This window comes from Streptosporangium amethystogenes (assembly GCF_000721075.1).
Lineage (GTDB): Bacteria > Actinomycetota > Actinomycetes > Streptosporangiales > Streptosporangiaceae > Streptosporangium > Streptosporangium amethystogenes.
In genome coordinates this window covers 226,870-283,196 of record NZ_JOEQ01000001.1, presented here as the reverse complement: position 1 = coordinate 283,196, position 56,327 = coordinate 226,870, and the positions used below count along the sequence as shown (strand labels likewise).

Annotated in this window: 53 protein-coding genes (2 of these 53 only partly in view); 33 read left to right on the top strand and 20 right to left on the bottom strand. The window is 70.7% G+C overall.

Annotated features, from left to right (window positions below):
* On the bottom strand, window positions 1-1,070 hold the 5' portion of the coding sequence (locus IG98_RS0101270) for a DUF2252 domain-containing protein (RefSeq protein ID WP_030904230.1). It extends 229 nt beyond the left edge of the window; 1,070 of the gene's 1,299 nt are visible here — the first part of the coding sequence; the start codon lies at window positions 1,068-1,070; its stop codon lies off the left edge, out of view.
* A gap of 269 nt (window positions 1,071-1,339) precedes the next feature.
* Between IG98_RS0101270 and IG98_RS0101265 the strand changes: the two genes are divergently transcribed.
* Window positions 1,340-2,095: an SDR family oxidoreductase gene (locus IG98_RS0101265; RefSeq protein ID WP_245651356.1), complete on the top strand. Its 756-nt coding sequence runs from the start codon at window positions 1,340-1,342 to the stop codon at window positions 2,093-2,095.
* A 409-nt stretch (window positions 2,096-2,504) separates the two neighbouring features.
* Window positions 2,505-5,072 carry a glycosyl hydrolase family 18 protein gene (locus IG98_RS0101260; protein WP_030904225.1) on the top strand — a complete coding sequence of 856 codons (2,568 nt, stop codon included), beginning with the start codon at window positions 2,505-2,507 and terminating at the stop codon, window positions 5,070-5,072.
* Between the two features lie 262 nt (window positions 5,073-5,334).
* Here the strand turns inward: IG98_RS0101260 and IG98_RS0101255 are convergent, their stop codons facing one another.
* Genes IG98_RS0101255 through IG98_RS0101245 form a run of 3 tightly spaced genes read right to left on the bottom strand, consistent with a single transcriptional unit; the run spans window position 5,335 to window position 7,950 of the window.
* Window positions 5,335-6,114: an SDR family oxidoreductase gene (locus tag IG98_RS0101255; protein ID WP_030904223.1), complete on the bottom strand. Its 780-nt coding sequence runs from the start codon at window positions 6,112-6,114 to the stop codon at window positions 5,335-5,337.
* Window positions 6,115-6,140: 26 nt separating this feature from the next.
* Window positions 6,141-7,286 (bottom strand): acyl-CoA dehydrogenase family protein, encoded by a 1,146-nt coding sequence (locus IG98_RS0101250; protein WP_030904222.1) that lies wholly within the window; start codon window positions 7,284-7,286, stop codon window positions 6,141-6,143.
* A 16-nt stretch (window positions 7,287-7,302) separates the two neighbouring features.
* Complete coding sequence (locus tag IG98_RS0101245) at window positions 7,303-7,950, bottom strand: flavin reductase family protein (RefSeq protein WP_030904221.1); 648 nt, start codon at window positions 7,948-7,950, stop codon at window positions 7,303-7,305.
* Window positions 7,951-8,171: 221 nt separating this feature from the next.
* Between IG98_RS0101245 and IG98_RS0101240 the strand changes: the two genes are divergently transcribed.
* On the top strand, window positions 8,172-9,329 hold the full coding sequence (locus IG98_RS0101240) for a thiolase C-terminal domain-containing protein (protein ID WP_030904220.1): 1,158 nt from the start codon (window positions 8,172-8,174) through the stop codon (window positions 9,327-9,329).
* Between the two features lie 3 nt (window positions 9,330-9,332).
* Window positions 9,333-9,719, top strand: coding sequence for a Zn-ribbon domain-containing OB-fold protein (locus tag IG98_RS0101235; protein ID WP_030904219.1), 387 nt, complete (start codon window positions 9,333-9,335; stop codon window positions 9,717-9,719).
* A 185-nt stretch (window positions 9,720-9,904) separates the two neighbouring features.
* On the opposite strand, the gene IG98_RS44390 is transcribed toward IG98_RS0101235, so the two are convergent.
* On the bottom strand, window positions 9,905-10,258 hold the full coding sequence (locus IG98_RS44390; RefSeq protein WP_037969100.1) for a hypothetical protein: 354 nt from the start codon (window positions 10,256-10,258) through the stop codon (window positions 9,905-9,907).
* 136 nt (window positions 10,259-10,394) lie between these two features.
* Between IG98_RS44390 and IG98_RS0101225 the strand changes: the two genes are divergently transcribed.
* The 3 genes from IG98_RS0101225 to IG98_RS0101215 all read left to right on the top strand — a co-directional run bounded on the left by IG98_RS0101225 (window position 10,395) and on the right by IG98_RS0101215 (window position 12,797).
* Window positions 10,395-11,141, top strand: a complete 747-nt coding sequence (locus IG98_RS0101225; RefSeq protein WP_030904218.1) for a GntR family transcriptional regulator — start codon at window positions 10,395-10,397, stop codon at window positions 11,139-11,141.
* Window positions 11,142-11,473: 332 nt separating this feature from the next.
* Window positions 11,474-12,079, top strand: a complete 606-nt coding sequence (locus tag IG98_RS0101220; RefSeq protein WP_030904217.1) for a GNAT family N-acetyltransferase — start codon at window positions 11,474-11,476, stop codon at window positions 12,077-12,079.
* A gap of 43 nt (window positions 12,080-12,122) precedes the next feature.
* Window positions 12,123-12,797 (top strand): copper homeostasis protein CutC, encoded by a 675-nt coding sequence (locus IG98_RS0101215; RefSeq protein WP_030904216.1) that lies wholly within the window; start codon window positions 12,123-12,125, stop codon window positions 12,795-12,797.
* 6 nt (window positions 12,798-12,803) lie between these two features.
* On the opposite strand, the gene IG98_RS0101210 is transcribed toward IG98_RS0101215, so the two are convergent.
* Window positions 12,804-14,006: a DUF6986 family protein gene (locus IG98_RS0101210; protein WP_051751324.1), complete on the bottom strand. Its 1,203-nt coding sequence runs from the start codon at window positions 14,004-14,006 to the stop codon at window positions 12,804-12,806.
* A 171-nt stretch (window positions 14,007-14,177) separates the two neighbouring features.
* Between IG98_RS0101210 and IG98_RS0101205 the strand changes: the two genes are divergently transcribed.
* Window positions 14,178-14,681: a hypothetical protein gene (locus tag IG98_RS0101205; RefSeq protein WP_030904214.1), complete on the top strand. Its 504-nt coding sequence runs from the start codon at window positions 14,178-14,180 to the stop codon at window positions 14,679-14,681.
* Between the two features lie 59 nt (window positions 14,682-14,740).
* On the opposite strand, the gene IG98_RS0101200 is transcribed toward IG98_RS0101205, so the two are convergent.
* The 5 genes from IG98_RS0101200 to IG98_RS0101180 all read right to left on the bottom strand — a co-directional run bounded on the left by IG98_RS0101200 (window position 14,741) and on the right by IG98_RS0101180 (window position 21,316).
* Window positions 14,741-16,069 (bottom strand): FAD-dependent oxidoreductase, encoded by a 1,329-nt coding sequence (locus tag IG98_RS0101200; protein WP_037969098.1) that lies wholly within the window; start codon window positions 16,067-16,069, stop codon window positions 14,741-14,743.
* A 306-nt stretch (window positions 16,070-16,375) separates the two neighbouring features.
* Window positions 16,376-17,932 (bottom strand): AMP-binding protein, encoded by a 1,557-nt coding sequence (locus IG98_RS0101195; protein ID WP_245651355.1) that lies wholly within the window; start codon window positions 17,930-17,932, stop codon window positions 16,376-16,378.
* 54 nt (window positions 17,933-17,986) lie between these two features.
* Window positions 17,987-19,135 (bottom strand): class I adenylate-forming enzyme family protein, encoded by a 1,149-nt coding sequence (locus IG98_RS0101190; protein ID WP_030904211.1) that lies wholly within the window; start codon window positions 19,133-19,135, stop codon window positions 17,987-17,989.
* On the bottom strand, window positions 19,132-20,199 hold the full coding sequence (locus tag IG98_RS0101185) for an LLM class flavin-dependent oxidoreductase (RefSeq protein WP_030904210.1): 1,068 nt from the start codon (window positions 20,197-20,199) through the stop codon (window positions 19,132-19,134). The genes IG98_RS0101190 and IG98_RS0101185 overlap by 4 nt, the downstream gene beginning before the upstream one ends.
* Window positions 20,200-20,320: 121 nt before the next feature.
* On the bottom strand, window positions 20,321-21,316 hold the full coding sequence (locus IG98_RS0101180; protein WP_030904209.1) for an acyl-CoA dehydrogenase family protein: 996 nt from the start codon (window positions 21,314-21,316) through the stop codon (window positions 20,321-20,323).
* Between the two features lie 112 nt (window positions 21,317-21,428).
* Between IG98_RS0101180 and IG98_RS0101175 the strand changes: the two genes are divergently transcribed.
* Complete coding sequence (locus IG98_RS0101175) at window positions 21,429-22,070, top strand: hypothetical protein (RefSeq protein ID WP_157594096.1); 642 nt, start codon at window positions 21,429-21,431, stop codon at window positions 22,068-22,070.
* A gap of 77 nt (window positions 22,071-22,147) precedes the next feature.
* Window positions 22,148-23,893 carry a proline--tRNA ligase gene (locus tag IG98_RS0101170; protein WP_030904207.1) on the top strand — a complete coding sequence of 582 codons (1,746 nt, stop codon included), beginning with the start codon at window positions 22,148-22,150 and terminating at the stop codon, window positions 23,891-23,893.
* Window positions 23,894-23,996: 103 nt separating this feature from the next.
* On the opposite strand, the gene IG98_RS0101165 is transcribed toward IG98_RS0101170, so the two are convergent.
* From IG98_RS0101165 to IG98_RS48020, 4 genes are all read right to left on the bottom strand, one after another.
* Window positions 23,997-24,200, bottom strand: a complete 204-nt coding sequence (locus tag IG98_RS0101165; protein WP_030904206.1) for a DUF4236 domain-containing protein — start codon at window positions 24,198-24,200, stop codon at window positions 23,997-23,999.
* Window positions 24,201-24,273: 73 nt separating this feature from the next.
* On the bottom strand, window positions 24,274-24,468 hold the full coding sequence (locus tag IG98_RS48290; RefSeq protein WP_084195060.1) for a DUF4236 domain-containing protein: 195 nt from the start codon (window positions 24,466-24,468) through the stop codon (window positions 24,274-24,276).
* A gap of 183 nt (window positions 24,469-24,651) precedes the next feature.
* Window positions 24,652-25,110 (bottom strand): ferritin-like domain-containing protein, encoded by a 459-nt coding sequence (locus IG98_RS0101160; RefSeq protein ID WP_030904205.1) that lies wholly within the window; start codon window positions 25,108-25,110, stop codon window positions 24,652-24,654.
* Window positions 25,107-25,592 carry a hypothetical protein gene (locus IG98_RS48020; protein WP_030904204.1) on the bottom strand — a complete coding sequence of 162 codons (486 nt, stop codon included), beginning with the start codon at window positions 25,590-25,592 and terminating at the stop codon, window positions 25,107-25,109. The genes IG98_RS0101160 and IG98_RS48020 overlap by 4 nt, the downstream gene beginning before the upstream one ends.
* 192 nt (window positions 25,593-25,784) lie before the next feature.
* Here IG98_RS48020 and rimP point away from each other — a divergent pair, with 192 nt between their 5' ends.
* The 15 genes from rimP (at window position 25,785) to IG98_RS0101085 (ending at window position 40,982) form a co-directional block, all read left to right on the top strand.
* The gene (gene rimP / locus IG98_RS0101150; protein ID WP_030904203.1) at window positions 25,785-26,285 is read left to right on the top strand and encodes a ribosome maturation factor RimP; all 501 of its coding nucleotides are present in this window, start codon (window positions 25,785-25,787) and stop codon (window positions 26,283-26,285) included.
* Between the two features lie 12 nt (window positions 26,286-26,297).
* Window positions 26,298-27,305, top strand: a complete 1,008-nt coding sequence (nusA, locus tag IG98_RS0101145; RefSeq protein WP_030904202.1) for a transcription termination factor NusA — start codon at window positions 26,298-26,300, stop codon at window positions 27,303-27,305.
* Complete coding sequence (locus tag IG98_RS48285; protein ID WP_084195059.1) at window positions 27,289-27,591, top strand: YlxR family protein; 303 nt, start codon at window positions 27,289-27,291, stop codon at window positions 27,589-27,591. Before nusA ends, IG98_RS48285 begins: the two co-directional genes overlap by 17 nt.
* A gap of 143 nt (window positions 27,592-27,734) precedes the next feature.
* Entirely contained in the window at window positions 27,735-30,887 is a 3,153-nt protein-coding gene (gene infB, locus IG98_RS46475; protein ID WP_051751322.1) for a translation initiation factor IF-2, read from the top strand.
* A 109-nt stretch (window positions 30,888-30,996) separates the two neighbouring features.
* Window positions 30,997-31,296, top strand: a complete 300-nt coding sequence (locus IG98_RS0101135; protein ID WP_030904200.1) for a DUF503 domain-containing protein — start codon at window positions 30,997-30,999, stop codon at window positions 31,294-31,296.
* A 67-nt stretch (window positions 31,297-31,363) separates the two neighbouring features.
* A complete protein-coding gene (gene rbfA / locus IG98_RS0101130; protein ID WP_030904199.1) occupies window positions 31,364-31,846 on the top strand; it encodes a 30S ribosome-binding factor RbfA in 483 nt (160 codons plus the stop codon).
* Entirely contained in the window at window positions 31,846-32,841 is a 996-nt protein-coding gene (locus IG98_RS0101125; RefSeq protein WP_030904198.1) for a DHH family phosphoesterase, read from the top strand. The genes rbfA and IG98_RS0101125 overlap by 1 nt, the downstream gene beginning before the upstream one ends.
* Window positions 32,842-32,874: 33 nt before the next feature.
* Window positions 32,875-33,774, top strand: a complete 900-nt coding sequence (gene truB, locus IG98_RS0101120; protein ID WP_030904197.1) for a tRNA pseudouridine(55) synthase TruB — start codon at window positions 32,875-32,877, stop codon at window positions 33,772-33,774.
* Window positions 33,775-33,909: 135 nt separating this feature from the next.
* The gene (locus IG98_RS0101115; RefSeq protein WP_084195058.1) at window positions 33,910-34,863 is read left to right on the top strand and encodes a bifunctional riboflavin kinase/FAD synthetase; all 954 of its coding nucleotides are present in this window, start codon (window positions 33,910-33,912) and stop codon (window positions 34,861-34,863) included.
* 249 nt (window positions 34,864-35,112) lie between these two features.
* The gene (rpsO, locus tag IG98_RS0101110) at window positions 35,113-35,382 is read left to right on the top strand and encodes a 30S ribosomal protein S15 (RefSeq protein WP_030904195.1); all 270 of its coding nucleotides are present in this window, start codon (window positions 35,113-35,115) and stop codon (window positions 35,380-35,382) included.
* A 319-nt stretch (window positions 35,383-35,701) separates the two neighbouring features.
* Complete coding sequence (locus tag IG98_RS0101105) at window positions 35,702-38,038, top strand: polyribonucleotide nucleotidyltransferase (protein WP_030904194.1); 2,337 nt, start codon at window positions 35,702-35,704, stop codon at window positions 38,036-38,038.
* Window positions 38,038-39,351 (top strand): M16 family metallopeptidase, encoded by a 1,314-nt coding sequence (locus IG98_RS0101100; protein ID WP_030904192.1) that lies wholly within the window; start codon window positions 38,038-38,040, stop codon window positions 39,349-39,351. The genes IG98_RS0101105 and IG98_RS0101100 overlap by 1 nt, the downstream gene beginning before the upstream one ends.
* A gap of 136 nt (window positions 39,352-39,487) precedes the next feature.
* Entirely contained in the window at window positions 39,488-40,225 is a 738-nt protein-coding gene (gene dapB / locus IG98_RS0101095; protein ID WP_030904190.1) for a 4-hydroxy-tetrahydrodipicolinate reductase, read from the top strand.
* 96 nt (window positions 40,226-40,321) lie between these two features.
* Window positions 40,322-40,504: a hypothetical protein gene (locus IG98_RS44385; RefSeq protein ID WP_037969096.1), complete on the top strand. Its 183-nt coding sequence runs from the start codon at window positions 40,322-40,324 to the stop codon at window positions 40,502-40,504.
* Entirely contained in the window at window positions 40,473-40,982 is a 510-nt protein-coding gene (locus IG98_RS0101085; RefSeq protein ID WP_030904188.1) for a GNAT family N-acetyltransferase, read from the top strand. Before IG98_RS44385 ends, IG98_RS0101085 begins: the two co-directional genes overlap by 32 nt.
* A 49-nt stretch (window positions 40,983-41,031) precedes the next feature.
* Here the strand turns inward: IG98_RS0101085 and IG98_RS0101080 are convergent, their stop codons facing one another.
* The 4 genes from IG98_RS0101080 to IG98_RS0101065 all read right to left on the bottom strand — a co-directional run bounded on the left by IG98_RS0101080 (window position 41,032) and on the right by IG98_RS0101065 (window position 44,813).
* On the bottom strand, window positions 41,032-41,901 hold the full coding sequence (locus IG98_RS0101080; protein ID WP_030904186.1) for a 1,4-dihydroxy-2-naphthoate polyprenyltransferase: 870 nt from the start codon (window positions 41,899-41,901) through the stop codon (window positions 41,032-41,034).
* 23 nt (window positions 41,902-41,924) lie between these two features.
* Complete coding sequence (locus IG98_RS0101075; protein WP_030904184.1) at window positions 41,925-42,536, bottom strand: GNAT family N-acetyltransferase; 612 nt, start codon at window positions 42,534-42,536, stop codon at window positions 41,925-41,927.
* A 132-nt stretch (window positions 42,537-42,668) separates the two neighbouring features.
* Window positions 42,669-43,220: a CGNR zinc finger domain-containing protein gene (locus IG98_RS0101070; protein WP_030904182.1), complete on the bottom strand. Its 552-nt coding sequence runs from the start codon at window positions 43,218-43,220 to the stop codon at window positions 42,669-42,671.
* A 195-nt stretch (window positions 43,221-43,415) separates the two neighbouring features.
* Window positions 43,416-44,813, bottom strand: coding sequence for an aminotransferase-like domain-containing protein (locus IG98_RS0101065; protein WP_030904180.1), 1,398 nt, complete (start codon window positions 44,811-44,813; stop codon window positions 43,416-43,418).
* Between IG98_RS0101065 and IG98_RS0101060 the strand changes: the two genes are divergently transcribed.
* Window positions 44,812-45,777, top strand: coding sequence for a DMT family transporter (locus IG98_RS0101060; RefSeq protein WP_063766146.1), 966 nt, complete (start codon window positions 44,812-44,814; stop codon window positions 45,775-45,777). The genes IG98_RS0101065 and IG98_RS0101060 overlap by 2 nt on opposite strands.
* A gap of 147 nt (window positions 45,778-45,924) precedes the next feature.
* Window positions 45,925-46,395 carry a redoxin domain-containing protein gene (locus IG98_RS0101055; RefSeq protein WP_030904176.1) on the top strand — a complete coding sequence of 157 codons (471 nt, stop codon included), beginning with the start codon at window positions 45,925-45,927 and terminating at the stop codon, window positions 46,393-46,395.
* Window positions 46,396-46,446: 51 nt separating this feature from the next.
* Here the strand turns inward: IG98_RS0101055 and IG98_RS0101050 are convergent, their stop codons facing one another.
* Entirely contained in the window at window positions 46,447-47,172 is a 726-nt protein-coding gene (locus tag IG98_RS0101050; RefSeq protein ID WP_030904174.1) for a GntR family transcriptional regulator, read from the bottom strand.
* A gap of 541 nt (window positions 47,173-47,713) precedes the next feature.
* Here IG98_RS0101050 and dapA point away from each other — a divergent pair.
* The 6 genes from dapA to pgsA all read left to right on the top strand — a co-directional run.
* Window positions 47,714-48,640 carry a 4-hydroxy-tetrahydrodipicolinate synthase gene (dapA, locus tag IG98_RS0101045; protein WP_030904172.1) on the top strand — a complete coding sequence of 309 codons (927 nt, stop codon included), beginning with the start codon at window positions 47,714-47,716 and terminating at the stop codon, window positions 48,638-48,640.
* A gap of 164 nt (window positions 48,641-48,804) precedes the next feature.
* Window positions 48,805-50,490, top strand: coding sequence for a ribonuclease J (locus tag IG98_RS0101040; RefSeq protein WP_030904170.1), 1,686 nt, complete (start codon window positions 48,805-48,807; stop codon window positions 50,488-50,490).
* Between the two features lie 465 nt (window positions 50,491-50,955).
* Complete coding sequence (locus tag IG98_RS0101030) at window positions 50,956-53,484, top strand: DNA translocase FtsK (protein ID WP_030904168.1); 2,529 nt, start codon at window positions 50,956-50,958, stop codon at window positions 53,482-53,484.
* A 99-nt stretch (window positions 53,485-53,583) separates the two neighbouring features.
* Entirely contained in the window at window positions 53,584-54,339 is a 756-nt protein-coding gene (locus IG98_RS0101025; protein WP_030904166.1) for a helix-turn-helix domain-containing protein, read from the top strand.
* A 216-nt stretch (window positions 54,340-54,555) separates the two neighbouring features.
* A complete protein-coding gene (gene rimO, locus IG98_RS0101020) occupies window positions 54,556-55,965 on the top strand; it encodes a 30S ribosomal protein S12 methylthiotransferase RimO (RefSeq protein WP_030904164.1) in 1,410 nt (469 codons plus the stop codon).
* A gap of 25 nt (window positions 55,966-55,990) precedes the next feature.
* Window positions 55,991-56,327, top strand: the 5' portion of a protein-coding gene (gene pgsA / locus IG98_RS0101015; protein WP_030904162.1) for a CDP-diacylglycerol--glycerol-3-phosphate 3-phosphatidyltransferase. 269 nt of this gene lie beyond the right edge of the window; only the first 337 of its 606 coding nucleotides appear in the window; it begins with the start codon at window positions 55,991-55,993; the stop codon falls past the right edge of the window.

The window sequence follows — 56,327 nt, the reverse complement described above, 5'->3', positions numbered from 1 at the left end:
CGAACCACCGAGGCGAGCTCGTCCGGCTCGTTGACGTCGCCCCAGTCCAGGTCGGCGGTGTAGGGGGAGACCTCGGCGACCATCTGGCCGACGCCGTTCAGTGTGGTGTAGCCGAGCCACGGGTCGGCGTACGCCTGCAGGGCCCGTTGCGACTCGGCGGTGCGGTGGCCCTGGTGCTTGAAGTAGCCGTGCACCTTCTCGTCCGTCACGTGCCGTGCCACGGCCGGGACCTGGGCCTGCTTCATGTAGAGGATGACGTCGTTCTCCAGAGCCTGGGTGTGGCCTTCGAGCAGCATGTTGTAGGAGGGCAGCCCGGCCGAGCCGATCCCGATGCCGGTGCGGAGCGCGAAGTCCTTGATCTTGTGCTCGACCGCCGAGACGGTGGGCAGGGTCGTCAGGTAGTCCTGGAAGGCCGCCTCCACCAGCTGCCGGGTCTCCTCGTCGACCGGATAGCGGCCGTCCATGACGGCGAACCTGCGGTCGAAGTTCTCGACGGTGGTCTCCAGCTCCAGCAGCGCCACCCGGGTGTTCAGCCGGGCGTGCTGCAGCACCCGGTGCAGCACGCCGGTGGTGGTCTCCAGGGTCAGCGAGCCGATCGCGTCGTCCCCGCCCTCCGAGATGCCGGTCAGCTCGGCGAGGTAGGCGCCGGCGAACTCGGTCACCAGTGCGCCGATGACCTCGTCGGACAGCGCCTTGGCGTACCCGATGAGCGCGATGCTGGCCGAGAACCGTCGCAGGTCCCAGATGTACGGCCCGACGTAGGCCTCGTCGAAGTCGTTGACGTTGAAGACCAGCACGCCGGAGGCGTTCATGTAGGTGCCGAAGTTCTCGGCGTGCAGGTCGCCGTGGATCCAGACCCGCCTGGTCTGGTCGTCCAGGAAGACGTCGTCGGCGAACTCGCCGGTCATGTCCGCGTAGAACAGGCAGGCGCTGCCCCGGTAGAAGGCGAACGGCGAGGCGGCCATCTTCCGGAACTTGCGCCGGAAGGCGGCGGGGTCGCGCTTCATGGAGTCGCCGAACTCGGTGATCAGGACGTCGAGAATGTGCGCCGAGCGCCCATCGATGGTCATGGTGGGCAGATTAGGTCGCCGGACCGAAGCTCCGCCACATCGGGAACATCACGGATCTGGAACGCGCCAACGACCCGGCCCCGTTCTCACCCGGCTCGCGGGGGTCGGGCACGGCCTTCGGAGAGGCGGAAAGTCGTCGACAGCCGCGCCAGTTGATCATAGGTTCGGCGGTGAGAACCAGAAAGTCCGAAGGCGCGGGGGCGCGGCGGGGGCAGGGCCGCCCGGCGGATGCGGGGCCAGAAGGACGGCTGAGAGTTCACAGGAGAGGTGTGAAGGTCGATATGGCGGTGCTGGAGGGCAAGGCGGCGGTGGTCACCGGGGGGTCGCGGGGCATCGGCCGGGCGATCGTGGAGCGCCTCGCCCGAGACGGGGCGGACGTGCTCTTCAGCTACGCGAACGCCGCCGCGTCCGCGGGCGAGGTGGAGTGGGGCGTCAAGGAGGCGGGCGGGAGCGCCCGCGCCGTCCAGGTCGACCTCGGGAGGCCGGGCGCCGCGGAGTGGCTGATGGAGACCGCCGAGGAGTTTCTCGGTGGCCTCGACATCCTGGTCAACAACGCCGTGCTGAGCTTCACCCCGATCGCCATCGCGGAGACCACCGAGGAACTGTACGACCGCGCCATGGCGGTCAACGCCAAGGCCGCCTTCCTGACCATCCGGTATGCCGCCGGGCACATGCGCGACGGCGGGCGCATCATCAACATCTCCACCCTCAACACCGTCCGCCCCGCACCGGGTATCGCCCCCTACGTGGCGAGCAAGGGCGCCCTCGAACAGCTGACCGCCGTCGCGGCCCGCGAGCTCGGCGGGCGGGGCATCACCGTCAACACGGTCTCCCCCGGCGCCACGGACACCGACCTCCTGCGCGGCACCAACCCCGAGGGGGTGCTGACCCAGGTGGCCGCCATGACCCCGCTGGCCCGTCTCGGCGAGCCCTCGGACATCGCCGACGTCGTGGCCTTCCTGGCGGGCCCCGACAGCCGCTGGCTCACCGGCCAGAACATCCATGCCAACGGCGGCCTCGGCTGAGGACGTACTGAATCCGAAAGCTCGGCGTGACGCGCGATCATGCCGCTGACCTGCAGCGGTAGATAGCCTCCGGGTAACGTCCACCTTTGATCGTCAGTAGGCGAGCGTCCCCCCGTCCACCCGCTCGCGACCACTGTCAGCGGTCCGGCCTTCCTGTGCCGTGCTGTGCCGTCGCGCTGTGCCGTGTTCGGCCGTGCCGTGCGGGTCGGCCGTCGCGCCGGCCGCTTCACCTGATCGTCTCGCTGTCGGCGGCCTGTCCTGACCGGCCTTCCGTCCCCGGGCGGTAAAGCGGGCGGCCGTACGGTCCGAGCCGGGCCTGAGGCGTTGTTTTGGGTCTTGTAGGCGTGCGGCGCCGGGGTTACGATCCGCGTAATTATTAGGAAACTTTCCTAAATGGAAAGGTGCTTACGTGCGCCGATTAGCCTCCATGCTGCTGGTTCTCGCCCTTGCAGCCACTTTCGCCGCTCTCTCGTCCCCCGCCTCGGCCGCCGCCCGGCTCACCGCGGCCTTCACCCTCACCGGCACCCAGGGCAAGTTCGTGGTGAGCAACCCCGGCACCACCCCGGTCACCGGCTGGTCGATCACCTTCGACCTGCCCGCGGGCATCACGGTCAGCGGTGCCCAAAACGCCACCACCACGCAGAACGGAACGCGGGTCAAGCTGACCCCCGCCTTCTACATCAACACGGTACGGGCGAACGGCAACACCGAGCCGTACAGCCCCACCTTCACGCTCAGTGCGGCGGTCCAGCCGGTGAGCTGCACGATCAACGGCGCCAACTGCGACGGCAGCGGCGACCCGCCACCCCCGGACGCGCCCGTCACCGCGACCTACTCGGGGAGTGGCACCCAGGGCAGATTCGTGGTCGCCAACAACACCGACACCGCGCTCAACGGCTGGTCGATCACCTTCGACCTGCCCGCCGGGGTCACCGCGAGCGCCGCGCAGAACGGGTCGCTGAGCCAGAGCGGGCGCCAGGTCACGTTGAGCCCGGCCCACTACAACACGACCGTGGCGGCACGCGGTACCACCGAGCCGTACAGCCCCGCGTTCACGCTCAGCAGCGCGACCGCCGAGCCGGAGAACTGCAGGATCAACGACGTCAGGTGCGACGGCGCCGCCGACACGCCGCCCGGCGCGCCCGGCAACCTGCGCTCGCCGGTCAAGACCACCAGGACCGTCTCGCTGGCCTGGGACGCCGCGACCCCCGGAAGCCTGCCGATCTCCGGCTACCAGGTCTACCGGGGCGCCGACCTCGCCGCGACGGTCACCGGGACGAGCACCACCGTCACCGGCCTGACCTCGAACACCGAGTACACGTTCACCGTGAAGACCAGGGACCGGAAGGGAACCCTCTCCCCGGCGAGCGCCGCGCTGAAGGTGACCACCAACAACGCCGGTGACGACACCCAGCCGCCGACCGTGCCCGCGAACCTGCGCGTCACCGGCAAGAGCTCCTCCAGTGTCTCGCTCACCTGGGACGCCTCGACCGACAACAAAGGCATCGCCGGGTACGAGGTCTACACCGGCGCGACCCTGGCCACGACGGTGACCGGCACCTCCGCCACGGTGAGCGGGCTGTCGCCGTCCACCGAGTACACCTTCACCGTGAAGGCCCGCGACGTGTACGACAACACGTCGGCGGCGAGCACCGCGCTGAAGGTGAGCACCGACGACATCGTCGGCAGCGGGTACGCCAGGATCGGCTACTTCGTCCAGTGGGGCATCTACGGCCGCCAGTACTTCGTGCGCAACCTCGACACCACCGGTGCCGCCGCGAAGCTGACCCACCTCAACTACGCCTTCGGCAACATCGACCCGGTGAACCTGACCTGCCTGCAGGGTGTCACCAAGGGCACCACCGCGAACCCGCAGGACCCGAACCAGGGCGACGGCTCCGGCGACGCGGACGCCGACTACGGCAGGCCGATGAGCGCGGCGCAGTCGGTGGACGGCGTCGCCGACACCGGCTGGGAGAAGCTGCGCGGCAACTACAACCAGCTCCGCAAGCTCAAGGCGAAGTATCCGAACCTCAAGGTGCTGATCTCGCTCGGCGGCTGGACGTACTCGAAGTACTTCTCCGACGTGGCGGCCACCGACGCGGCGCGCAAGAAGTTCGTGAGCTCCTGCGTCGACACGTACATCAAGGGGAACCTGCCGGTCTACAACGGTGCGGGCGGCCCCGGCAGCGCCGCCGGCATCTTCGACGGCATCGACCTGGACTGGGAGTGGCCGGGCTCGGAGGGGCACGCGGGCAACCACATCGGCCCGAACGACAAGGCGAACAACACGCTGCTGATCGCCGAGTTCCGCAGGCAGCTCGACGCGCTGACCCAGGAGACCGGCAGGCGCTACCAGCTCACCGCCTTCACCCCCGCCGACCCGGCGAAGATCGCCGCCGGCTGGGACCTGCCCGAGGTCGCCAGGTCCCTGGACATCTTCAACGTCCAGGGCTACGACTTCCACGGCGCGGGCAGCGACAACTCCTGGGAGCCCAACCGGGCCGGACACCAGGGCAACCTGTACGCCGACGCCGAGGACCCGTACCCGTTCCACTTCAGCGTCGAGGACTCGGTCGACGTCTATCTCCAGGCGGGAGTGAACCCGCGCAAGATCACCATCGGTCTCGCCTACTACGGCCGGGGCTGGCAGGGCGTCGCCGACGGCGGGAGGTTCGGTGAGTGGCAGGCGGCCACCGGCGCGGCGCCGGGGCAGTTCCCGGACGAGGCGGGCACTCGCGGGTACGCCAACCTGCTGGCCTCCGTGCCGGGATGCGCGGTGAGACATGACGAGCAGTCGGTGGCGACCTACTGCTACACCGGCAACGGCGGTCAGTGGTGGACCTTCGACGACGCCTGGTCGATCGGGAAGAAGACCGCGTGGCTCCGGAGCAAGGGCCTGCTCGGTGCGATGATCTGGGAGATGTCCGGCGACCCCGGCACCCTGACCACCGCCCTGGACACGGGTCTGCGGTAACCGTCCGGCGGCCGGCCCGCCGAAGTGGGGGCCGGCCGAAGCGCCACGGGCGGCGGGCGGTTCGACGTCGGCCGCATGGACGGCCGGGAGGAACGAGCCGTTTCCGGCGGGAGGACCCCGGTGGTGGGCTCGACGACCGAGCGGACACGGACGGGGCCCCGTCGGGTGGCACGGGAGAACGGCGGCCGGGCGGGCGGAGAGGCTGAACGGCCGTGGAGCCCGGGTGGGCCGGGAGCGATCCCACGGCCGCGCGGTGAGGATGTCACGGATGCCGGTTGGAGACCGAGACGACCTCGCCGGTCATGTACGTGGAGTACTCGCTGGCCAGGAAGACGATCACGTTGGCCACCTCCCACGGTTCCGCCGAGCGGCCGAAGGCCTCGCGGGAGGTCAGTTCGGTGAGCAGTTCGTCGGTGGTGACCTTGGCCAGGAAGGGGTGCATGACCAGCGAGGGGGCCACCGCGTTGACCCGGATGCCGTGCGGGGCGGCCTCCAGGGCGGCGCACCTGGTCAGGGCCATCACCCCGGCCTTGGCCGCCGCGTAGTGCGACTGGCCCTCCTGGGCGCGCCAGCCGATCACCGAGGAGTTGTTGACGATCACCCCGGAACCCCGGGGGACCATCCGCCGCAGGGCGGCCCGGGTGCAGCGCATCGTGCCGGTGAGGGTCACCCCCAGCACGGCGTCCCACTGCTCGTCGGTCATCTCCACCAGCCGCGCCGTACCGCCCAGGCCCGCGTTGTTGACCACCACATCCACCCGCCCGTGCGCCTCGGTCACCGCGTCGAACATGGCGCCCACCTCGGCCTCGGAGGTGACGTCGCAGGGCACCGCGAGCGGCTTGACCCCGCTCAGCTCGGCCAGCGCCTCGGCGGCCTCGCCGAGGCGCCGCTCGTGCCGGTCGGAGACGACCACGGTCGCGCCCTCCTCGGCGCAGCGCCTGGCGGTGGCGTATCCGATGCCCGTCCCGGCCGCCGCCGTGACCAGGACGACCTTTCCCTCGAGCAGGCCGTGGGCGCGGGGGTAGGGGGGAGGTGTCGCCATACGGGCTCCGTTCCGGTGGTCGTGTCTCAGCCCTTGGGCAGACCCAGGGTGCGCTCGGCGATGATGTTGCGCTGGATCTCGCTGGACCCGGCGTAGATGGTGTCGGCGCGGCTGAACAGGTAGAGTCGCTGCAGCGCGTTGAGGTTGTACGGCGGGGCGTCGGCGACCAGGCCCGCGCGCCCCTGGACGGCCTGGGCCAGCTCGCCCAGCCGCCGGTGCCACTCCGACCAGTACAGCTTGCCGATCGACACCTCGGGGCCCGGTTCGCCCGCCGACAGCGAGGTCATGGTGCGCAACGCGTTGAGCCGCATGATGTCCAGTTCCAGCCAGGAGCGCACCAGCCGGTCGCGGAGCACCGGGTCCTCGGCGGCCCCGGTGCGCCTGGCGGTGGCCACCACCTCCGCGAACTCCCGCTGGAAGCCGATCTGCTGGCCCAGGGTGGAGGCGCCGCGCTCGTAGCCGAGGGTGGCCATCGCGATCCGCCAGCCCTCGCCGGGGGCGCCCACGATGTTGCCCGCCGCGGTGCGGACGCCGTCGAGGAAGACCTCGTTGAACTCGCTGGTGCCGGTCATCTGGAGGATGGGCCGTACCTCGATCCCCGGCTGGTCCAACGGGACCAGCAGGTAGGACAGGCCGCGGTGGCGCGCCGAGCCGGGCTCGGTCCTGGCGAGCACGAAGCACCAGTCGGCCACGTGGGCCAGCGAGGTCCACACCTTCTGGCCGGTGATGACCCACTCGCCGTCGTCCAGGCGCGCCCGGGTCTGGACGCCCGCCAGGTCGGAGCCCGCCTCAGGCTCCGAGTAACCCTGGCACCACAGCTCCTCGCCACGCTGGATGGGCGGCAGGAAGCGCCGCCGCTGCTCCTCGGTGCCGTGTTCCAGGATGGTCGGCCCGATCAGCCCCTCGCCGATGTGCCCGACCCTCGCCGGGGCGGCGGCGCGGGCGTACTCCTCGTGGAAGGCGACCTGGTCCTCCAGGGTGGCGTCCCGGCCTCCGTACCTCCTCGGCCAGCCCAGGCAGGTCCAGCCGGCCTCGCCCAGCCGCCGCTCCCAGGCGAGCCGGACCTCGTGTCCCTCGTGCTCGCGGCCGGGCCCGCCCAGTCCCCGGGCGTGCGCGAACTCGCCGGTCAGGTTCTCCTCCAGCCAGGAGCGTGCCTCCTCGCGCAGGGTCATGGGGTGCCTCCAGGCGTCAGGTGTGGAAACGGCCGTAGTCGCCCCTGAAGAAGAGCAGTGGGCCGCCGTCGCCGTGGACACCGAGCCGGTGCACCCTGGCGACGACGATGACGTGGTCGCCCGCGGGGTGCTCCGCCTCGATCGAGCAGTCGATCCAGGCCAGGCTCTCCTCGATCACCGGGTTGCCGCCCGGGGAGACCGTCCAGTCGAGCCCGGCGAACTTGTCGCCGCCCCGGCCGGCGAGCGCGGCGCAGACCGGTTGCTGGTGCTCGGCGAGCACGTTGATCGTCTGGGTTCTGGCGGCGCGCAGGCGCGGCCAGCTCGTGCTGCTGTGGGCCACGCAGAAGGCCACCAGCGGCGGATCCAGCGACACCGAGGTGAAGGAGTTGGCCGCCAGGCCGCACGGCTCGCCGGTGTCAGGGTCGATGGCGGTGATGGCCACCACGCCGGTGGCGAAGTGGCCGAGCACGGAGCGGAACCACCGGCCGTCCACGGCGCCGCCCTGGTGCGTGGCCCCGTTGGTCTCAGGTCTCTCGGCTCCGCTGGACGGGCCCTGCGAAAGGCCACTGTGCATGGCGACTCCGTTGGCGGTGGTGCCGCGCCCGGCCAAGGTGGCGCGGGGGTGGCCGGCGGTCTCCAGCAGCCGTGCCGCGTGAGTGGTCATGGTGCTACTCGCCTCCTCAATCGCGCCCGATCGGCCTCCGAGGGGGGTCGGCGGCGGACGGCGTCCTCCGCCGTCTGGCGCCATCTTACCAAGCGCTTGCTTGGATTGTAGGGGAGTGCCGGAAAAAGTCCCCGGCCCGCGCTCGCCGCCCTTCGTTGACATCCGTGATTCGCCCGGCCTAGCCTCTGGCCAAGCGCTTGCTTGTGATCGGAGGGTGGTACGTGGGTGGTTTCCGGGACCGCACGGCCGTCGCGGGCGTCGGGTACACCCGGTTCTCCAAGGACTCCGGGGTCAGCACCCTCACCCTGGCCTGCGAGGCCGTTCTGGCGGCCCTGGACGACGCGGGCCTGACCGCCGACGACGTCGACGGCATCGCCACCCACCGGGTCGGCGACTCCGCCGCGCCCGCTCTGGTCGGTCCCGCGCTCGGCATCCACGAGCCCTCCTGGTACCTCGACCAGTTCGGCGGCGGCAGCGTCTCCCACTCGGTGGTCGGCCAGGCGGCGCTCGCGGTCGCGGCGGGCGTCGCCGAGACCGTCGTCTGCTACCGGGCGATCAACGCGCGCTCGGAGTTCCGGATGGGCGGGACCGGCCGGGGGCTGCCGGTCAGCCCCGAGGTCCAGTACCAGGCGCCGTACGGCTACTTCGCGCCGCCGCAGCAGTACGCGATGTTCGCCCGCGCCCACATGTCGAGGTACGGCACCCGTCCCGAGCACTTCGGCGCGCTGGCGGTCGTCCAGCGCGCCAACGCGGCCAAGAACCCCCGGGCGCTCATGCGCACCCCGATCACCCTGGACGACTACCTGGCGAGCCGGTGGATCGCCGAGCCGTTCCGGCTGCTCGACTGCTGCCTGGAGACCGACGGTGCCTGCGCGCTCGTCGTCACGAGCGCCGAGCGGGCCGCCGACCTGCGCAGGCCGCCGGTGCTCATCTCCGCCGCCGCGTGGGGCGGCGGCGACTCCTTCCTGTCCGGCGGCCGGGCGGACACCACGGTGACCAGCGCGGCCGAACTGGCCCCGCGGCTGTACCGCCAGGCGGGCATCGGGCCCGCCGACGTCGACGTGGCCGAGATCTACGACTGTTTCACCTACTCGGTGATCGTGCAGCTGGAGGACTACGGCTTCTGCGCCAAGGGCGAGGGCGGCCCGTACGTCGCCTCGGGGGCCGTCGCGCCGGGTGGTGAGCTGCCGGTGAACACGCACGGCGGGTTCCTGTCGGAGGGGTACGTGCACGGCGTCAACCACATCGCCGAGGCCGTCTCACAGCTGAGGGGGGACGCGGGGGAGCGGCAGGTGGCGGGGGCCGAGGTGGCGCTCTCCACGGCCCAGCCCGGCTACATCCTGCCCGCCACCTCGGCGCTGATCCTGCGGAAGGGGTGAGCGGTGCGTCCGGTTGCCGATCGTGACTCGGCGGAGTGGTGGAGGCGGACCGCCGCCGGGGAGTTCGTGCTCCAGCGGTGCGACTCCTGCGCCACGCCGCGCTTTCCCACCCGCGCCTACTGCCACCGCTGCAGGACCCGCGAGTGGCACTGGGAGCCCGTCGCCCCGGCCGGCCGGGTCGAGAGCTGGATCGTCAGCCACCAGCCCTTCCTGGCCGGGGTGAGCGAGCCGTACACGGTGGTGATGGTGCGGCTGGACGAGGCGCCCGAATGCGTCATGTACGGCAACTGGCGCGGGGCGGAGCCGCCGGTCGCCGGTCTGCCCGTCCGGGCGTGCTTCAGAAAGGTGGACGAGGAGTTGTCGCTGATCGACTGGCGTCCGCTCGGCTGAGGCGCGTTCGCGGCGGGGCTCATCGTCGGGGCCGCGGTACGGGTGCGCCCCGGCGGGTCCCGTTCCCGCAGGTCGCGCTCCGGAGATGGGGAGCGCGCCCTGGCGGGCGTGGGGGACCCGCCAGGACGCGTTCCGCTCCGGCGCGATGGCGGAGGACCCCGGCGAGGGGTGGGGTCCTCCGCCCGCTAGTCGCGCTCGGAGTCTGTGTCGGCGAAGGCGCGGACCTGGTGGTCCGCCACCTCCTCCGCGAGGTCGTCGTCAGGCGTGGGCCGCCGGTAGTGCTGCGAGATGAGGCGGGCCGCCCCAGCCGGGTCGTCGGCCGGATGCGAGGACTCGATGCCGTCCTCGTTCCAGACGAAGAACCCGTTCTTGCACCAAACGGTTAGCTCGGTCAGCACCGAGAGCACGGACATCCCGCTTCCGTTGCTCTGGTAGGTGTGGGTGAACCCCTGGCGGTGCAACGCGTAGCGCAGCAGACGCGTCGCCTCGCGGGGGTCGCGCCAGGGCGGGTACGGCGCATCCACGCGGACCGACAGCACCGGTCTCCACCCCCTCGCTGACCTTTCGATGGATTTGTACCAACGATTGGATGATGCGGGTCTTGGGAGGTTGGGTCAAGGGGCTGTTCCCCGCTAGAACCAGATCGTCTAGTTTTGTTGGCACAAAGGGGACTTAATGGCGCGGTCAACGCTGTATCAGCTGGTGGCCTCCGATCTGAGGAGGACCATCTACTCCGGTGCGCTCGGACCGGGGGATCAGCTGCCGACCGAGGCGGAGCTCATGCTCGTGCACCAGGTGAGCCGGAACACCGTGCGGCTGGCTCTCGGTGAGCTCGTGAACGAGGGCCTGGTCACCCGCACCCCCCGCCGGGGCACCGTCGTGCGAGAGCGCCGTCCGCTGCTCATGCACCCCCAGCGCGAGCTGCAGCCGCGGGGCGAGGAGACCCTGGAGGCCTTCGCCTGGGCGGTCTCGCAGGAGGGGCGCGCGCCGAGCCAGGAGATCGAGGTCTCGATCGTGCAACCGGCCGAGGAGATCGCCAGCAGGCTGGAGCTCCCGGACGACGAGCTCGCCGTGGTCCGCCGCAGGCTGCGCTTCGTGGACGGCCAGCCGTACAACACCAACGACTCCTACTTCCCGCTGGCCCTGGTCGCCGACTCCGAGATCACCCGTCCCGGCGACATCAGGCGCGGGGCCAACAAGGTCCTTGAGGAGCTCGGCCACCGCCAGGTGCGGATGGTGGACGACATCTGGGCGCGGATGCCCAACAGCGCGGAGACCGAGCGGCTCCAGCTCCAGCTCGGCACGCCGGTCGTCGTCTACGTCCGGGTCGGTTACGACGCGGAGGACATCCCCGTGCGCGTGGCGGTGTCGGTGCTGCCCGCGGACAAGCACCTGATCAGGTACGAGCTGGAAAGCCGTTGACATCTCCGTAACCGCCCTGACGGGCCGGCTCCCACTCCGTCCGTGCCGCGGGCGCCCGGCGGGCCGCGCCTGCGGGGCGGCCGTTCTCCTGGCACCCGGCGCACTCCGGGCCGAATCCTCCCCGGGCCGGGCCGTCTCGCCCGAGGTCCCCCCGCTCGTCGCTCTCCGGCCCGGCCCCCTCGCGCCGCCCGCGCCTCTCACTCCGACCGGCGTCTCCCCGCCGCTCGCCCCCAGCCCCTAGGCATCCGCCTAGCCCGACATGGGTGCCGTGCGCCATCAGGTGAACACGCTCCGTGTCAACTCGCGTACCGAACGCAACGAAGGGATGAACCATGCACTCGAACACCGCCAGTCCCACCATTGTGCGCCCGTTCACGCTGCGCAGGGCCACGGACGGTGATCTCGACGGGGTGCTCGCACTCCTCGCCGAGGCCGCCGGGTGGCTGAACCGCCGCGGCGTGCGGCAGTGGCCCGCCGCCGGCTTCCCCGCCGAGCGCATCACCCCGCTGATCGACGAGGGCGTCATGTACCTGCTGGACGGGGAGGACGGGCCCGCCGCGACCCTCGCCCTGGACGCCCACGCCGACCCCGAGTTCTGGGCTCCGGGAGACGACCCCGGTTCGGCGCTCTACGTCCACAAGCTGGCCGTGGCGCGCGCCCACGCCGGCCGGGGGCTGGGAGAGGCGCTGCTCGACTGGGCGGGCCTGCGGGTCCTGGCCCTGGGGAGAAGATGGCTCAGGCTTGACTGCTCCAAGGACAACTCGCGGCTCCAGGACTACTATCGGGGACAGCGTTTCGCGCACCTCCGCACGGTCGACCTGTCGCATCGCGCCTCCGGGGCCCTGTTCCAGCGGCCGGGGGGCCTGCGTGCCCACGCGTCCGGCCTCGCGCTGTCCTTCTCGGACCGGCGCGGGTCGTCCGTCCCTGAGCATGTCTGAACCACGGCGATCCCAGGGCAAACCCATCCGATAGCCTCCATTCATGACCGGATCCTTGCTTGAGGTGATCACGCTTGACGTGCGTGATGCCGTCGCGGCCGAAGCCGGTGGCGCCGATCGCCTGGAGGTCGTCGCCGACATGGCCGTAGACGGGCTCACCCCGGCTGCGGAGACGGTCGCGGCGATCTCCAAGGAGTGCGCGCTGCCGCAGATGGTGATGCTGCGTGGCGAGGCCTCGTTCCTGGCCACGCCCGAGTCGCTGAAGACCCTGAGCCGCGAGGCCAGGGCGCTCGCCGACGCGGGCGCGGCCGGGTTCGTGTTCGGGTTCCTCGACCGGGCGGGGGCGGTCGACCTGGCCGCCACCGAGGCGCTCATCCACGCGGTCGCACCGCTGCCCTGGACCTTTCACCGGGCGGTGGACCACGCGGCCGACACCCAGGCGAGCTGGCGTGCCGTCCGCCTGCTGCCCAACCTCGCCACCGTGCTCACCTCGGGTGCGCCCGGTGGCGTGGCGGACGGGCTGCCGCTGCTCAAGACCCGGTGCGAGGCGGGCGACGGCCCGCTGATCATGGCCGGGGGCAGGCTGAGGCCCGGCCACGTCGGGGTGCTGATGGAGTACGGCGTGCGTGCCTTCCATGTCGGCAGCGCCGTGCGGGCGTCCTGGTCGGACCCGGTCGACGAGCGCCGGGTCCGCCAGTGGCGCGCCCTGATCGACTGAGGCGCGTCAGGTCTCGCGGTGATCGGCCGGGGGGGCCGGGGCGGGGCCCAGGGCCAGGTCGGCGCGGCGCAGGGCGGCGGTCATGGTCTTGATCGTGGCGGGCTCGTCCATCACGCCCTCGCCCGCCTCGCGCCGCTCCTGCCAGGCGCGCACCCGGTGGGTGTACTCCCGGTAACGGGACAGGTGGAAGGCGTAGACCGTCGCGTACCGGCTGACCAGGTGTGACGGGTGCATGTCCCAGCCCTGGTAGAAGCCGTGGCCCAGGGAGTGCCCGACCAGCTCCGCGTGGCGCCGCCACAGCTCCTGCACGGCTCTCCGGTCATCCGAGGCGGGGGAGGCCGCCAGCGAACCGTCCGACAACTCCACGCCGGTCCCGGCGAAGACCGTCCGCATGACGTTCCTGGCGTGATCGCAGACGGGATGGTCCAGCCGCTGTTCGTGCGGGGGCAGGCCGCAGCTCGCCGTGTAGTCGAAGACGCCGAAGTGCGCCGCGGCCAGCCTGCCCCGCAGGGAGGCGACCAGGCCGGAGTCGAGGAACAGCACCGTCTGCGGCGCCTCGACCTGGATCTCGAAGCGGAGCGCGCCCTCGTCGAGGCCCAGCCCGTCCTCCAGTGCCCGCAGGCAGTCGGCGAACTGGTGGAGGTAGGCCCTCATCAGCACCTTCGGGAAGGTGACCACGAATCCCCCGGGCAACTGCCCGGCCCGCTCGACCACACCGGTGAGAAAGCCGTCCAGCGTCCTGAGGGAGCGGACCGGGTCGCCGTCGGCGAACGACTTCACCCGTAGTCCCCAGCGGCGGGGGAGCGTGCCGGCCGCGTGCATGGCCGCGATCGCCGCGGCGGCGGCGGAGGCGTGACCGTCCTCCTCCGTGGGGCGCTGCCCGTACCCGTCCTCGAAGTCGACGCGCAGGTCCTCGACGGGCTCCGCGCCGAGCTTGGCGGCCACCCGGCCGTGGACGGCTCCGGCGAGGTCCCCGCCCACGCCGAGGATCGCGGCCAGCTCGCGTTGCGGCAGGTGCCGCCGCATCAGCTCCAGCGCGGCGTCGCCCCAGGCCCGCACCGTCCCGGCGTCGAACCGGTCCGCGGGGACGTAGACCGTGTGCACCGGCTGCCATCCGACCGGCCCGTACGGGTACAGCGCCGACTGCTCGCGGTGGACCCGCTCGAAGCCCGGGATCAGGGCGGACGGGTCGGCGAGCGTGACGCGCATGCTGGTACTCCTCCGCGGACGTGCCGTTTTGAACGCACTTTAGCCGCAGCCGTTCGCCTCCGGTCACCGTCGTCCCACGCCGATCAGCGGTCTCAGCCGGTCCCAACCGGATCACAAGTCACCATGGCTAGACTTTGCCGTCGGAGTTCGATCACTCGGCGATGGGATGACATGAACAGACTCAAGGGGCTCTCCGCGCTGGCCGGGTCCCTGCTGGCCGTACTGCTGATGACGCCGGCGGCTCCGGCCGCCGCGGCGGCCGCGCCCGCGAAGCCCAAGGTGGCCGTGGTGGTGAAGGCGGGTCCGGCCAGGCACACCGGTAAGTGCCCGGTGACCGTCGGCTTCACGGCGAAGATCACGGTGAGCGCGCCCACCGTGGTGGCCTACCGCTGGCTCAGGGGCGACGGCTCCAAGAGTGCGGTGAAGACCGTCAAGGTGAGCGGGACGAAGACCCTGAAGGACCGCGCCACCTTCCGCGGCAACCTGAAGGGCTGGCAGGCGCTCCAGGTGCTGAGCCCGCGCAAGGTCGTCTCCAAGAAGGCGAACTTCGCGATCTCCTGCACGCCGCAGAACGGCGGCGGTGACGGCGGTGACGGCGGGGACGGCGGCGTCGACCCGCAGGGCCCGACGGAGGGGCAGGGCTCCGACCAGGGCGGTACCGAGAACGGCGAGTAGCGCGAACGGCGTCCCGGCCGCGGCCACACCCCGGTTCTCCGGGCGTGGCCGCGGCCGTGTCACTGACGGCCGCAGGCGGTGAGCATGGCGGCGAGGCCGAGGAGTTTCACCCGCTCGCCCCGGTCGAGGGACCTGGCCAGTGTCGCCTCGGCGGCCTCGATGTCCAGCCAGTGCTCGTAGGTGATCGGCGAGATGCCCCGGGAGGCGAGAAGCTCGTCGGGGTCCGTGCGGCGCACCGGATCGCGGCCGGCGAGATCGGCGAGGAGGGTGCGGACCGTCTCGGCGGCGTCGGACTTGTTGGTGCCGATCACACCGCTGGGACCGCGCTTGAGCCAGCCCGCCACGTACTCGCGGTCGCGGACCCGGCCGGCCTCGTTCGGCACGGTCATGGTGGCCTCGGAGAAGGGGACGCCGGGTAGTGGCACGCTCTGGTAGCCGACCGAGCGCAGCACCATGCCGACCGGGAGGGTCTCGAACTCGCCGGTGCCGACCACCCGGCCGTCCAGCAGCCGGGTTCGCTCCAGCTTGAGCGCCTCCACCCGTCCCTCGCCGAGGATCTCCACCGGACGCATCCAGAACCGCACGTCCAGCCGCCGGGGACGGCCCGTCAGGCCGCGGGCCGCCCAGCTCTGCAGGACCTCGACGTTGCCCCTGATCTGCCGGGACGCCGTCGAGACGTCCGCGGCGCTCTCCTCGGGCCGCACCCGCACGTCCGCGTTGGTCAGCTCGCCCAGCTCCCTGAGCTCCTTCAGGGTGAACTTGGCGTGCTCGGGTCCCCGGCGGCCGATCATGTGGATGGCCTTCACCTCGCTGGCGGCCAGCCGGTCGAGCACCTCCTGCGGCACGTCGGTGGCGCGCAGCTCGTCGGCGGTCTTGGCCAGGATGCGCACCACGTCGACCGCCACGTTCCCCACGCCGATCACCGCGACCTCGGGGCTGTCGAGGACGAAGCGGTCACCGGGCATGTCGGGATGGCCGCAGTACCAGTTGACGAAGTCGGTGGCGGCCACGCTGCCCGGCAGGTCCTCGCCGGGGATGCCCATCCGCCGGTCCACCATCGCGCCGGTGCAGTAGACCACGGCGTCGTAGCAGTCGAGCAGATCGGCGACGCCGATGTCCTTGCCGAACTCGACACCGCCGAGGAACCGCACGTCCGGAAGCTCCAGCACACCGCGCAGGTAGCCCGCTATCGACTTGATCGAGGCGTGGTCGGGGGCGACCCCGTAGCGCACCAGCCCGTACGGGGTCGGCAGCCGCTCCAGCACGTCCACCCGCAGAGGCACGGTGGCCTGTTTCCTCAGGGCCTCGGCCGTGTAGATCCCGGCAGGCCCCGATCCCACGATCGCGACTCGCAGCGACACATCGCCTCCCAGGGAGCTGGCGGTCATGACGCGATTCTCCATTACCGGTGCCCGCCGGGCCAGTCTCGGCGGTCCGTTGTGATCGAACCGGTCACCCGGCGCGGGGCGCCCGGCGGATACGTTTCCCATATCTCCGAACATTCCCTGCGAACACGGTGTTCCCGGCGGGCCCGGTCCGCCGTGAAAGCACGTGCCTCGGAGGTTCTCCGCATTCCCCGCGAACAAGGTGTGCCCGCTACCCCCGAGGACGTGCCGCTGAGACGCCCGCTTCGGTGCGCCCACCCGTTCACGGGGCCGCTCGCGCGCTTGTCCACGGGGTCGTCCGTGCGTTGTCTACGGGGTCGTCCGTGCGCGCAGGGCGCGTTTGTCTATCTTCCCGTTGCCGGTGACGGGAAGGGCGTCGACCACGATCACCCGCCTGGGCACCTTGTAGTTGGACATGTTGTCGCGGGCCCAGGAGATGACCTTCTCCGGCTCGACGGCCGCCCCCGGCCTCGGGACCACGAACGCCCAGCCGACCTCGCCCATCCGCCGGTCGGGCACCGCGACCACCGCTGCCTGGGCCAGGGAGCCCTCCCGCAGCAGGAGCCCCTCCACCTCGGCGGGGGAGACGTTGAACCCCCCGGCGATGAACAGCTCCTTCTTACGGTCCACGATCGCGAGGTCGCCGCGGGCGTCGAGGGCGCCGATGTCGCCGGTGTGCAGCCAGCCGTCCCTGATCACCTCGGCCGTCCTCCCCGGCTCGCCCCAGTAACCGCGCATGACCCCGTACCCGCGGACGAGGACCTCGCCGCGCTCGCCGCACGGTACCTCCCGGCCGTCATCGTCGACGATCCGCACCTCCATGCCCGGCACGGGGCGGCCCGTGCTGCCCGCGACGACCTCGACGGGGTCGTCGGCCCTGGTCATGGAGACGACCGTGCCCTCCATCAACCCGTACGCGTTGATCATGCGTTCCAGGCCGATCCGCTCAAGCAGCCTGTGTATCAGCTCGGCGGGGACGGAGGCCGCCCCGCAGATCGCCACGCGCACCGAGTGCTCGCCGATCTCGGTCTCCTCCAGCAGCCGGTGGAACAGCGTCGGAGGTCCGGCCAGGATCGTGATCCCGTCGTCGCGGATCAGGCCGGCCAGCCGGTCGGGGCCGAACGTGGCGATCGGCATCATCGTGGCCCTGCGCATGACCGAGGCCAGCAGCCCGGCGTTGAGTCCGAAACCGTGCGCGAACGGGGCGATCACCGGGTAGCGGTCGCCGGGGCCGAGCGTCACGATCTCCGCCCAGTCCCAGTAACCGCGCAGCATCCGGCCGTGTTCGAGCATCACGCCCTTGGGCGTGCCCGTGGTGCCCGAGGTGGAGATGATCTCGCACAGGTCGTCAGGTCGTACGGCCAGCGCGCGCTCCTCGGCCTCGGCGCGCCCGATGAGGGAGCCGGCGACGAGCACCTGCGAGGGCCGCGCCGAGCCGGGCCGCTCCAGCCCCTCGGGCACGATCGAGTGCCGCAGGTCCGGCAGGCCGGCGAAGGGCAGGCCGCCGCCCGTCTCGCCGGCGGCCTCGGCCAGCAGGTCGACCAGCACGGCGCCGTCGTGACCGTGCCCGGTGATCAGCACGCTCGTCCCGGTCGAGCGGAGCGTCGCGGCGGCCTCGATGCCCTTGTAGCGCGAGGACAGCGGTACGAGCACCGCACCGGCGTCCCAGACACCGAACGCGGCGATCACCCAGTGCGCGTCGTTCGGGCCCCAGACGGCGACCCGGTCGCCAGGCAGCACGCCCAGCGCGATCAGGCCCCTGGCGACCTCGCCCGCCCGGTCGCGCAGCTCGGCGAGGGTCAGCCGGACCGTCCCGTCGTCCACGACGACGTCCGAGGGATGATCGTCGGCCAGGGCGCGGAGCATACGGGGAATCGTCCGCCAGCCGGGTACTTCCATAGCGGTCGCGCCTTTCGTGGATCAGCGGGCGATGGCTGTGCGATCCCTGCCCAGGTGGTGGCCTCGCGTGTCGTTCACCACGCCGGGGGAGACCGTCTCCGAGATCCGGTCGGAGATCTCGACGGCGATCGTGACCGGGGTGAGCGCCTTGACCGACTGCTGGAGACGCGACCTCCACATGGGATTTTTGACCAGGCTCTCCCGCTTGAAGGTCACGGTCAGGACCGCGGCGTCGAGCGTGCCCTGCCGCGAGACGCCCAGCTCCCAGCCGGAGACTCCGTCGATCTTGTTGAGCGCCCGCTGGATCCGGTTCAGCGACACCCACACCCCGCGCACCAGCACGTGGTCGCCGACCGTGTGCTCGGGGGCGGGGACCGCCTCCCCGCCGGAGACCCTGACCACCTGGCCGGTGCGCACCGCCTCCCCGGCCCGCGCGCCGGCGACGACCAGCTCGGCCGGCCCCGAGGCGTACGGCGGTGCCTGCAGCTCGTCCTTCTCCAGCGGGGCCAGGCCCACCGAGCCGGGCACGAGCAGGGTCAGCGGCGCCGACTCCGCGGACCGCCAGCCCAGTGGCACCGCGGTGAACGGCGAGCAGTAGACCTCCGTCACCCGTGCCCCGAACTCCGTCGCCAGATGCGACATCGTGCGGCGCGAGGCGATCTCCCCGGTCAGCACGACGTGCCGCAGACCCAGGTCCAGCGGGTCCAGCAGGAACTCCAGGTGTAGTCGGGCCAGCAGGTCCATCGCACCGGTCGGCGTGATCACCAGGGTGGTCGCGCCCAGCGACTCCAGCGCGTGGTGCAGCCTGAGCCTGCCCCGGGGGCCGACGGAGGCACCCGCCGCCGCGACCTCGGCGGCGGCGCACGCCCACTGCGGGCCCGCCAGCTCGCCGTCGCCCGACAGCGCCGCCACCACCCGGTCCCGCCCGTCCACGCCCGCCGCCCGCAGTGCGGCGGCGTAGGCGGCGGTCAGCTCGCCGACCTCGCCCGCGGGGGTCACGCTGCCGGCGTCGGCGGAGACCAGTAGCAGCCCGGACGCGCTACGGCCACCGGTGGCGAGGTCGTCCCTGGTCAGCCATACGGAGGGCGCGCCGAGTGGGACGTTTCCCGCGGGCGCCGCGTTCGAGGCGGGCGCGGCACCGTCGCCGCGGGTCGCCGGGTTCGTCGTCAATTGATCACCTCGGTCATGAAAAGCCGCATCGACTCGCAGACGTGCTCGTGGGAGAGACCGCCCACCTGTGCCTGCAGGATCAGGTCGGTGGCCCCGGCCTCGGCGATGCGGGCCGTGGCCTTCCGGGAGCCCTCCACGTCGTCCACCACGACCATGTGGTGCTCGCGGAGCGTGGCCATGGCCTCCTCGGGGGGCATGCCGGCCGCGAGCTGGCCCAGGACCTTGTGGGTGGCGTGCCGGGCGTCGTAGTAGTCGGGAGGGGTGACCAGGTTGACCTGGCGCCGGATGTACCACAGGACCGGGTCGGAGGCGATCTCGAACGCCTGCTCCCTGGTACTGCCGACGAACCACGGGATCATCAGCGCGACCCGCCGGCTGTCGGGGTCGAAGCCGTTGTCGGCCAGGCACCGCCGGTAGCTCGCGATGTCCTCGGCGACGTCGTCGAGGCCCTTGAGCATCGTCATGCCCAGCAGGTTGTAACCGTGCCTGGCCGCGGCCAGGTAGCCCTCCAGGGAGGTGGACGCCACCCACACGGGAGGGTGCGGCACCTGGGCCGGTCGGGGGTAGACGGAGACGTCGGGGATCTCGAAGAACTCGCTGGACCGGCTGATCGGCTCGCCGTCGGCGTTCCAGATGGCGAGGGTGGCCTCCAGCGAGTCCTCCCAGATCTGCCGCGACTTCTCGAAGGGCTTCTGGAACGCCTGGTACTCCAGCGGGGACGCGCCCCGTCCGGTGCCGAACTCCACCCGGCCGCCGGAGATGACGTCGAGGGTCGCGACGCGCTCGGCGGTCCTGATGGGCGACTGGAAGGGCAGCAGCACCACGCCCAGGCCGAGGTGGATCCGCTCGGTGCGCTGGGAGATGGCGGCCAGCACGAGATCGGGGGCCGATGAGTGGGAGAAGCCCCGGGTGAAGTGGTGCTCGACGAACCACGCGGTGTCGAACCCCAGCCGGTCTCCGAGGACCACCTGGTCGATCACGTTGCGGAACGTCTGCTGTTCGACCTCCCGGGAGCGTCCGCGAACCTCCAGCTCGTAGCCCAGGCTGATCCTTAGGGACGTCATCCACGCCTCCGTTGTGTCCATCCGACCCCCGGCCGAGGCCCTTCACTTAACCAAGCGCTCGCTTGGCGAGATTACCAGCATGCCGGGACGGCAACAAGCCGACCCGTGAGGTGTGCCCTCCCTACAGGCCCGCGGCGGCGGCCAGGCGGGCGCGGTGCGCCTGCGGGGTGCCGAGGAGCTGGGCGTCGGAGGTGGCCCGCTTGAAGTAGCGATGGGCCGGATGCTCCCAGGTGACGCCGGTGCCACCGTGCACCTGGATGTTCTCGCCCGCGGCGGCCAGGTAGGCCTCCGTGCAGTAGGAGCCCGCGACGGCGGCCCGGACGGGAAGCTCCTCCAGCGGGGCGCGTGCGGCGGCCAGGGCGGCCGAGCGGGCCGACTCGACCAGCAGGAGCACGTCGGCGAGCTTGTGCTTGACCGCCTGGAAGGAGCCGATCGGGCGGCCGAACTGGTGGCGCTGTCTCGCGTGGGCCACCGCGGTCTCCAGGCAGCGGGCCGCCCCGCCCACCTGCTCGGCGGCCAGCGCGGCGACCGCCAGGTCGCGGACCCGCTCGTGCGCCGCGCCCGGGCCGATCCGGACGGCGGGGACGGCGTCGAAGGCGAGCGTGGTGAGCGGGCGGGTCTGGTCCAGGGTGGGCAGTGGCGTGCGAGAGGAGGGGACGGCCTCAAGGAGTGCGCCGCCCGCGTAGGCCAGCACCAGCTCGCCGTCCAGGGCGTGCCGGGCGATCCCGGTCAGCCGGTCGCCGTCCAGCACCAGTTCGGCGTCGCCGGGGAGCAGCACGGTCGCGGTGACGGTGCCCTCGGCGATGCCGGGAAGCAGCCTGGCCATGGCCGCCCGGTCGCCGGTGGCCTTGATCGCCTCCACGGCCAGCACCGCGGTCTGCAGGTAGGGGTGGGGTGACAGGGCGCGGCCGACCTCCCCGCACACGACGGCCGCCTCGGCCATGCCGCAGCCCGCGCCGCCGTACTCCTCGGGGACCGCCAGGCCGGCCACGCCCAGCTCGGCGGCGAACCGGCCCCAGGGGGCGTCCGGGTACCGGGCGAGGAAGGAGCGGACCGCGTCACGGAGCTCCAGCCGCTCCTCGGAAAGGGGTGGGGAAACGCTCGCGAAAAGACTCACGGCAACAGCATAACCAAGCGCTCGCTTGCTTCGTAAAATTTGCCTCACTCTGGGCGTTATTGCAGGTCAGATATACTGCCGGTGGCCACGAGTACAGGTGATCGGGGGATCGGTGGCTTTGGTAGAACGCAACTACACGCTTGACTTCGTCGCGGGGGACCGACGAGATCGCGCCATTCTCCGGCACATGGTCCTGTCGCTCTTCGTGGGGATGCTGCTGGGTGGCGTCGGAGCGCTGCTGGCCCACGGGCCCGCTCTGCCTTACGCCGTCTACAACTCGTACGCGTACCTCCTCCTCCTCGTCGTCGTGGGGCGGACCGCGGCCGGTTTCGGCTGGGCGGCGCTCTCCAGCATGCTCGCCGCGTTCGGGCCGCTGCTCTCGGTGCTGGCCGCCACCGTCTTCGAGCCGGAGGACTGGTTCATCAGGCTCGGTGACGACGTCACCACGATGAACCTCACACTCGTCAACCTCGTGACGGTCGGGATCCTCTGCTATCTGACCAAGCGCCCCGACCGCTGGGGAGCTCTCGCGGCCGGAGGGGCGGTCGGGCTGGCCCTGTGCGAGGGCACCGACAAGATGCTGCCCGGCCCCGAGCACGTTCCAGGCTTCTGGCCATGGGGGGTGGCGGTCATGCTCACACTCGCGGTGGGAATGTTGATCTCACTGGCCCGCAGGCGTGACCGGATCTGCTCCGCGCTGATCGCGCTGGCCCTCGGGGCCTTCCACTTCGTCTTCCTCAGCACCGGAATCTAAAGCGGTCGATGGCAGACAATCGGCTTGCCGGACTCGATAGCCTGTAGAGCATCGATCCCCACTAGCTAGGAGTAGCCGTGCTGCTGCGCATGTCGTCGCTGTTTCTTCGAACGCTGAGGGACGACCCGGCAGATGCGGAAGTCCCGAGCCACAAGCTGCTCGTCCGCGCCGGTTACGTCCGCCGCGTCGCCCCCGGCGTCTACTCCTGGCTCCCCCTCGGCAAGACGGTCCTGGAGAACGTCACGCGTGTGGTGCGCGAGGAGATGAACCGGATGGGCGGCCAGGAGGTGCTCTTCCCCGCGCTCCTGCCCCGTGAGTACTACGACGCGACCGGCCGCTGGACCGAGTACGGGGACACGCTCTTCCGCCTCAAGGACCGTAAGGGGGCCGACTACCTGCTCGGTCCCACCCACGAGGAGATGTTCACCGACATGGTCAAGGGGGAGTACTCCTCCTACAAGGACTATCCGGTGACCCTCTACCAGATCCAGACGAAATATCGCGACGAGGCCAGGCCCCGGGCCGGCATCCTGCGCGGGCGCGAGTTCGTCATGAAGGACTCCTACTCCTTCGACCTCGACGACGAGGGTCTCAAGCACTCCTACGAGCGCCACCGTGAGACCTACATCAAGACCTTCGACAGGCTCGGCATCGCCTACAAGATCTGTTTCGCCACCTCGGGTGCGATGGGCGGGTCGGCCTCCGAGGAGTTCCTCGCCCCCGCGGCCACCGGCGAGGACACCTTCGTGGCCTGCCACGACTGCGGCTACGCGGCCAACGCGGAGGCCGTCGTCACCCCTGCCCCGGCCGCCGAGGGCACCGGCGAGCGTCCCGCTATGCGGGTGCTCGACACCCCCGACACCCCGACCATCGAGTCGCTGGTCAACCACGTCAACGAGCACCACGGCCTGGGCATCACCGCCGCCCGGACGCTCAAGAACATCGTGGTCAAGGTGACCGTCCCGGGCTCCGGCAAGACCGAGACCCTGGTCGTCGGCGTGCCCGGGGACCGCGAGGTCGACTTCAAGCGGCTGGAGGCGTCCCTGGCTCCCGGCGAGCCCGCCATCTTCGAGGCCGAGGACTTCGCCAGGCATCCGGGCCTGGTCCGCGGCTACATCGGCCCGCAGGTCCTGCGGGATCTCGGCATCCGCTACCTCGTCGACCCCCGCGTGGTCGACGGCACCGCCTGGGTGACCGGCGCCAACGAGCCGGGCAAGCACGCTGCGGACGTCGTCGCGGGCCGCGACTTCGTCGCCGACGGCACCATCGAGGCCGCCGAGGTGCGTGCGGGCGACGCCTGCCCGGTCTGCGGCTCCGGCCTCTCCATCGACCGCGGCATCGAGATCGGCCACATCTTCCAGCTCGGCCGCAAGTACGCCGACGCCGCGAAGCTCGACGCCCTCGGCCCCGACGGCAAGCCGATCCGCATCACCATGGGCTCCTACGGCGTCGGCGTCTCCCGCGCCGTGGCCGTGCTGGCCGAGCAGCGGCACGACGAGCTCGGCCTGCTGTGGCCCCGCGAGATCGCCCCGGCCGACGTCCACATCGTGGGCACCGGCAAGGACGGCCAGATCGAGGCCGCCGTGCAGATCGCCGAGGAGTTGGAGGGCCGCGGCCTGCGCGTCCTGGTGGACGACCGCCCCGGGGTCTCGCCGGGCGTGAAGTTCAAGGACGCCGAACTGCTCGGCATGCCGACGATCCTGATCGTCGGCCGGGGCCTCACCCAGGGCGTCGTGGAACTGCGCGACCGCGCCACCGGCACCAAGGAGGAGATCCCGCTCGCCGAGGCGGTCGACCGCGTCGTGGCGGCCTGCGAGGAGTGAACCCGTCGGCCGGGGGAGGCGACGATCTCGTCCCGTGCCGCCGCACATGAAGGGGCGGCCCACCCGCGCGGGTGGGCCGCCCCTTCATGTCCGCGGTCCCGTCTCAGTAGTGGCGGTAACGGGAACTCCGGCCGATCGTCCTGCCCACATGGAATCCGCCGGGCAGATTGACGGTCACGTGTTTGCGGCCGTCGGGAGTTCTCGCGATGTGGAACCTGCGATTGCCGAAGCCGTGGCCGACCCCTCGTGGAGACAGGTCGATCCGGAAGGGACCGATTTTGATCGACTTTCTGTATCCCCAGCCCATTGTTCTCTCCCCGAACCTCGTGCCGTGTCAGAAGAACGACCGGCGTTCGCGGACGGTTCCCGGGAAACGCCCGTCAGTGACGCGCGCCGCCGCCGATCGTCTTGCGCCAGTGGAATCCGCCGGGCAGGTTGACGCTCAGTGTGCGGCGCCCATCTGCCGTCTTGGTGACTCTGAAGGCGCGGTTTCCCCAGCTGTGACCCACTCCACTCCGCGAAAGGTTAAGACGGAACGGACCGAACTTCATGGATTTCCGGTATCCCCAGCCCATTGCTCCTCCTCAGGCGTGTTTCACAGAGATTCAGCTACCCGGTAGCCGCCGTACAAACATGCTCGAAAGCGGGTTTGAATCTCATTTCATGAACGCCGGGGCCGTGGTCAGGCGTCGATACCGCGCTGACCAGCTCGTCACTCCGGGAAATCCTTATTCCGGGAAAACAGCCGTCGGTGAAACTCACTCACCGGCGGTCGGCGTGGGGGAGGAGCCGGGGGAGGCGGCGGGCGCGGGCGGCATGCCGGGGAAGGCGTCGATCTCCGGGCGCAGGGTGTAGGAGCGGGTGACGCACTCCTGCATGGCCAGCGCGGCCATCTTGCGCAGCGCCGTGTCGGCGGAGGCCGTCAGCTCCAGGTAGGTGCCGGTCACCCTCCGCTCGACCAGCACGGCCAGATCCACCGCCTGCGCCGCCGTGGACGGCGTGACCGGGAGCTCATAGACCGCCGTCGGCTCGGCCGGGGTGCCGCCCATCTTGATGATCATGGCGCGGAGCTGGTCACGGCGGGCGCGGTGGGCGTTGTAGGCCGCCGTCATCTCGGTGCGCAGCCTCCCGGTGCTCCTGGCCCCGATGACTCCGTACGCGTACACGGCGGCGTGCTCGGCCGCCAGTGCCGCGCCGAGCCCCTGGTCGGCCCTCACAGCGATCTCGACAGGGCCAGGGCGTGCGCGGCCTCGCAGGCGCCGATGGACGCGATCAGCTGGGCCAGCGGGGGCGAGGCCCCCTCGACCTGCCGGGCACGGAGCGCGGCCGCCCTGCGCTCCAGATCGCGAAGGGCCCGCACCGACGCCTTGCCGCCCGTGGACGCGCCACCGGAGGGCGAGGAGGTGGGTGAGGGGGTGGGCGTCGCGGAGACGGCGGCGGGCGGGAGACGGCGGCGGAGCTCGGCCAGATGGGCCTCGTGCCGCTGCCTGAAGGGCGTGAGCCTGGACGAGGCGGCCGAGGCGTACAGGGCCACTGCCCGCTCCTTGCCCGCGATCAGCTCCCGCAGGAGCACGGTCTCGGGATCGGGGCGCTCGGCCACCGGAGGCACCCGTTCCTCGGCGGCGCAGCCCGCGGCGGCCACGGCCGCCACCCCGAGAGCACCGCCCCGCAACAGGGCGCGCCGGGAGACGGAACGCACGGACGACCTCCGGTTCTGTGTCGGCAGCTGACGCACCTAGCATCGTACGGGCTTGGAATAATGGCACCCACCTCGCTTCTCGGACGGCTCCGCCACACCGAGTGGCGCTGTTTCCACGCCCTGGTGTGGATAGGCTGGTTAATCGCATGGGCGAGGTCCGCCCGGCTGAGATCGTGACAATGGGAGGTCGGCATGGGCAACGCCACATCCCGCGACCGCCTGATGAAGCTTCTGGAACCTGTCGTCGGAGCCGAGGGGCTCGACTTGGAGGACGTCACGGTCACCCCCGCGGGCAAGAGGCGGCTGCTACGTGTCGTCGTCGACCGTGACGGCGGCGTGAGCCTCGACGACGTCGCGGAGGTCAGCCACGCGGTCTCCGCGACGCTGGACGCCGACGACGCGATGGGAGGCACCCCGTACGTGCTGGAGGTCTCCTCCCCGGGGGTGGACCGCCCGCTCACCGAGCCGCGCCACTGGCGCCGCGCGGTGCGGAGGCTGGTCAAGGCCGACCTGAGGGACGGCACCGCCGTGGAGGGCCGGATCGTCGTCACCGACGAGACCGGTGTGGAGCTGGACGTCGACGGCGCGCCGCGCCGCATCGACTATGAGGACCTGACCCGAGGACGGGTTCAGGTGGAATTCCGCCGGCTCGACGACGCCGAAGACGACGGCGAAGACGGCGACGAGGGCTAAGGGGGAAGCCTCGTGGACATCGACATGAGCGTCCTGCGCAGCCTGGAGCGGGAGAAGGACATCTCCTTCGACCTGGTCGTCAAGGCGATCGAGGACGCGCTGCTGATCGCATATTTCCGGAGCGAGGGCGCGGCGGCCAAGGCGCGCGCCGAGCTCGACCGCAAGTCCGGGCACGTGACCATCTTCGCCGCCGAACTCGACGACGAGAGCGGGGAGGTGCTCAGGGAGTTCGACGACACCCCGGGCAACTTCAGCCGCATCGCCGCGACCACCGCCAAGCAGGTCATCCTGCAGCAGCTCCGTGACGCCGAGGACGAGATCAACTTCGGGGAGTTCGCCAGCCGCGAGGGCGAGCTGGTGGCCGGCGTCATCCAGCAGGGCAAGGACCCGAGAGTGGTCCTGGTCGACCTGGGCAAGATCGAGGCGGTGCTGCCGCACAGCGAGCAGGTCCCGGGTGAGGAGTACGTCCACGGCGAGCGGATCCGCTGTTACGTGGTCCAGGTCAAGAAGGGGCACAAGGGCCCCTCGGTGACCCTGTCGCGCACCCACCCGGGGCTGGTGAAGAAGCTCTTCGCGCTGGAGGTGCCGGAGATCGCCGACGGTACGGTGGAGATCGCCGCCATCGCCCGCGAGGCCGGTCACCGCACCAAGCTCGCGGTCAGGTCGCGGCGGCCGGGGGTGAACGCCAAGGGCGCCTGCATCGGCCCGATGGGCTCGCGCGTGCGCAACGTGATGACCGAGTTGCACGGTGAGAAGATCGACATCATCGACTGGTCGGAGGACCCCGCGGAGTTTGTGGGGAATGCCCTGTCGCCGGCGCGTGTTTCCCATGTAGAGGTGATCGATTTTGACGGCCGTGCCGCGCGGGTGACCGTGCCGGACTATCAGCTCTCCCTCGCCATCGGCAAGGAGGGGCAGAACGCCCGGCTGGCCAATCGCCTCACCGGCTGGCGCATCGACATCCGTCCCGACACCCAACCGGGGGACGCGGCAGGTTCCGCAGATGCGTCCACACGGTAAGCTGGAATATGGTGGCCAGGCTGCCCCACTGAGAACGTGTGTGGGGTGCCGGGTTCGCACGGTTTCCTCCGAGCTGCTCCGCCTGGTGGTGGTCGAGGGCGTTATAGTCCCTGACCTGCGAAGACGGCTCCAGGGGCGTGGTGCTTCACTGCATCCAACCCTGAGCTGTCTCGAACTCGCAGAGCGTCGCCGAGCGTTTCCGCGTGCGTTTCGCGTTGCGGTTCCGCTCGACCCGTCGCGGCTGCGTGGCCACCTGGAAGAGCAACAGGCTGAAAGGATCGGGTGAAATGGTTACCGACTGTCATGTAGGACGCCGATTTGATGGGCTGGTCAGATAGCTATGAGCGCCTGATGAGCATGCGGCGATGAGTACGTCAACGTAACGACGGTCCGGCGGCACCGCCTCCCGGGCCGAGACAAGGGAGTGCAGTGGCGAAGGTCCGGGTATACGAGCTCGCCAAGGAGTTCGGTGTGGAGAGCAAGGTCGTTATGGCCAAGCTCCAGGAGATGGGCGAGTTCGTGCGTTCGGCGTCCTCGACTATCGAAGCACCGGTAGTCCGCAGGCTCACGGAAGCGCTGGGCGGCCCCAGTAAGGGTTCGTCCGACAGGGGCAGAGGCCCCAGGCCGCCTCAGGCGGCACCTCGGCCGGGTGACGGCCAGCCAAACGGCACCTCCTCGGCGCCGGCATCCATCCCCAAACCGGGACCGGCCCCTCGGCCGGGACCGCGACCGGGTCCCGTACCGGCTCGTCCTGCGGCGCCCGCGCCGCAGGCCCCGCCGGTCGTTCCCAAGCCGGAGCCCCAGCAGGCGCAGCCTCCGCAGCCGCCGCGGCAGCAGCCGCCGCAGGTGCAGCCGCCGCGCTTCGAGGCGCCCCGCAGCGACAGCGGCCGCCCGGCGGCCTCCGGCCCCAAGCCGGGTCCGCGGCCCGCTCCGCGCCCCGGTCCGGCGGCGCGCCCCGAGGCACGTCCGGAGGGTCGTCCCTCGGGTGGTCCCGGCGGAGCGCCCTCGGGTCCCAGGACCGGTGCCGGCGCGGGTGCGCCCAAGCCGGGTCCGCGTCCGGGCCCGCGTGGTCCGCGCCCCGGCAACAACCCGTTCTCGTCGAACGCCAGCGGCATGGGCCAGGCCCGTCCGCCGCGTCCCGGCGGTCCCGGTGGCCCCGGTGGTCCCGGCCGCGACGGCGGCCCCGGCGACAGAGGGCCGCGTCCTGGTCCGCGTGAGGATCGCGGTCCCCGCGAGAGCCGCGACAACGCCGGTCCCCGTCCGCCCGGCGCCCGTTCCGGTCCGCCCGGTGCGGCCGGCCCGCGTCCGGGTCCCGGCGCGGGTGGCCCGCGTCCCGGTGGCGGCGCGGGTGGCCCCGGTGGTCCGCGTCCCGGTGGTCCGCGTCCCAGCCCGATGATGATGCCGCAGGGCCGGCCCGCCGGTCCCGGTGGCGGCGCTGGTCGTCCCGGTGGCGGCGCGGGTGCCGGTCGTCCCGGTGGCGGCGCTGGTCGTCCCGGTGGCGGCGCTGGTCGCCCCGGTGGTGGCGGCGGTTTCGCCGGCCGTCCGGGTGGCGGTGGCGGCGCTGGTCGTCCCGGTACCGGAACCGGTGGTCCCGGTGGCGGTGGCGGCGGTTTCGCCGGCCGTCCCGGTGGCGGTGGCCGTGGCCGCGGTGGAGGCACCGCGGGCGCGTTCGGCCGTCCCGGCGGACGTCCGACCCGCGGTCGCAAGTCCAAGCGCCAGCGGCGTCAAGAGTTCGACAACATGCAGGCCCCGGCGATCGGTGGCGTGCAGGCTCCTCGCGGCAACGGGCAGACGATCCGCCTGTCGCGTGGCGCCTCCCTGTCGGACTTCGCCGACAAGATCGGCGCGATCCCGGCGTCCCTGGTGCAGATCATGCTGCACCTGGGCGAGATGGTGACCGCCACGCAGTCGGTCAACGAGGAGACGCTCCAGCTTCTGGCCGCCGAGCTCGACTACAACCTGCTTGTGGTCAGCCCGGAGGAGGAGGACCGCGAGCTCCTGGAGACCTTCGACATCGAGTTCGGCGAGGACGAGGGCGACGAGTCCGACCTGGTCGCGCGCCCGCCGGTGGTGACCGTCATGGGTCACGTCGACCACGGTAAGACCAAGCTGCTCGACGCCATCCGCAACACCAACGAGGTGGCGCAGGAGGCGGGTGGCATCACCCAGCACATCGGTGCCTACCAGATCGCCACCGAGCACGAGGGCGAGGACCGGAAGATCACCTTCATCGACACCCCGGGTCACGAGGCGTTCACCGCCATGCGTGCCCGAGGTGCCAAGGTGACCGACATCGCCGTCCTGGTCGTCGCGGCCGACGACGGTGTGAAGCCGCAGACCATCGAGGCGCTCAACCACGCCCAGGCGGCCGACGTGCCGATCGTCGTCGCGGTGAACAAGGTCGACAAGGAGGGGGCGGACCCGAGCAAGGTGCGCGCCCAGCTCACCGAGTACGGCCTGGTCGCCGAGGAGTACGGCGGCACCACGATGTTCGTCGACATCTCCGCCAAGAACGGGACCGGCATCGAGAACCTTCTCGAGGCCATCCTGCTCACCGCGGACGCCGAGCTCGACCTGCGGGCCAACGACACGATGGACGCGCAGGGCGTCGCCATCGAGGCCCACCTCGACAAGGGCCGCGGTCCGGTCGCGACCGTGCTGGTCCAGCGCGGCACGCTCCGGGTCGGCGACTCGATCGTCTGTGGCGAGGCCTTCGGCCGCGTCCGGGCGATGCTCGACGACAAGGGCGAGGCGATCACCGAGGCCGACCCGTCCCGTCCGGTGGCGGTCCTCGGTCTGACCGCGGTGCCGGGTGCCGGTGACAACTTCATCGTCGTCACCGACGACCGGATGGCACGCCAGATCGCCCAGCAGCGCGCGGCGCGCAAGCGCATCGCGGACATGGCCAAGTCCGGCCGTCGCCGCACCCTCGAAGAGCTCTTCAGCGAGATGGAGAAGGGCCAGGTCGACGAGCTCAAGCTCATCATCAAGGGTGACGTCTCCGGTTCCGTCGAGGCTCTGGAAGACGCGCTGCTCAAGATCGACGTCGGTGACGAGGTGCGCCTGCGGGTGCTCCACCGCGCCGTCGGTGCGATCACCGAGTACGACGTCAACCTGGCGGTCGCCGACGACAACGCGGTCATCATCGGCTTCAACGTGCGTCCCGAGGTCAGGGCGCGCGATCTGGCCGAGCGCGAGGGCGTCGACATCCGCTACTACTCGGTCATCTACCAGGCGATCGAGGAGATCGAGGCGGCCCTCAAGGGCATGCTCAAGCCGGAGTTCGAAGAGGTCCAGATGGGCACCGCCGAAGTCCGCGAGGTCTTCAAGGTGCCGAAGATCGGCAACATCGCCGGTGCGCTGGTCCGTTCGGGCACGATCGTCCGCAACAGCAAGGCCCGGATCATCCGCGGCGGGGTCGTCATCTCCGACAACCTCACCGTCTCCTCGCTGCGCCGTTTCAAGGACGACGCGACCGAGGTGCGCGAAGGGTACGAGTGCGGTATCGGTGTCGGCTACAGCGACATCAAGATCGATGACGTCATCGAGACCTTCGAGATGCGGGAGAAGCCGCGCGTCTGATGCCCCGGACAGGGCAGCAGGACCGTCCCGCCGGCCGCCCCTTCTGGGGCGGCCGGCGGGCGGCCCGCCCCGGAGGGGCCACAGTGACGATCGTGGCGGGTGATCCACTATGTATGTAGGTGCCCTGACATTGGACATCCTGCTCGGCGAGGTCCACTCGCTGAAGCAGAAGCGCTCGGTGGTGCGTCCCATCGTCGCCGAGGTACAGCGACGGTTCCCCGGTGTGGCCGTGGCGGAGACCGGTCATCTCGATCTGCACCGCCGTACCGAGATCGGGATCGCGGTCGTCTCCGCCACCGCCGCCAACTGCGGTGCGGTGCTGGACGACTGCGAGCGGCTGATCGCCTTCCGCCCGGAGATCGAGTTGCTGTCCGCCAGACACCGGCTCTACAACGAGGACGAAGACTAGGTGTGGAGACGGTCGGCGGCGGAGACACCCCTCCCGCTCCGGCCGTTCCCACAAGAAGGGGGGAGCTATGGACGCCGCACGAGCACGCAAGATCGCCGACCGGATCCAGCAGGTCGTGGCGGAGATGCTGGAGCGCCGGATCAAGGACCCCAGGCTGGGGTTCGTGACCGTGACGGACACGCGGATCACCAACGACCTGAGCGACGCCACGGTGTTCTACACCGTTTTCGGCTCTGAGGCGGAGCGAGCCGACTCCGCCCTGGCGCTGGAGAGCGCCAAGGGGCTCATTCGTTCGGAGGTGGGCCGCCAGACGGGTCTGCGGCACACGCCGACGCTGACGTTCACCCACGACCCGCTCCCGGACACCGCCCGTCACCTGGAGGACCTGCTCGCCGAGGCGAAGGCCAGGGACGTGGAGATCGCCAAGCGGGCCGAGGGGGCCCTGCACGCGGGGGACGCCGACCCCTACCGCAAGCCCGAGGACAGGGACCACGACTTTGAGGACGAAGAGGACGAATCCTCGGAGCGTGCGGGACGCTCCGCGACGTGATGCCCGATCCGCGTGACGACGGCCCGGTCTCCGGCCAAGACTGGGACCGGGCCGTCGAGCTCATCTCTGCCGCGGACGAGGTCGCGCTGGCCTGTCATGTCTCGCCCGACGGTGACGCGCTCGGCTCCACACTGGCCGTCGGGCTCGCGCTGCGCGCGGCGGGCAAGCGGGTCACCGCGTCCTTCGGCGACCGGAGTTTCCAGGTGCCCAGGCTGCTCCGCTTCCTGCCGGGGCAGGACCTGCTGACCGACCCCGCGCGCTATCCCGCGGTGCCGGAGGTGATGGTCACCTTCGACGTCCCCACCGTCGAGCGTCTTGGCACGCTGGCCGGAAACGCGGTCAGGGCGCGAGAGCTGATCGTGCTGGACCACCACCCGTCCAACCTCGGGTTCGGCACGCTCAACCTGATCGATCCCGCCGCCGCCGCCACCGCCGTGCTCGCCGAGGAGTTGATCCGCAGGCTCGGCCTGCCGATCGACGGGGCCATCGCGACCTGCCTGTACGTCGGGCTCGTCACCGACACCGGCTCGTTCCGGCACTCCTCCACCACCCCGCGGGCACATGCCATGGCCGCTCGGCTGGTGGCATGCGGGCTTGACCCCGCGCAGATCGCCCGTGAGCTGTGGGACCGCTCCCCGTTCGGCTACCTGAAGGTGCTCGGTGCCGCGCTGGAGCGGGTTCGGCTGGAGCCCGAGGTGGGCGGCGGCCTGGTCTGGACGTTCGTCACCCGGGCCGACCGGGCCGCGCACGGGCTGCCGTACGACGAGGTGGAGGGGATCATCGACGTGGTCCGGCGCACCGACGAGGCGGATGTCGCCGCGATCCTCAAGGAGGACGACGAGGGCGCCTGGCAGGTCTCGACGCGCTCCAAGGGCGGGGTGGACGTCTCACGCGTCTGTGCCGAACTGGGCGGCGGCGGGCACGCCAAGGCGGCGGGTTTCACCTCCCACCTGCCCGTCGAGGAGACGATCGCCAGTCTCCGGGCACTGCTGTAGAACTCTCCTGACACATCTGTCAAAGGAATCCCATTGAGCACGGCTCGCGCCAAGCGCATCCCGCCGCCGAGCGGGCTGATCATCGTTGACAAGCCCGCCGAGTGGACCTCGCACGATGTCGTGGCCAAGCTCCGCGGTATCGCGGGCACCCGCAAGGTCGGCCACGCGGGCACCCTCGACCCGATGGCCACCGGAGTGCTGGTGGTCGGCGTCGAGAAGGCCACCCGCCTGCTCGGCCATCTCGCGCTCACCGAGAAGGGCTACGACGCCACGATCCGCCTCGGCCAGGCCACCAACACCGACGACGCCGAAGGGGAGATCATCGCTACGGCGTCGGCGGCTGGTGTCACCGATGAGGATGTCCGCACGGGGGTCGCCGCGCTGACCGGTCCGATCATGCAGATCCCGCCGCAGGTCAGCGCCATCAAGGTGAACGGCGAACGGGCCTACAAGCGAGCCAGGGCGGGGGAGGAGGTCGCGCTCAAGCCGCGCCCGGTGACCGTGTCGGGTTTCGAGATCACCGCGGTGCGACGGCACGGTGACCTCGTCGACGTCGACGCCTCGGTCTCCTGCTCCAGCGGCACCTATATCCGCGCGCTCGCCCGCGACCTGGGCGCCGGCCTGGGCGTCGGAGGCCACCTGACCGCCCTGCGCCGTACCCGGGTGGGCCCCTACGACCTGTCGGCGGCCCACACCCTGGAGGGGCTCGCCGCCGAGTGCGTGATCCTGCCGATGGCCGACGCCGTCGCGGCGGCCTTCCCCCGCCGGGACGTGACCGCGGCGGAGGCGGGCTCCGTCGCGCACGGTGGACGGCTTCCCGCGCTGGGCATGGGAGACGGACCCATCGGGGTGTTCGGCCCCGACGGCACGCTGGTGGCACTGGTGGAGGAGCACGACAAGATCGCCAAGTCCCTGGCGGTGTTCGTCCCCTGACGGCCGTACGTGGTGGGTGCGCCTTCGACCGACGTCAGGGGGCACGTCGACGTCAAGGGGCTCCCCGATTGGGGAGAAGGTCCAAGAGCATGGCAGGCTTTAGGGGTCGATCCGCTACAAGGGGAAGAGGCTGCGGTGCGAGGCTGGCACGGATTGGACGACGTGCCCGAGGACTGGGGCAGGTCCGTCGTCACGATCGGCGTCTTCGACGGCGTTCACCGCGGGCATCAGCAGATGGTGGCTAGAGCCGTCGCGATGGCCGCGGATCTTGGAGTGCCCTCGGTGGTGGTGACCTTCGACCCGCATCCGGAGGAGGTGGTGCGGCCCGGCACGCACCCTCCGAGGCTGACGACGGCCAGGCACCGCACCGAGCTTCTGGCCGGGCTGGGGGTCGACGCGGTGTGCGTCCTGCCGTTCACCCTGGAGTTCTCCCAGATGAGCCCCGACGAGTTCGTACAGACCGTGCTCGTCGACCGGCTGCACGCCGCCGGGGTCGTGGTGGGGGAGAACTTCCGCTTCGGCCACAAGGCCTCCGGTGACGTGGAGACGCTGCGCACCCTCGGCGAGAAGTACGACTTCGTGGCCGAGGCGGTCCCGCTGGTCAGCGATGGTGAGACGATCTCCTCCACGCTGATCCGCGAGCAGATCGCCTCCGGCGACATGGAGGCGGTCAGGCTGACGCTCGGCCGCCCGCACCGGGTCGAGGGGGTGGTGGTCCGCGGCTACCAGCGCGGCCGGCAGCTCGGTTTCCCGACGGCCAACCTGGAGTCGCCGGAGTTCACCGCGATCCCCGCCGACGGCGTCTACGCCGGCTGGCTGCAGGGCGTCGAGACCGGCAACCTGCCCGCCGCGTACGGCGGCGAGCGCTGGCCCGCGGCGATCTCCGTGGGCACCAACCCGACCTTCGAGGGTGTGCCCCGCACCGTCGAGGCGTACGCGCTCGACCGTGACGACCTCGACCTCTACGGCGCGCACGTGGCCGTCGACTTCGGGCCGAGGCTCCGCGGCAACACCAGGTTCGACTCGATCGAGGCGCTCATCGAGCAGATCCACGCGGACGTGGACGAGGTGCGGCGCCTGACAGGCTGATCTCTCCCGCGCAGATCCCCGTGCCACCGGGGCCGGTCCGGGCGCCCGTTCATCGGCGGTTCACGGGGCCGGATCCATGGTGCTCCCGCAGGATGTGCGGGGGCTGCGAGGCCGATGGTAACCTGGCATGTCAGCTCTGTAATCGGTGTTCTCGTGATCCCGATGCTGATCTCGCCACGGCGACTGTAGGCACGCACGGTCGTTCGGGGAGTCGGAATTGTGCGTGCCCGTAGAGGTTCAAGGAGAAAAGTGTCGCTCGACACCGCCGCAAAGAAGCAGATCATCGGTGACTACGCCAAGGGTGAGACCGACACCGGTTCCCCCGAGGTGCAGATCGCGCTGCTGAGCAAGCGCATCAGCGAGCTCACCGAGCACCTGAAGGTGCACAAGCACGACCACCACAGCCGTCGCGGTCTGCTGCTGCTCGTCGGCCGCCGCCGCCGGCTGCTGAAGTACCTGCAGAGCAAGGACATCGCGCGCTACCGTTCGCTCATCGAGCGTCTCGGCCTGCGCCGATAGAGTCATGAGGGAGTGGCGTCCGCGCCGCTCCCTCATCTCATCTGGGTCTGTGTCGGCGCGTCGCGCCAGGAAGACGCCGTCCCAGTGAGCAAACTGAATAGCCGAGACAGTGCCCCGCGTCCGCAAGCAAGCGCGCCCCACGGCGTCGGAGGGCCGGTCCTCGGTAGTGGCCCCCGGTCATCTTGGCACAAGCCATACGGAACCGGGCGCTTCGATCGAAGACCGGCGCTGCACCTACGGGGAGCCGGCAACACGACGAACCAGGCGCGACACGTGCGTCTGGCCGGACGCGGGCGACCGACCCACAAGGAGGTCCCCCGTGGAGGGTGTCCACAGCAGCGAAGCCGTTATAGACAACGGCTCATTCGGCACGCGTACCATCCGGTTCGAGACCGGGCGGCTCGCGCGCCAGGCGGCGGGTTCCGCCGTCGTCTACCTCGATGACGACACGATGGTCCTCTCCGCGACCACCGCGTCCAAGAATCCCAAGGAGAACCTCGACTTCTTCCCCCTCACGGTGGACGTCGAGGAGCGGATGTACGCCGCGGGCCGCATCCCCGGCTCGTTCTTCCGGCGTGAGGGCCGTCCCTCCGAGGACGCCATCCTCACCTGCCGCCTGATCGACCGGCCGCTGCGCCCCTCGTTCGTCAAGGGCCTGCGCAACGAGATCCAGGTGGTCGCCACCATCATGGCGCTCCACCCCGAACACCTGTACGACGTCGTTGCGATCAACGCCGCGTCCCTCTCCACCCAGCTGGCCGGGCTGCCGTTCTCCGGCCCGATCGGCGGCGTCCGCGTCGCGCTGATCGAGGGCCAGTGGGTCGCCTTCCCGACCAACTCCGAGCTGGCGAACGCCACCTTCGACATGGTGGTAGCGGGCCGTGTGCTCGACGACGGCGACGTCGCGATCATGATGGTCGAGGCCGAGTCCACCCGCGACACGCTCAAGCTCGTCGCCGAGGGGGCCATGGCGCCGACCGAGGAGACCGTGGCGCAGGGCCTGGAGGCTTCCAAGCCGTTCATCAAGGTGCTCTGTGAGGCGCAGGCCAAGGTCGCGAAGGTCGCCGCCAAGGAGACCGCCGAGTACCCGCTCTTCCTCGACTACCAGGACGACGTCCTGGAGGCCGTGACCGGTGCGGTGAAGAGCGAGCTCGCCGCCGCGCTGACCATCGCGGGCAAGCAGGAGCGCGAGACCGAGCTCGACCGGGTCAAGGCCCTGGCGCTGGAGAAGGTCGGACCCGACTTCGAGGGCCGCGAGAAGGAGATCAGCGCCGCCTTCAGGTCGCTGACCAAGAAGCTCATGCGCGAGCGCGTCATCGCCGAGGGCGTCCGTATCGACGGCCGCGGCGTCAAGGACATCAGGCAGCTCAGCGCCGAGGTCCACGTCGTGCCCCGGGTGCACGGTTCGGCCCTGTTCGAGCGCGGTGAGACCCAGATCCTGGGCATCACCACCCTCAACATGCTGCGCATGGAGCAGATGATCGACACGCTCAACCCCGAGCGCACCAAGCGCTACATGCACAACTACAACTTCCCGCCCTACTCCACCGGCGAGACCGGCCGGGTGGGTTCTCCCAAGCGGCGCGAGATCGGCCACGGCGCGCTCGCCGAGCGGGCGCTGCTGCCCGTCCTGCCGCTGCGCGAGGAGTTCCCCTACGCGATCCGTCAGGTCTCCGAGGCGCTGGGTTCCAACGGCTCGACCTCCATGGGGTCGGTCTGCGCCTCGACGATGGCGCTGCTCGACGCGGGTGTCCCGCTCAAGGGCATCGTCGCGGGCATCGCGATGGGGCTCATCAACGAGGGTGACCAGTACGTCACGCTGACCGACATCCTCGGGGCCGAGGACGCCATGGGCGACATGGACTTCAAGGTCGCCGGCACCAAGGACGTCATCACCGCGCTCCAGCTCGACACCAAGCTGGACGGCATTCCGGCGTCCGTGCTGGCGGCCGCGCTGAAGCAGGCCAAGGGTGCCCGCCTGGCCATCATCGACGTGATGCAGGAGGCGATCGACTCCCCGGCGGAGATGAACGTCACGGCCCCGCGCATCATCACGATCAAGATTCCGGTGGACAAGATCGGAGAGGTCATCGGCCCGAAGGGCAAGATGATCAACCAGATCCAGGACGACACCGGCGCCGAGATCACCCTTGAGGACGACGGAACCATCTACATCGGCGCCACCGACGGCCCGTCCGCCGAGGCGGCCAGGTCGGCGATCAACGCCATCGCGAACCCGCACATGCCGGAGGTCGGCGAGCGCTACCTGGGCACGGTCGTCAAGATCGCGGCCTTCGGCGCCTTCGTCTCCCTCATGCCGGGCAAGGACGGTCTCCTGCACGTCTCCCAGATCCGCAAGCTGCACGGCGGCAAGCGCATCGAGAACGTCGAGGACGTCATGAACGTCGGTGAGAAGGTCCAGGTGGAGATCGCCGAGATCGACTCGCGCGGCAAGCTCTCCCTGGTGCCCGTCGAGGTCATCGAGAAGGAGGCCGCGGCCAAGACCGAGGCCGGTGACTCCGACACCTCGGCGGCCCCGCAGGCCGAGGCGCCCGCCGACGACCGGCCGCGCGAGGAGCGGCCCCGCCGCACCCGTACCCGCAGCAGCAGCAGCGGCAGCGGTAACCGTGGCGGAGGGGAAGACCGCAACTCGTGATCACCACCACTCTGCACCCCGGTAAGGACGGCGCCGGGGTGGTGAAGCGCACCGTCCTCCCCGGTGGGCTCCGGGTGGTGACCGAGTCCATGCCGACCGTGCGTTCCGTCGCGGTCGGCATGTGGGTCGGCATCGGATCGAGAGACGAGTCCCCCCAGCACATGGGCTCCTCCCACTTCCTTGAGCACCTGCTGTTCAAGGGGACCCCCACGCGGGACGCGCTGGAGATCTCCGCGGCCATCGAGGGCATCGGCGGCGAGATCAACGCCTTCACCGCCAAGGAGTACACCTGCTACTACGCGCGGGTCCTCGACGAGGACCTGCGGGTGGCGATCGACGTGCTCGCCGATGTGGTGACCTCCTCGCTCATCACCGGTGAGGACGTCGAGGCCGAGCGTGGCGTGATCCTGGAGGAGATCGCCATGCACGACGACGACCCCTCCGACGTGGTGCACGAGCAGTTCTCCGCCGAACTGTACGGCGACACGCCCGTCGGCAGACCGATCCTCGGCACCGTCGACTCGATCACCGCGGTCACCCGCGACCGGATCGCCGAGTACTACCGGCGCTACTACCTGCCCACCCACACCGTGGTGTCGGTGGCGGGCAACATCGACCACGAGCGGGTCGTGGCCATGGTCGCCGCGGCCTACGAGCGGGCGGGGGCCCTGGGCGGGGACGCCTCGCCGGTTCCCCCGCGCGTGTCGGGGCCCGGTGTCGAGGCCCGCTCGGGTACCCGGGTGGTGCACCGGCCGACCGAGCAGGCCAACCTGGTCCTCGGTACGACCGCGCTGACCCGCACCGACGATCGTCGCTTCGCGCTCGGCGTGCTCAACGCGGCGCTCGGCGGCGGCATGTCGTCGCGGCTGTTCCAGGAGATCAGGGAGAAGAGGGGCCTCGCCTACTCGGCCTACTCCTACACCTCCGCCCTCGCCGACACCGGTCAGTTCGGCATCTACGTCGGCTGTCTGCCGTCGAAGATCGACGATGTGCTGAAGATCTGCCGCGAGGAGGTGCTCCGCGTGGTCGCCGACGGCATCACCGAGGAGGAGATCGTCCGGGGCAAGGGTCAGATGCGTGGCGGTCTCGTGCTCGGCCTGGAGGACACCGGCTCCCGGATGTCCAGGATCGGCAAGGGCGAACTGGTCTTCGACGAGCTGCTATCGGTCGACGACCTGCTCGGCAGGATCGACGCGGTGACCCCTGAGGAGATCACCGCGGTCGCCGCGGAGGTCCTCAACCGCCCGATGTCCCTCGCGGTCATCGGCCCCTATGACGAGGACAGGGACTTCAGCGCGGTTCTGGCCGGCTGACGATCCCGTCTGCGAGCGGCCCCGGCGTTCCCACGCCGGGGCCGTCCGCGTCTCCGGCGTACGGCCCGTCCGGTACGTGACCGGACCCGGTGGTCCGCGACAGTCCGGCGGGCCCGCACGGTATAGCCTTGGGGCCGTGATCAGGGTTGGAGTTCTCGGCGCCCGAGGGCGCGTCGGTGTCGAAGTATGCAGGGCCGTCGAGGCGGCGGACGATCTGGAGTTGGTCGCGGCGGTCGACCAGGGCGACCCGATCGAGGAGCTGGAGCGCGCCGAGGTGGTGGTCGACTTCACCCACCCCGACGTCGTCATGGACAACCTCAAGTGGTGCATCTCCCACGGCGTCCACCCGGTGGTCGGCACCACGGGCTTCGACGCCGGGCGGCTGGCGACGGTCAGGGGCTGGCTGGACGCCAACCCGGGCGTCAACGCGCTGATCGCCCCCAACTTCGGCATCGCGGCGGTGCTCATGATGAACTTCGCCCAGCGGGCCGCCCGCTACTTCGAGTCCGCCGAGATCGTCGAGCTGCACCACCCCAACAAGGCGGACGCGCCCTCGGGCACCGCCCGCCACACCGCCGAGCTGATCGCCGAGGCCCGGCGTAAGGCGGGTTCCGCGCCGATGCCCGACGCCACCAGCACGGAGCTGGACGGGGCCCGTGGCGCCGACGTCGACGGGGTGCGGGTGCACGCGGTACGGCTGGCCGGGCTCATCGCCCATCAGGAGGTCATCCTGGGCGGCGCCGGTGAGATCCTGACCATCCGCCACGACACGATGAACCGCTCGTCGTTCACCCCCGGCGTGCTCCTGGGCGTGCGCCGGGTCCGCGAGCTCCCCGGCCTGACCGTCGGCCTGGAGCCCCTTCTCGATCTCTGACGGGCGAGCCGCTCCCTGTCGCGTCGCTCCGGCGCGGGGCCCGGAGGCACATGACCTCCGAGCCCGAGGAACCCCCGCGGGGGAGCCGTTCGTTGCGTGACCATGAGGGAATCCGAGCTTTCCTGCCCGCTCTGCCATGGCACCGAGTTCCAGAAGGAGCAGGGCCGGCTCGACAGCCGCTGGGGTGTCACCTCCCATCGGGTAACGCTTATGATCTGCGCGCGGTGCCGCTATATCCTCCAGTTCTATGACAAGCATTCGATCTTCGACTTCGACTGAGGTCCGCTGGGCGCGCTCGGAGGAGTTGGCCGGGCTGGCGGCGGTGGAACTCGCGGCCGACAGGCTGTTCGCCGAGGTCGGGATCACCTTCCCGCCGGGGACCACGATGATCGAGGAGACCGGGGATCCCGGCCGGGTGCTCGTCGCGGGTGACCCGCCGATCGGGTTCGCCATGGTCGGCCTGGTCGACGGGCAGCTCCACCTCGACCAGCTCGCAGTCCATCCCGACCACGGGCGCGGGGGAGTCGGCGGGCGCCTGCTGGAGGCCGTCTGCGACCACGCGGTCTCGACCGGTCTGGCCGCCGTGACGCTGACGACCTACCGCGACGTGTCGTGGAACGCCCCCTGGTACGCCCGGCACGGTTTCACCGTGCTCGACCCCGCCGAGTGGGGGCCGGAGATGGCGGAGCTGGTAGGCCACGAGCGGGAGCTGGGCATCGAGATCGCGCCCCGCGTCGTGATGCGCCGCGTCCTCTGAACCGCCCGTTGCCCCTCCGGCAGGAGCCGGGAAGGCGTTCCAGGGCGGGTCAGAGCGCCAGGCCGATGGTCAGCAGCAGCCCGTACCCGAGCTGGAAGCGGCCCGTCTGCTGGAGCGTCGCGATGAGCGCAGGGCCTGTGGCGCCCGCCCGGACCGCCTTCACCGGGGCGACGGCGAGCGGGGCGGCGAGCAGCGCCAGTGCCGCGAACGGCTGCCAGGGCGCCAGCGCGGGGGCGATCAGCAGGGGCAGGACCAGGCAGAGGGTGTAGAGGACGCGGGTGCGGCGATCGCCGAGCACCACGGCCATGGTGCGCTTGCCCGCCGGGCCGTCGGTCACGATGTCGCGCAGGTTGTTGACCACGAGCATCGCGCAGGCCAGCAGGCCCGCCGGGACGGCCGCCGCCACCGCGATCCAGGGCAGATATTCGAGCTGGACGTACGTGGTGCCCGCCACCGCGACCAGACCGAAGAAGACGAACACCGAGATCTCGCCGAGCGCGCGGTAGCCGTACGGGTTGGAGCCACCGGTGTAGAACCAGGCGGCGGCGATCGCCGTGGCGCCGACCAGCAGCAGCCACCACGCCCCGGTGGCCACGACGAGCACCAGCCCCGCCAGCGCGGCGGCGAGGAAGCAGCCGAGGGCCGCGGCGAGGACCTGGCGGGGCGGCGCGGCACCCGAGCCGACCAGGCGCATCGGCCCGACCCGGCCCTTGTCGGTGCCGCGCACCCCGTCGCTGTAGTCGTTGGCGTAGTTGACGCCCACCTGGAGGGCGAGGGCCACGAACAGGGCCAGCAGGGCCCGCCACCACACCCCTCCGCCGTATCCGATCGCGACTCCGGTGCCGACGGCGACGGGGACGACGGCGGCGGGAAGGGTGCGTGGACGTGCTCCGGCGATCCACTGGCTCGGGGTGGCCATAGGGGTGCGGTTCCTCTCCGGCTCTAGCTGATGTCGGTCGCCAGGCGGATCATCCGCACCGTACGGCCCATGTCGATGACCCGTTCGGCTCCGTCGGCACCCCAACCGGCGGACTCCAGGAAGCCGAGCACCGCGTAGTTGTCGGCGAACACCCAGGTCACGATGGTGTGGTAGCCGTCGTCACGGAGGTAGTCGACGGTGGCGTTGAGCAGCCGGCTGCCGTGACCGCGCCGGACGTGGTCGGGGTCGATGAGGAAGGTGAGCATCTCGCCGGCGATGGTCGGGTCGAGGTCGGGATCCTCCGCCGGAGCGTGCGAGGCCAGGCCCGCGACCTTCTCGGCGCCCTGCATCGCCGCCATGGCCTCGATGCCGCCGGGGCCGAGCGCGGGGAAGGCGTCGGTGTCCAGGACCACCTGCTCCACGGCCACCAGCACGCGGTGCCGGGAGCTGGGCGGCGAGGTGATCGCGTCGTCCCACTGCTGCCGCCACATGTTCTCGGCCGCTGGGCCGGTCATCTGCTCCAGCGGTCCTTCGGGAAGGAAATCCCGGTAGCCGTACTTCCAGGCGCGGATCTGGGTGCTCGTCACCGCGGCGACATCCTCGTGCCGAGCCGCCCGCACGCCTACGTCTGCCATCTCGGCCCGCTCCTTCTCTGCCGTCTGCCGTCGCCTCGGAACGCGCTGTCTCGCGGATCTCGTGCCACGCGAGCGGGCATCAGGCGGGTGGATCCGTGAGTCAGGCTCTTACACCGTATCGGGGAATCCGACTCAGAGATGACGTGAACCCGGCTCCGTCTGCCGACGGGCCCGATATGCCCTTGTCTTTGTGCGGTTGCCGCAGACCCTCATGGAGCACCACGAGCGTGAACGGTTCTTGGAGGAGTCGACGAACGCCCACTGGCAGGTGCTCTCGGTACAGACCTTCAGGCGTGGCCACATCCCGCACGCGTGGGTGCTCATCACGGCGGCGGCGATCTCGGCCAGTCCGCCGAGCACTCCCGTCACGACCGGTTCGAGCACCGGCCCGTCGGCGGTCAGGGCGACCCGGAGCGGAAGAGCGGCGAAGGCCCGCGACAGCCCGGCCCCGTGGTCGTTCGTACCTCCGGGACGGTCATGGTTGTGCCGGAGCGCCGCGCGGAGACCCTCGCGAAGGTCGGTGGCCGTCGCCAGATCCGTCTCACCGGCCACCGCTCCCGGCCGGATCAGGCCTCGCCCGCCGAGCCAGGCGGTCAGCGCCGCAGGGGTGGGGATCGAGTCGGCGTCGCTCTCGACGTCGTACGTGTTGACGAAGTCGATCACCAGGTCGGCGGGATTGTCCATGTCTTCACTCACCTCTTCGCAACCACTGTAAGCCGTTAGGGGGTTGTAGTTTCCTCAGACATCGTCATGGCGTTATAGCTGGTGTTTCGAAAGCGCTACCTCGTGCCTGGGGGGAGCCGTGGGAGCAATCATGACCATGAGGGGGCGGGGAGGCCGGAGACGACCGCTTCCTGGTCTTTCCCTCGGGGCGAAAGGTCAGGAGGCGTCCAGGGCGGTGGCCAGTCTGCGGACGCCCTCGACCAGCTCGGCCGGGTGGACGGCCGCCGAGTGGGTCACCCTGACGCGGGGGCCGGGAGACTCGGCCGGGTAGTAGATGCGCCCGGGGCTCACCAGGACGCCCGCCCTCCTGGCGGCCTCCACCACGACGTCCTCGTCCTCCTCGGCGGGAAGCCGTACCCACAGGTGCAGGCCACCACGGGGAACCAGGTGAATCTCGGCCGCGGGCATCCGGGCGGCCAGGGCGGCGGTGAGAGTGTCCCTGCGGAGCGTCAGCTCGGTGCCCAGCGTGGCCAGGTGGCGCCGCCAGGCGGACGAGCTGACGAACTCCAGGACGGTCTCCTGGAGCAGCCTGGCTACGAAGAACGACTCCACGAGCTGGCTCGCCCGGAGGCGCCGGGCGGCGGGGCCGCGGGCGACGACCCCGGCGAGGCGCATGCTGGGCGACAGAACCTTGGTCAGGGAGTTGATGTGTACGACCGTGCCGTGGGCGTCCAGCGCGACCATCGGCGGCGGTACGGGGAATGTGCTGAAGTAACGGGCGTAGTCGTCCTCGATCACGAACGCTCCGGCGGCGCGGGCGATCGCCAGCACCTGCTCGCGCCGTTCGAGGGTCAGGGTTGCGCCGGTGGGGTTGTGCAGGGTCGGCTGGCAGAGGAAGACCCGCGCGCCGGTCACGGCGAACGCCTCCGCGAGGAGTTCGGGCCGGACCCCGCCACGGTCCATGGGAACGGCCGTCGCGCGGAGCCCGGCCGCCCGCGCCGCGGCCAGCGCGCCCGGATAGGTGGGGGTCTCGACGAGAACGGGGGTCTGGGGGGCGGCGAGGGAGCGGAAGGCGTGGGTCAGCGCCGCCTGCCCGCCGCTGACGACGAGGACGTCCGAAGGGGTGACGTCGCCGCCCACCTCCTGGGCGAACCACCTGCGCAGCTCGGCGGAGCCGGTCAGCGGTGGCATCTCCCAGACGTCGGGGCGGCGCAGTGCCCGGGAGGCGGCGGCTGACAGGGCCCTGGAGGGGCGCAGAGCCGGGTTGAGGTAGCCGCCGGTGAGCGGGATGACCCCGTCCGGCGGAGGGGTCAGCAGGCCGTTGACCCCGCTGTCGTCCACCACCCGGTCGCCGAGCGCCACCGTCTGCCAGGACATGTCGGTGCTGTCGGCGCCGTGGGTGACCGTCGGGGCGACGTAGGCGCCGCTACCGGGCTTCGTGATCACCCGTCCCTCGGCGGAGAGCCTGCCGATCGCGCGCGACACGGTCACCGGGCTCACGTTGTGCAGCCGGACCAGCTCGCGGCTCGACGGCAGCCTGTCGCCCGGACGGAGCCGGCCGATCTCCTCGCGGAGCGTGGCGGCCAATCGGGCAATACTGCTATCGTCATTCATGAGGGATAATAGTAGCGCTATCGTCTCGGATCGAGTAGCGGTCGATGGCATCGGCGGAGCGACCGGGGCCCTGGAAGCGGTGCCGTCCGAGGCGCGGGGCACGGCGTGGCGGGGGACCCTGCTGGCGGGGCTGGGGGTGCTGGCGTTCTCCGGGTCGTTTCCCGCGACGGTCTTCGCGATGGAGGGCTTCGACCCCTACCTGGTAGCGGTCGGGCGGGCCGCCGTCGCGGCGGTCGCGGCGGCCGCGTTCCTGCTCGCCGCCAGGGTGCCGCTGCTGCCCCCCAGGTCCCGGCTCCGGTCCTACCTCGTCATCGTGGCGGGTGTGGTGTTCGGCTTCCCCGTCTTCAGCGGCCTGGCGCTCAACGCCGGAGCCTCCACCTCGCACGCCGCCGTGGTGATCGGGTTGCTGCCGGCGGCCACCGCCGCCTGCGCCGTGCTGAGGGCGGGGGAGCGGCCCAGGGCGATGTTCTGGATCTCCTGCGGCCTCGGTGCCGTGGCGATCACGGCCTTCACCCTCAGCATGGGGGGCGGTCACGTCGCCGGCGCCGACGTGCTGCTCGTCGGCGCGCTGCTGTCGGCCGCCGTCGGCTACACCGAGGGCGGGCGACTGGCCCGGGAGACCCCCGGCTGGCGGGTCATCTCCCACACCCTCGTCCTCGCCGCCCCGCTGACCGTGCCGATCACGGTGGTGCTGGCGCTGGCCACCGACGTGCGGCCCGACGCCGCGTCGCTGGCCGGGTTCGCGTACGTCGGCCTGGTCTCGATGTTTCTCGGCTTCATCCCCTGGTACGCGGGCCTGGCCATGGGCGGGATCGCCCGTGCGGGGCAGACCCAGCTCGCCCAGCCGCTGCTGACGCTGCTGTGGGCCTGGTCGCTGCTCGACGAGTCGTTCGGCCCGGTCACGGTCGCGGCGGCCCTGGTGGTCCTCGCCTGCGTGGCCCTGACGCAGCGATCCCGTTCCTGAGAACCGAGGTGGGCGGGGCCCCTGTTGTGCCGTCGGTGATTCACCGGAGAATGGGGGCGGAACATCGGCTTCCGCTCTGGCCGGGTACGAGGATCCCGGCGGTGCGGGCGGAGGTCCTCCGACGGCGTAGGGAGACAACCCGTGGGCATGAACCTCGCGGTGGGAGACATGGTCGAGGACTTCGAGCTTCTCGACGAGACGGGCACGCGAAGGCGGCTCGGTGAGTTTCTGGCCAAGGGGCCGGTGGTGCTGTTCTTCTATCCGGCGGCCATGACGTCGGGATGCACGGCCGAGAGCTGCCACTTCCGCGACCTGGCGGCTGACTTCGCCGCCGTGGGGGCGACCAGGATCGGAATCAGCCGTGACGGAGTCGACCGGCAGGCGAGGTTCGCCCAGGCCAACCAGCTGGGCTTTCCACTGCTGTCCGACCCGGACGGTGTGGTCGCCCGGCGCCTCGGCGCCCGCCGTAACATCGCGGTGGGGCCCTTCCTCACCCGTCGGATGACCTTCGTCATCGGCGAGGACCGCCGCCTCCTGGCAGCGATCCACAGTGAGACCCACATGGAGGCCCACGCGGACCGTGCCCTGGAGGTGCTGCGTTCCCGTCCCCACCCCTGACCTCTCGTCCGTCCGGGCGAAAGGCGCGGGCAGGACGGTGGCCGAGGTCTCTCAGGGGTGCAGGGGGTGGGAGTAGACCAGGCGGAAGCGATCACCCGGAATGACGATGTCACTGGTCTCCACCGGGCGGTCTCCGGCCCAGTGGGTGCGCTCGACGTGCAGGACGTTGACGCCCGCGGGCAGGGCGAGGGCGTCGCTCTCCGCGGGCTGCGGGACGCGGGTGTGGACCTGCTCGACGACCTCGGTGATCTTGACGCCGAAGGCGGACAGGCGGGCGACCAGGCTGCGCGGATTCTCCTCGGTGACGGGCTCGCCGAACTCGGCGGGCTCGTAGGAGGTGGTCAGCTGGATCGGCTTGCCGTCGCCGCGGAAGACGTAGCGGGTGCGGGTCAGCGGGGCGGATTCGTCCAGCCGGAGGCGGTGGGCGATGTCGGGGGTGGCGTCGGCGGGCTCGGCCCGCCAGTCCCAGGTGGCCCGGGTGCCCTGTGACTGGATGTCGGCCGCGAAGGGGGCGTGGTGGTCGTGGAAGCGCCAGCGGTGCAGCGGGAGCAGCGCCGGCTGTTCCCGTACGTAGTGACCCGAGCCGACGCGGCCGACGATCAGGCCTTCGGCGGTGAGCACCCGCAGCGCGTGCCTGGCGGCGGTCTCGCCCACGCCGTACTTCCTGGTCAGCTGGGCGCGAGAGGGGATCGGGGAGCCGGGGGGAAGGGAGCCGTCGACGATCTGGCGCCGGATGTCGGCGACGACGCGCAGGTAGACAGGATCGGAGCTTGCCACGTGTCCATCCCTGGGTTCTGGGGCGTTGTCCCATCCTGTCGTATTCGATGCGCAACGCAGGGTGATGGTGGAGATTTGGAACTCCAACTTTGCGTGCCGCTCCCAGAAGTGCCCAAAAATATCTCAGAGACCGTGTAACGCCCGCGTAAGGAGCGCCGATTCAACGGTAGAGGTCGTCGATGTGTGTACCCCCGAGCACATATCGGCGGCCTCTTTTTTCTTCAAGGAATTCCCTGTCGCCGCCGAAGCGGACAAAAGTATCTTTAACGATGTAACCGGGTGCGAAGCCCCGGATGCCGTTGCCGGCCCCTGATCACCCCAGGTCACCCCCGGATCGATCCGGCCGGTTCAGGTCGCGTGGCGGGCCCGGAGTCCCGTGGCGAGTGCGGATCGGAGTCCCTCGCCGCGGCGTCGTATATCCGCGTGTACGGTGTGCAGCGGGCACCTTGGGGAGATGCTCACTCTTGGGCCCATCGGTGGACGGAGGTTAGGCGGGGTGGCGGGGTCCACCGTTTCAGCGGATCCAGGTAGCGTTCGGTCTATGGCAGCGCCAACTGGAACCTACGACGCCCCCTTCGGCCGCATGCTGACCGCCATGGTCACGCCGTTCACGAGTGACGGAGCGGTCGACTACGAGACAGCGCGTCGTCTGGCCACCTATCTGGTGGACGAGCAGCGCAACGACGGCCTTGTCGTGAGCGGCACGACGGGAGAGTCGCCGACGACCACGGACGAGGAGAAGGAGCGCCTGCTGCGCGCCGTCGTCGAGGCGGTCGGCGACCGGGCCACGGTCGTCGCCGGAGCCGGCACCAACGACACGCACCACAGTGTCGAGCTGGCCCGAGCCGCCGAGCGGGCCGGGGCCCACGGTCTCCTGCTGGTGACGCCGTACTACAGCAAGCCCCCCCAAGAGGGGATCTACCATCACTTCTGTACAGTGGCAGACGCCACGGCCCTGCCGGCCATGCTCTACGACATCCCAGGTCGCAGTGGTGTGCCGATCCAGAGGGAGACGCTGACGCGGCTCGCCAGGCACGGGCGGATCGTCGCGGTGAAGGACGCCAAGGCCGACCTGTTCGAGAGCTCGCAGGTCATCGCGTCCACCGGCCTCGCCTACTACTCGGGTGACGACACGCTCAACCTGCCGTGGCTGTCGGTGGGGGCCGTGGGATGTGTCAGCGTGATCGGCCACGTCGCGGGCGCGGAGATCGCCGCGATGATCGAGGCGTACCGCTCCGGGGACGTGGCGGGTGCGCTCGCCATCCACCGCCGGCTGCTCCCCGTGGTCTCCGGGATCATGACGCAGGCCGGTGGCGCGATCATGGCGAAAGCGGCGTTGAACCTGGTGGGGCAGCCCGCGGGACCGATGCGGTCGCCTCTGGTGGAGGCGACCGATGAGCAGCTTGCCAGGCTGCGCGAAGACTTGATCACGGGCGGTGTGAAGCTGTCCGACGAAGTTGTGACATGAGAGCGACGACCGCGGCCCTCATCGGCCGCATCCAGGAGGAACGAGAGTTTGCGAGAAAGAAGACACACTGGTCCGCTTGGGGACGGGGTGCTCGGCGAGAGAGTGGTCCTGCTGCCCACGGGGGCCTTTGCCGCATGTGAGACCGCTGAGAGAGGTGTGGCCTGATGAGTCACCCCCATCCCGAACTCGGGCCGCCGCCCACGCTGCCCGAAGGCGCCCTGCGCATCGTCGCCTTGGGCGGCCTCGGTGAGATCGGCCGCAACATGGCCGTGTTCGAGTACGAGGGCCGTCTGCTGATCGTCGACTGCGGGGTGCTGTTCCCCGAGCCCGACCAGCCCGGCATCGACCTGATCCTGCCCGACTTCGAGTACATCCGGGGCCGCCTGGACGACGTCGAGGCCGTGATCCTGACCCATGCGCACGAGGACCACATCGGTGCCGTGCCGTACCTGCTGCGCGAGCGCCGCGACATCCCGGTCGTGGGGTCGAAGCTGACGCTGGCGCTGATCGAGGCCAAGCTCACCGAGCACCGCATCCAGCCGGTCAAGCGCGAGGTCGTGGAGGGAGAGCGGCACAGGTTCGGGCCGTTCGAGTGCGAGTTCCTCGCCGTCAACCACTCCATCCCGGACGCGCTGGCCGTCGCGATCAGGACACCCGCGGGCATTGTCCTGCACACCGGTGACTTCAGGATGGACCAGTTGCCCAGTGACGGGCGGCTGACCGACCTGGGTGGGTTCGCCAGGCTCGGCGCGGAGGGCGTCGACCTGCTGATGTCCGACTCGACCAACGCCGAGGTGCCGGGCTTCGTCACCAGTGAGCGGGAGATCGCGCCGGTCATCGACGAGGTCGTCCGCACGGCGGGCAAGCGCGTGATCGTGGCGAGCTTCGCCTCCCACATCCACCGCGTCCAGCAGGTCATCGACGCGGCTGAGAAGCACGGTCGCAAGGTCGCGCTGGTCGGTCGCTCGATGGTGCGCAACATGGGCGTCGCCCGCGACCTGGGCTACCTGAGGGTCTCGCCGGGGCTGATCGTCGACTCCAAGGAGATCGAGGGCTGGCCGCCGGAGGACGTGGTGCTGATCTGCACCGGGTCCCAGGGCGAGCCGATGGCGGCGCTGTCGCGGATGGCCAACCGCGATCACCCGATCCGGATCGCCGAGGGCGACACGGTTCTCCTGGCCTCCTCGCTGGTGCCGGGTAACGAGACCGCGGTCAACAACGTGATCAACGGCCTGTCCCGCTGGGGCGCCCGCGTGGTGCACAAGGGCAACGCGAAGGTGCACGTCTCCGGACACGCCGCCGCGGGCGAGCTGCTGTACGTGCTCAACCTGACGCGGCCGTCCAACTTCATGCCGGTGCACGGCGAGTGGCGCCACCTGCGGGCGCACGCCAAGCTCGCCGCGCTGACCGGGGTGCCGGACGACCACATCGTGATCGCTGAGGACGGCGTCGTGGTGGACCTGGTCGACGGCCGGGCCAAGATCGTGGGCGCGGTTCCCGCCGGTTACGTCTACGTGGACGGCACCTCGGTGGGCGACGTCACCGACTTCGCGTTGAAGGACCGCCGCATCCTGGGCGAGGAGGGCTTCATCTCCATCGTCATCGTGGTGGACACCGCCACCGGCAAGCTCGCCGGGGGCCCGGAGATCCACGCCAGGGGGTCCGGCATCGACCCGGCCATGTTCGACGACATCCTGCCGCAGGTGGAGCGGGCGCTGCAGGAGAACGCGGCCGACGGGGTGGTGGACATCCAACAGGTCCGCCGCGTGGTCCGCAGGACCGTGGGGCGCTGGGTGAGCGACACCTACCGCCGCCGCCCGATGATCATTCCGGTCGTCATCGAGGTCTGACCCTCACCTCCGTACGGCGGCCGCACCGGCCGTCGTACGGACGCGGGTGCCCGCTCCCCGCCGGCCCCGAGGCGGGTCAGCGGACGCCGCGCAGGGAGCAGACCTTGCCCGCCATCTTCCTGGTGTTCCGCAGCGGCTCGGTCATGCCGGTCATGTTTCGCCTCTCATCCACATCTGGGACCTGGGCGAAGGTTCTGGCTCCGGGGGATCGTTTTCCGGTCGTTCACCTCGACGAGCACCTGCCGGCGAGTGACGGGGGCCGGTCGGCCCACGGCCGTGGTCGGGGAAGGCGGTTCCGTCGACAAGGCGCCGGCGGTGGAGGAGCGCGGGCTCTGCCGGACGCCTTCCCGGATCGCGTCATAACTGCTCACGAGATATCAGCCGATTTTGTGAAAGGTTGGGGAGAGGGTGCCCTTCCGGCGAGTCGGCGAGCAATCCACCACCCGTCTCGTTAACCTCCCTAGCATGGCCACCCGTACGTCTAAAGGCTCCTCAGGAAAGCCCTCCGGCAAGGGCTCCCCCGGTCGTTCGGGCGCCTCCCAGGCCCGTACGGCCCCCGTTCGGCGGGCGTCCGCCAACCGGGGGAGGGGTGCGGGCGCGGCCCGCAGGCCGGCCTCGCCGCAGCACGACCCGATCAGCTGGGTTCTCACCATGATCGGCAAGCTGTTCATGGGTATCTGGATGCTCCTCGCGGGAGGCATCGGCAGCGCCGCGCGGGCCCTGGGACAGAACGCGCGCGAGCTCGACCCCGTCCACCGCCGCGACGGGCTGGGCCTGGCGGTGTTCGCCGGGGCGATCGTGCTGGCGGCCATGACCTGGCGGGAGAACACCGGCACGGTCTCCACGGTGGTCGACGAGGTGATGCGGGCCATCTTCGGATCGCTGACCTGGCTGATCCCGATCCTGCTCGTGCTGCTGGCCTGGCGGCTGCTGCGGCACCCCGACCAGAACGCCGACACCGGCCGGATGATCATCGGGTGGTCCGCCCTCACCATCGGTGTGCTCGGTGTCGTGCACGTCGTTCACGACACGCCGTACCCCTCGGGGGGCGGCTCGGACGGCATGGACAAGGTGGCGGCCGCCGGAGGCATGATCGGCTTCATCGTCTCGGCGCCGCCGGCGAGCATCCTGCCCCCCTTCGTCACCATCCCGCTGCTGCTGATCCTGTCGGGCTTCGGCATCCTGGTGATCACCGCCACCCCGGTGCACCGGGTTCCCGAGCGGCTGGCCGAGATCAGGCACATGCTCTTCAACCGCGACCTGCCCACCGCGCCGCGGGCGTCCAGGAAGCGGTCCCCCGCCCGCAAGAAGCCGGACTCCGGCGGGGCCGAGCCGGGCGACCACGTCAAGCCCTACGACACGCCCGTGGTCGCCGAGTCGCCGGGAGGGCTCGGAGGCCACTCCCCGGAGATCGTGCCCGGCCTGGTGGACGAGGCAGAACCCGCGCAGGTCAGGGCCGAGGCGTCCGAGCCTCCCGAGCCGACCCCGGCGCCGCGCAAGGTCGAGCAGCTCGTCCTGTCCCCGCAGGCGGGCCCCTACACCCTGCCCGAGTCGCAGCTCCTGCGCCCCGGCACCGCCCCCAAGCCGCAGACGAAGGCCAACACGGTGGTCGTCAACGCGCTGACCAGCGTGATGGAGCAGTTCGCCATCGACGCCCAGGTGATCGGCTTCACCCGGGGGCCGACGGTGACGCGCTACGAGATCGAACTCGGCCCGGCGGTCAAGGTCGAGAAGGTCACCGCGCTCACCAAGAACATCGCCTACGCGGTCAAGTCGGCCGACGTCCGGATCCTGTCCCCGATCCCCGGCAAGTCGGCGATCGGCGTCGAGATCCCCAACACCGACAAGGACCTCGTCTCGCTGGGCGACATTCTGCGCTCCCCGGTGGCCCAGGCGGACCACCACCCGATGATCGTCGGGTTGGGCAAGGACGTCGAGGGGCGCACGATAGTGGCCAACCTCGCCAAGATGCCGCACCTGCTCATCGCGGGTGCCACCGGCGCCGGAAAGTCGGTCTGCGTCAACGGGCTGATCACCTCGATCCTGATGCGGGCCACCCCCGACGAGGTCCGCATGGTCCTGGTCGACCCCAAGCGGGTGGAGCTCAGCGTCTACGAGGGCATCCCGCACCTCATCACGCCGATCATCACCAACCCCAAGAAGGCCGCCGAGGCCCTGGAATGGGTCGTCGGGGAGATGGACCGCCGCTACGACGACCTGGCCGCCAGTGGCTTCCGGCACGTCGACGACTTCAACAAGGCGGTGCGCACGGGCAAGCTGGTGCCGCCACCGGGCAGCGAGCGGGTCTACCAGCCCTACCCCTACCTGCTGGTGATCGTCGACGAGCTCGCCGACCTGATGATGGTCGCCCCGCGCGACGTCGAGGACTCCATCGTCCGCATCACCCAGCTCGCCCGCGCAGCCGGCATTCACCTGGTCATCGCGACGCAGCGCCCCTCGGTGGACGTGGTCACCGGGCTGATCAAGGCCAATGTCCCCTCCCGGCTGGCCTTCGCCACCTCCTCGCTGGCCGACTCCCGGGTCATCCTGGACCAGCCGGGCGCGGAGAAGCTCGTCGGTCAGGGCGACTCGCTCTTCCTGCCGATGGGCGCCAGCAAGCCCATGCGACTGCAGAACGCGTTCGTCTCCGAGAAGGAGATCGGCGAGATCGTCGGGCACTGCAAGGACCAGATGGCCGTCGAGTACCGCGACGACGTGGCCGCCGTGGCGACCTCCAAGAAGGAGATCGACGAGGACATCGGCGACGACCTCGACCTGCTGATCCAGGCGGCCGAGCTCATCGTGACCACCCAGTTCGGTTCGACCTCGATGCTCCAGCGCAAGCTCAGGGTCGGCTTCGCCAAGGCGGGCCGTCTGATGGACCTGCTGGAGAGCAGGAGCGTCGTCGGGCCCAGCGAGGGGTCGAAGGCCCGGGAGGTCATGGTCAAGCCCGACGAGCTGCCCGGTCTGCTGGCCGACCTGCGTGGAGGATGACACACCGGGAGGGAACGGACCCCCCGCCGCACACCTCCCGTCCGGTTACTGATTGAATGGGGATCGCTACGCAACGTCGGGGGCTGAGGGGCGTGCGCCATGGGCATTGGAAGCGATCTGGCGGATGCCAGGCGGTCGATGGGGATGACCGTTGGGCAGTTGAGCGCGCGGACACGCATCCGCGAGGTGCTCATCCAGGCGATCGAGAGGAACGACTTCTCCCAGTGCGGAGGTGACTTCTACGCACGGGGCCATATAAGAAACATCGCCAAGGTCGTCGGGCTCGATCCGGAGACGCTGGTGCACCGCTACGACGAGCAACACGGGGGCGTCCCGCTGCCGGTGCGGGCGTCCAGCGTCTTCCAGGCCGACATGCCACTGAAGATCCGTGAGCGCCGCTCGCCCAACTGGACGACGGCCATGGCGGTGGCGCTGGGCATCGTGGTCATCTTCGGAGTGGTACGCACCATGGGCGGGGGCGACACGCCCATAGCGGACGTCCATCCCGCACCGGTGCCCGCCGCGCTGCCGCCGCCGGTCGGCGGCGTTCCCGGCTCACCGGGCCGGGCGGCGTCCCTGGCCGAGAAGAAGCGCAAGGACATGGTCGTCCTCCAGGTCAGGGCGGAGCGCACCTCCTGGCTGGACGTGGAGGACGCGGGTGGCAAGAGGCTCTTCTCCGGAACGCTCAAGGAGGGCAAGACCTCGACCTGGAAGGCGAAGGACAGGATGAGGGTCACCTTCGGCGACGGAGGGGCGTTCACGCTGAAGGTGAACGGCAAGAGCCTGGGTGCCCCGGGGAGTCCGGGGCAGATCGTCAACCGCTCCTACGAGGCCCCTGCCGCAAAGGAGCGCTGACGCGGTGACCGGCAGTTCCGCCGGGGCCGCGGTGACGGCTCCGGCGAAGCTCGGGGATCACCCGGCCGGGTGAACGTCCCTGGTCGGCGCGGTGGGCCTCACCTTCCGGACTCCCGTCTTCGCGGCGGGATGTCCGGGGCGGACGGGGATGCGGCGGTGCTGGAGTGGGGGAGGTGCATCGGGTAGTGGCCAACTCCCGATACCGTAGTGTTCACCATGTCATCCCGCCGAACCGCATCGCTGATCACACTTGGTTGCGCACGCAACGAGGTCGACTCCGAAGAGCTCGCCGCTCGTCTTGAGGCTGCCGGCTGGCAGCTGGGCGACGACGATCCCGACGTCGTCGTCGTCAACACGTGTGGCTTCATCGACTCAGCGAAAAAGGACTCCATCGACACGCTGCTCGCCGCGGCCGACTCCGGGGCCAAGGTGGTCGCCGCGGGTTGCATGGCGGAGCGGTACGGTGACCAGCTCGCCGAGGCGCTGCCCGAGGCCGCGGCGGTCATCTCCTTCGACGACTACACCGAGATCGGCACCCGCCTCGACGACGTGCTGGCGGGCAGGCCGCTCGTCCCGCACAGCCCCCGTGATCGCAGGACCCTGCTGCCCATCTCGCCGGTGGATCGTGCCGCCGCCCCCAAGACCGCCATTCCCGGCCACGGCGAGCTGCCCGAGGGCCTGGCACCCGCCAGCGGTCCCCGGCCGCTCCGCAAGCGCCTGGGCGAAGGGCCGGTGGCCTCGCTGAAGCTGGCCTCCGGCTGCGACCGGCGCTGCACGTTCTGCGCCATCCCCGCCTTCCGCGGGGCGTACGTCTCGCGCCGCTCCGAGGAACTTCTCGGCGAGGCCGCCTGGCTGGCCGAGCAGGGCGTCAAGGAGCTGGTGCTGGTCAGCGAGAACTCCACCTCCTACGGCAAGGATCTGGGCGACCTGCGGGCGCTGGAGAAGCTGCTGCCCTCGCTCGCCGCGACCGAGGGCATCAAACGGGTGCGCGTCAGCTACCTGCAGCCCGCCGAGCTCCGTCCGGGACTGCTGGAGATCATCTCCTCGACGGAGGGGGTGGCCCCCTACTTCGACCTGTCCTTCCAGCACGCCAGCGGTCCCGTGCTCCGCCGGATGCGCCGCTTCGGTGACCCCGCGCGCTTCCTCGACCTCCTGGAGTCGATCCGCGTCCACGCTCCCGAGGCGGGTGTGCGCTCCAACTTCATCGTGGGCTTCCCCGGCGAGACCGAGGAGGAGTTCGGCGAGCTGGTGGGCTTCCTGGAGAAGGCCAGGCTCGACGTGATCGGTATCTTCGGCTACTCCGACGAGGAGGGCACCGAGGCGGCCTCGCTCCCGGGCAAGCTCGACCAGGAGATCGTCGACGCCAGGGTGTCCACGCTCACCGAGCTGGCCGAGGAGCTCATGGCCCAGCGGGCCGAGGAGCGGATCGGCACCGAGGTCGACGTCCTGATCGAGGAGGACCTGGGCGACGGCGGTTACGAGGGCCGAGCCGCCCACCAGGGGCCCGAGGTCGACGGCTCGGTGACGGTCCAGGGCATCGGACTGGTCCCCGGCCAGATCGTCCGGGCCGTCGTGGTCGACTCGGAGGGTGTCGACCTGATCGCCCGTATCAAGGCGGCCCCATGAACGCGCCACCGGGCCGGGAGAGCGTATGACCAACACGCCAGAGACCGGCACCGACTCGACAGCGGCACCCGCGCGCCCCAAGGTGAGCGCCTGGAACATCGCCAATGTCGTGACGGTGATACGACTGGCGATGGTTCCGTTCTTCGCGGCCTGCCTCTTCCTGCCGGGATCCGGCTGGAGGGTCACCGCGCTGGTGGTCTTCATGGTGGCCTCGCTCACCGACCTGCTCGACGGGGAGCTGGCCCGCCGCTACGGCCTGATCACCGATTTCGGGAAGATCGCCGATCCGATCGCCGACAAGGCCCTCATCGGTGCCGCACTGATCAGCCTGTCGGTGCTGGGGGAGCTGCCCTGGTGGGTCA

What these genes read in the sequence shown, in the direction of transcription:
- IG98_RS0101255 (WP_030904223.1), bottom strand. Translation starts at nt 6,114, where the DNA reads ATGGCGACACCTCCCCCCTACCCCCGCGCCCACGGCCTGCTCGAGGGA.
- IG98_RS0101250 (WP_030904222.1), bottom strand. Translation starts at nt 7,286, where the DNA reads ATGACCCTGCGCGAGGAGGCACGCTCCTGGCTGGAGGAGAACCTGACC.
- IG98_RS0101245 (WP_030904221.1), bottom strand. Translation starts at nt 7,950, where the DNA reads ATGACCACTCACGCGGCACGGCTGCTGGAGACCGCCGGCCACCCCCGC.
- IG98_RS0101225 (WP_030904218.1), top strand. Translation starts at nt 10,395, where the DNA reads ATGGCGCGGTCAACGCTGTATCAGCTGGTGGCCTCCGATCTGAGGAGG.
- IG98_RS0101220 (WP_030904217.1), top strand. Translation starts at nt 11,474, where the DNA reads ATGCACTCGAACACCGCCAGTCCCACCATTGTGCGCCCGTTCACGCTG.
- IG98_RS0101215 (WP_030904216.1), top strand. Translation starts at nt 12,123, where the DNA reads ATGACCGGATCCTTGCTTGAGGTGATCACGCTTGACGTGCGTGATGCC.
- IG98_RS0101210 (WP_051751324.1), bottom strand. Translation starts at nt 14,006, where the DNA reads ATGCGCGTCACGCTCGCCGACCCGTCCGCCCTGATCCCGGGCTTCGAG.
- IG98_RS0101205 (WP_030904214.1), top strand. Translation starts at nt 14,178, where the DNA reads ATGAACAGACTCAAGGGGCTCTCCGCGCTGGCCGGGTCCCTGCTGGCC.
- IG98_RS0101200 (WP_037969098.1), bottom strand. Translation starts at nt 16,069, where the DNA reads ATGACCGCCAGCTCCCTGGGAGGCGATGTGTCGCTGCGAGTCGCGATC.
- IG98_RS0101195 (WP_245651355.1), bottom strand. Translation starts at nt 17,932, where the DNA reads ATGCTCCGCGCCCTGGCCGACGATCATCCCTCGGACGTCGTCGTGGAC.
- IG98_RS0101185 (WP_030904210.1), bottom strand. Translation starts at nt 20,199, where the DNA reads ATGACGTCCCTAAGGATCAGCCTGGGCTACGAGCTGGAGGTTCGCGGA.
- IG98_RS0101165 (WP_030904206.1), bottom strand. Translation starts at nt 24,200, where the DNA reads ATGGGCTGGGGATACAGAAAGTCGATCAAAATCGGTCCCTTCCGGATC.
- IG98_RS48290 (WP_084195060.1), bottom strand. Translation starts at nt 24,468, where the DNA reads ATGGGCTGGGGATACCGGAAATCCATGAAGTTCGGTCCGTTCCGTCTT.
- rimP (WP_030904203.1), top strand. Translation starts at nt 25,785, where the DNA reads ATGGGCAACGCCACATCCCGCGACCGCCTGATGAAGCTTCTGGAACCT.
- IG98_RS48285 (WP_084195059.1), top strand. Translation starts at nt 27,289, where the DNA reads ATGCGTCCACACGGTAAGCTGGAATATGGTGGCCAGGCTGCCCCACTG.
- IG98_RS0101135 (WP_030904200.1), top strand. Translation starts at nt 30,997, where the DNA reads ATGTATGTAGGTGCCCTGACATTGGACATCCTGCTCGGCGAGGTCCAC.
- rbfA (WP_030904199.1), top strand. Translation starts at nt 31,364, where the DNA reads ATGGACGCCGCACGAGCACGCAAGATCGCCGACCGGATCCAGCAGGTC.
- IG98_RS0101125 (WP_030904198.1), top strand. Translation starts at nt 31,846, where the DNA reads ATGCCCGATCCGCGTGACGACGGCCCGGTCTCCGGCCAAGACTGGGAC.
- IG98_RS0101085 (WP_030904188.1), top strand. Translation starts at nt 40,473, where the DNA reads ATGACAAGCATTCGATCTTCGACTTCGACTGAGGTCCGCTGGGCGCGC.
- IG98_RS0101080 (WP_030904186.1), bottom strand. Translation starts at nt 41,901, where the DNA reads ATGGCCACCCCGAGCCAGTGGATCGCCGGAGCACGTCCACGCACCCTT.
- IG98_RS0101075 (WP_030904184.1), bottom strand. Translation starts at nt 42,536, where the DNA reads ATGGCAGACGTAGGCGTGCGGGCGGCTCGGCACGAGGATGTCGCCGCG.
- IG98_RS0101070 (WP_030904182.1), bottom strand. Translation starts at nt 43,220, where the DNA reads ATGGACAATCCCGCCGACCTGGTGATCGACTTCGTCAACACGTACGAC.
- IG98_RS0101060 (WP_063766146.1), top strand. Translation starts at nt 44,812, where the DNA reads ATGAGGGATAATAGTAGCGCTATCGTCTCGGATCGAGTAGCGGTCGAT.
- IG98_RS0101065 (WP_030904180.1), bottom strand. Translation starts at nt 44,813, where the DNA reads ATGAATGACGATAGCAGTATTGCCCGATTGGCCGCCACGCTCCGCGAG.
- IG98_RS0101055 (WP_030904176.1), top strand. Translation starts at nt 45,925, where the DNA reads ATGAACCTCGCGGTGGGAGACATGGTCGAGGACTTCGAGCTTCTCGAC.
- dapA (WP_030904172.1), top strand. Translation starts at nt 47,714, where the DNA reads ATGGCAGCGCCAACTGGAACCTACGACGCCCCCTTCGGCCGCATGCTG.
- IG98_RS0101040 (WP_030904170.1), top strand. Translation starts at nt 48,805, where the DNA reads ATGAGTCACCCCCATCCCGAACTCGGGCCGCCGCCCACGCTGCCCGAA.
- IG98_RS0101030 (WP_030904168.1), top strand. Translation starts at nt 50,956, where the DNA reads ATGGCCACCCGTACGTCTAAAGGCTCCTCAGGAAAGCCCTCCGGCAAG.
- IG98_RS0101025 (WP_030904166.1), top strand. Translation starts at nt 53,584, where the DNA reads ATGGGCATTGGAAGCGATCTGGCGGATGCCAGGCGGTCGATGGGGATG.
- rimO (WP_030904164.1), top strand. Translation starts at nt 54,556, where the DNA reads ATGTCATCCCGCCGAACCGCATCGCTGATCACACTTGGTTGCGCACGC.